Genomic DNA, 56,198 nt, shown 5'->3' on the forward strand with positions numbered 1-56,198 from the left:
TTGCCCCCGCAGCGCGCCGAACAGATACACCCGGCGGGAGTGGTCGAAGAGCAGATCGTCCTCGGCCTCGCGGATGAAGTCGGTCGCTTCGCGCACCAGTGCGCTGTCGGGGATCGCTATCCCGGCGATCGTCTGGATTGTCATGGTCACCCTCCTGAATCGGACTCTTACGGTCGAGTCAACGCAGGTGGGGGCCGACGGACGCACGGCTATTGCGCCGTTCGGCCCACAGAATGCGACACAATGACGCTGTGGCAGCGCGGGTGGTGGTGATCGTCGTCTTCGACGACGTGACCCTGCTGGATGTCTCCGGTGCCGCCGAGGTGTTCACCGAGGCCAACCGGTTCGGCGCCGACTACCGGATCAAGGTCGCATCCGTCGACGGCGGCGACGTGAGGACCTCTGTCGGGATCCGGCTGGGCGTCACCGACAGCATCGGGTCCATCGCTTCGGCCGATACCGTGCTGGTCGCCGGAAGCGACGAATTCCCCTCGCGGGCAATCGATCCCGAGCTGGTCGAGGCGGTGCGTGCCCTCGCGGGCCGCACCCGGAGGCTCGGATCCATCTGCACCGGGTCCTTCATCCTCGGGCAGGCCGGGCTGCTCACCGGCCGCCGCGCGACGACGCACTGGCACAACGTCCGCTCGCTGGCCCGCGCGTTCCCCGACGTCACCGTCGAGCCGGACGCGATCTTCGTCCGCGACGGCGACGTCTACACCTCGGCCGGAATCTCGGCCGGCATCGACCTTGCGCTGGCGCTGGTCGAACAGGATCACGGCACCGAACTCGTGCGCGACGTCGCCCGCTGGCTGGTCGTCTATCTCAAACGCGCGGGCGGGCAGTCACAGTTCTCGGCGCTGATCGAGGCCCATCCGCCGCCGCAGTCGGCCCTGCGCGTAGTCACCGAGGCGATCGCCGCCGACCCTGGCGCGAACCACAGTGTGCGCAGTCTGGCCAGCCGCGCAGCGCTGAGCACGCGTCAACTGACCCGGCTGTTCCGTGCCGAACTCGGGACCACCCCGGCGGACTACGTCGAGCGGGTCCGGGTCGACGTCGCGCGCGCCGCCCTGGACGCCGGCCGCACCGTCACCGAGGCCGCGCGACTGGCCGGGTTCGGCAGCACCGAGACGTTGCGGAGGGTTTTCGTCGCCCACCTGGGCGTCCCGCCGAAGGCCTACCGGGACAGGTTCCGCACCGCCATCTCGACCTGACGGCGTCGGCGTCCGGCACGAACCAGGTGGTGGACCCGGGATTGATCATGAATTGACCTACCACATAGCTCAATTCGTGACAGCCGCCGAGCTCACTCCGTGCGGCCAATCACCGATCACCGCGCTCGGCAGCCGATAGGCTGCGACCAGAGCGGACCCCACGCGCTCGGCGCAGTCGGCGCTCTGACGCGACCACAGGTTTCGCGGAGGAGAGTCTCATGCCCGCGAACGGCCTGATGCCGGAGACGGACAGCGAATGGATGGTCGACACCCTGCTCACGCTGCTGCAGACCCCGAGCCCGACCGGGCGCACCGACGCGGTGATGCAGATGATCGGCGGCATCTTCGAGGCGCTGGGGCTGTCGCTGTCGCTGACCCGCCGGGGCGCGCTGATCGTCGAACTGCCCGGAGAGTCGGAGACCACCGACCGCGCGCTGGTGGTGCACGCAGACACCACCGGGTGCATGGTGCGAGGCCTCAAGGACAACGGACGCCTCGAGGTGATCCCCGTGGGGACCTTCTCCGCGCGCTTCGCCGCCGGTGCTCGGGTGCGGATCCTCACCGACGAACCGGGCGAGTTCATCACCGGCACCATCCTGCCGCTGAAGGCCAGCGGGCACGCGTTCGGCGACGAGGTGGACAATCAACAAACCGACTGGGATCACGTGGAAGTGCGTGTGGACCGCCAGGTTTCGAGCCGCGAGGACCTGAGCCGGCTCGGAATCCGGGTCGGTGACTATGCCCCGCTGATGGCCAATCCGGTCTTGACCGAAGACGGGTTCGTGGTGTCGCGCCATCTCGACGACAAGGCGGGCGTGGCGGTGGTGCTCACCCTGGTCAAGGCCCTCACCGAGAATTCGGTGGTGCTGCCGCACCGGACCGCGGTCATGATCACCATCGCCGAAGAGGTCGGATACGGCGCAAGCACCGGGCTGCCCGCCGATATAGCGGAGATGATCACCGTCGATAACGCGGTGTGCGCACCCGGCCAGCATTCCCGCGAGGACGCCGTCGCGGTGCCGATGTCCGATCTGCACGGTCCCTACGACTATCACCTGACCCGGAAACTGTGCCGGCTCGCCGACGAGGGCGGGATTCCGTTCGTGCGTGACGTGTTCCGGTACTACCGCTCCGACGCTGCCGCCGCGATCGAAGCCGGGGCCAACACCAGGGCCGCGCTCGTGGGCTTCGGTGTCGACGGCAGCCACGGGTGGGAGAGGACCCACCTCGACTCGATGAAGGCCACCTACGCCCTGCTGGATGCGTGGATCCGGTCGCCGCTGACGTTCGCCCACTGGGACGCGGCGCCGTCGGGGTCCGGCGATCTGCACGAGTTCCCGTCCGAGCGCCAGCCCGCACCCCAGGAGAAGTGGGTTCCGCTGTCGCGCGGCTGACCGCGCCCTTTGCTGAGGCTCCACGGCTCCAGCGTTACCGCGCCTCGGTGACCGTCGCTCGCGGCACACCGTGTAGCCAGGGATCAAGATCTCCGCTGTCAGAGCGGATTTCGCTCCGGCAGCTTCGGGCACCGGGCGCAGAGCTTCCGAAACTCGTTAGCTTTTAGGGCTATTGGAGCGGGGCTCCGAGTGACAGTGTGGTGTGATGCCGACCCCGACCGGGACCGGAATCTGACGTGAGGAGCGACGAATGGCCGACCATCGGCTCAGCGAGAAGTTCGACGAACTCTCGGAAAAGGCCAAGGAATCCGCCGAAAACCTCAAGGAATCGACTGAGCACGAGAAGGACCAGCTGAAGGCCGATGCGGCCGCTGCGCGTGAGCGTGCCGCGAAGTCTGTGGAGCGAGTCAAGGATTCCGTCGACTCCGCTGCCGACAAGGTCTCCGCGCAATGGGACGAAGTCCGCACCAAGTGGAAGGACCACGTGGAGAAGCTCCGGTCGACCATCGCGGAGAAGCGGGAAGAGCACGACATCAAGACCGCCGAGCGGTACGCCGACGCTGCCGAGGATTATGCGTTGGACGCGATCTGGTTCGCGGAGAGCGCCATCGAGGAGGCGGCGGCAGCATGCATCGACGCCGCCTACGCCCGTCAGGAGGCCGAGGCCCTCAAGGCCTCGTCGTAGGCCCGACGGAGATGGCTCGACCTCGGTTGCCGCCTAGCCTTTCGCGCGGCCCGGCCCGTGATTCTCCTCGGCGATGACCTGGTACCACGCGTGGGGCGCGTAGTACTCGTCCCACTGCGCCGGCTTCTTGAACGACAGCTTGAGGGCTCCGTTCTCGAGGAACACGTAGGTGTCCTCGTCGCCGTACTCGGCCGGCACCTCTTGGCGCCCGAACTTCACTCGAAATGTCATGCCCCGAGCTTCTCACGGCGGATACCCGAAAGTCGCCATAAACGCTGACTCGCTTGGTATTTCCCGATATCAACGCGGGCAGTTGTCGGCTGCCCGCCCGGTTCTTGCGGCCTCGACGAAGTCCTGCATGTCCCGGTCGGCGGCGCCGATGACGCCCCGATGGTCCTGGCCGGGATAGACCCGGTATTCCACCGCGGCCCCCTTATCGCACAGCGCCGCGGTCAACTTGTCGATGCCGGCCACCGGCACCGCGGCGTCGGCGCTGCCCTGCACGATCATCACGGGCACCTTCGGCATCACCCCGATGGGGTCCTGGTGCGCGAGGTAGGTCTGCAATCCGGTGAGATCGGCGTCCGGGGCCAGCACCTCAGACGCCGGCACCGTCGGGACGGTATCGATCTGGGCGACGCACTCGGTCCGCGCGGTGGTCAGCAGCGGGCGCGCCGCGGCGGTGAAGATCGCGTCGGGGTCGACAGACGGATCGACTACCGCGGCGCCGAGCACCAGCAACGGCAGAAAACGTTGGCTGGCTTCGACTTCCGGGCGTCCGGCCCGGATCAGGTCGACGGCTTGACCCATATCGACCCCGCCGGGTGCGATGGCCACCACCCCGGCGAGATCGAGGTCGGGGTCGCGGGCCTGCGCGTCCTGCGCGGTGAACAGTGCCGCCTGCCCGCCCTGGCTGTGGCCGACCGCCAGCCACTGCGTTCCGATCCCGGAGTCGAGAGCCCTTGCGGCCCGCACGATATCGGTGACGGTGTTCGCTTCACTGGTGCCGTCGACGTAGGGATGCCCGCCGGGGGTGCCCAGCCCCTGGTAGTCGGTTTGCAGCACCGCGTACCCGCGGGCCAGCCAGCCGTCGAGCATCGGGCGGACCCGACTGGTGTAGTCGTGGATCAAACCGTCGGCGGTGTCAGCCGACGGGGCGCAGGTGTCGGCGTAACCCGTGGTTCCGTGCGCCCAGCTGATCACCGGCCAGCCGCCTTGCGGCGGTTCGGTTTTCGGGACCGCGACGGTTCCGGACACGACGATCGGCTCGCCGTGGGAGTCCTCGGAGACATAGGTGATCAGCCGGGTGTCGGCGGCGCTGGGCAGGGCCGCGGCGGTGGTCAGCGGGCGTGCGGTGAGCAGTTGCCCGGCGCGCAGTTCGGGCGTGGGTGCGGTGGGCGGGGGCTCCGTCGAAGTGGAGCAGCCCGCCAGCAGGACCAGCGCCGCGAGGCCGGCCAGCCCGCGCCTGAGGTACTCAGCCACCGAGCAGGGTCCTTCGGCTGGCCGCGATCGGGCTCTGCGCGGTCAGGCCGCCGTCGAGCACCAGGGTCTGGCCCGTCATGTAGCGGGACTCGTCGGAGGCGAGATAGACCATGGCCCAACCGATGTCCTCGGGTGTGCCGATGAGGTCGAGCGCGTTGTGCCGGCGGATATCGTCGATCACGTCGGCCGGCAAGTTGTCGCGCAGCGCCGGCGTCATGACGGCTCCCGGGGCGACGGCGTTGCAGCGCACGCCTTGGCGGCCGTACTGGGTGGCGATGTACTGGGTGAGCCGAATGACCGCGGCCTTTGCGGCTCCGTACGCGCATTGCAGGGTGTCGCCGGCCAGACCGGCCACCGAGACGGTGTTGATGATCGAACCGCTGCCCGCGGCGATCATGTGCGGCAGCGCCAGCCGCGAGGCGACCACGGTGCTGCGGGCATTGAGCGCCATGGCGCGGTCCCATTCGTCGAGGTCGAGCCGCAACAGGTCGAGGTCCTTGCGGGGGTCACTGCCGCCCACATGGTTGCACAGCACGTCGAGGCCACCGAAGGTGTCGACGGCACAGCCGATCATGGCCGTGATCGACGCCTCGTCGAGCACGTCGACGGCGATGCCGACGGCACCACGTCCGATGTCGGCCGCCGCCGCGGCGGCCGCGTCCGCATCGAGGTCGGCGATCAGCACCCGGGCACCCTCGCCGGCCATCAACTGGGCCGCCGCGCGCCCGATGCCGCTGGCGGCGCCGGTGATGACGACCCGCTTGTGGTCCAGACGGTTTCCTGTCATTGCGTCACCCGTCGCATCGCGGTCGGCTCTCTGCCGCCTCGTCCAGGCTAGGCCGCATCGGCCCGCAGTGGTGGGGATCGATCAGGGTCGGGTCACCGCACTAACCATTCCGGGATCGGCGCGGGTAACTGGACCGGTGGTACGTCGGCTGGCAACGGCACCGCGGGAACGTCAGCGGGCAGGGACACCCGCGGCACCGAGGCCGGGAACTCGACCGCAGGAATGTCGGCGGGCAACTGCACCACCGGCACGTCGGCGGGGTAGGGGAGCGGGGGAAGTCCCGCGGGGATCGGCAGCACCGGCAGCGGAAGCGCCGGGATCACCGGGGCCGGAATGACCGGGCCGGCATCCTCGCCGGGTGCGGCCGCGGCCCACCCGGTGCCGGAAACAGCACCACCGAGCACCGCGACCACGGTGGCGACGGTGGCCGCGCCCCAGCGACAGCTGCGCGCCATGCATCCACAGTAGCCCCGGCCCGCGCTTTGCTACCTTGGCTGCCATCGACCTGGGAGGCCTACCCGATGACTGCAGCGCTGCAGACCGTCCGTCAGAAGTTTGAGCGGGTATCCGAGTCGGGCCGCGCACTGAAGCGCCTGATCGACACCGGCATCATCGATCTGAGCGATCTCAGATCGTCGCTGCAGGCGGCGAATTTCGCCCGGGTCTACGGTCCGCAGGCCACGATGGCGATCCTCGGCGGCCGCAAGTACGCCGACCTGCCCGCGATCGCCGACGAGCGCGGAACGCTGACCTACAAGGAGGTCGACGACCGGTCGTGGGCGCTGGCGCGCGGCCTGCGTGGGCTCGGGGTCGCACCGGGTTCGGTCGTCGGCGTGCTGTGTCGCGACCATCGCGGGCTGGTCATCACGATGGCCGCCTGCGGCAAGGCCGGTGCGCGGATGGTGTTGATGAACACCGGCTTCGCCAAACCGCAGTTCGCGGAGGTGTGTCAGCGCGAGGGCGTCGCGGTGGTGCTGCACGACAGCGAGTTCCTCGGCCTTCTCGACGCGCTTCCCGCCGACATGCCCCGCGTGCTGACCTGGGTGGACGATGGTACCGAGGTACCCGAGGGCGTCCCGGCGCTCGAGGACATCATCGCCGCGAACGCGTCGGAGCCGCTGCCGCCGCCGGACAAGGCGGGCGGGTCGGTGATCCTGACCAGCGGCACCACCGGGCTGCCCAAAGGTGCTCCGCGCGATACCGTCTCGCCGCTGGCGACCGCGCAGATCGTCGACCGAATCCCGTTCCCGCACAAGGGAACCATGGTGATCGTGTCACCGATCTTCCACAGCACCGGTTGGGCCACCTACACCACCGGCGCGGCGTTGGGGAACAAGGTGGTGACAGCCCGGCGCTTCAACGCCGAAGGGACGCTGCGGCTCATCGCCGAGCACAAGGCCGACATGCTGGTGGCCGTCCCGACCATGCTGCACCGGATGGTCGAGCTGGATCCCGCGGTGATCGCCAAGTACGACACCTCGTCGCTGAAGGTCATCCTGATCGCCGGATCGGCGCTGAGCCCCGAACTGTCCAACCGGGTGCAGGACACCTTCGGCGATGTCCTCTACAACATGTACGGCTCCACCGAGTGCGCCATCGCCAGTGTCGCGACCCCCGCCGAACTGCGGGCCGCGCCCGGTACCGCCGGCCGCTCACCGGTGACCTGTGAGGTCGTGCTGTTCGACGAGAACGACCAGCGCATCGACGGGTACAACCGGCGCGGCCGGATCTTCGTGCGCAACGGCGCACCGTTCTCCGGATACACCGACGGCCGCAGCAAGCAGATCATCGACGGCTACATGTCCAGCGGCGACATGGGCCACTTCAACGACGACGGGCTGCTGTTCGTCGACGGCCGCGACGACGACATGATCGTCTCGGGCGGAGAGAACGTCTACCCGCAGGAGGTCGAGAACCTGCTGGAGGCTCGCCCCGATGTCGTCGAGGTCGCGGTGGTCGGCGTCGACGACGTCGAGTTCGGGAAACGGCTGCGGGCCTTCATCGTCCCCGAGCCCGGCGCGGACAAGGACCCCGACGCGATCAAGCGCCACGTGAAGGAGAATCTGGCCCGGCACAAGGTCCCTCGCGACGTGGTCTTCGTCGACGAACTGCCGCGCAACGCCACCGGAAAGCTGCTCCGCCGGGTCCTGGTGGAGATGGACGTCGACGCCTGAGCTCTCACCGCCTGCGTTGACACGCGTCTGCGCTCGCAATAGCCTCACTTCTGACTACGAGCGTTGTCAGAAGTGAGCTCAAGGAGGAGCTGCTGTGAGTGCGCCCATTCCGACGCGCCACCCTGACCGCCCGCGGCCGATCCCGGCCGGTGTGCGGGCCCTGGCGAGCGTGCTGGCGATCCGGAATCCGAGCGCGCAGCAGTGGCAAGACCTCGGCGAACGGCTCAACGTCGGCGACGAGCCGATGGACCGGCTCGTCGAGTGGATGGCCGCCACCGGCATGGAGCAGACCCGGCCGCTGTTCGAACGCGCTCTGCGCGACGGTATCGACAGCGTCCCCGACGCGCCGGCGCCGTTGCGCGAGTTCTTCGAAACCTTTGAGCCCCTGCCGGACTGGGCCGACCCCGAGCTGCTGAGCATCGGGCAGCGCGCGCTGCGCCGCGGCGGGGCCGACGGTATGTATGTCGCCCGTGACGTGTCGCTACTCGGCGGCTACCAGTTCTCCGGATTCAACAAGACGCTGCTGCGCACCGGAGCGCTGGAGAAGGGCTCGAACAAGCGATTCGCCGAGACCATGCAATGGGCCATGGACGTCATCGCCGAGGGCGGTCTCGACCACCTCGGCGTCGGCTACCGCTCCACCATCCGGGTGCGGCTGATCCACTCGTTCGTCCGCAGGCACGTGGCCGCGATGCCGGATTGGCGACCCGACGAGTGGGGGCTGCCGGTCAATCAGACCGACATGGCCGCGACGCTGGTCGGCGCGCTGGTCGCGCCCGCGGTCGGCGCGATGGGGATGGGGGTGGTGCTCTCGCCGTCCGAGTACACCGCCGTCGCGCATCTGACCCGCTACGTCGGGTGGCTCATCGGAGTCGAAGACCAATGGCTGCCAAAGGATTTCCGCGACAGCATCCGGGTGCTGGCGCACACGCTGACCGCGCTGGCCGCCCCCGACGAGTCCAGCAAGCAACTCGCCGCGCCGATGGCCGACGACCCGCTGGCATGGCACTACGACAGCCTCCCCGAACTGCGGCGCCGGCTGGCCAGGGCCCAGCACCTGTCGGTCACCAGTGCGTTCCTCGGGCCGAAGGCCCTGCGTTCCCTGGGCCTGCCGTCCTATTCCCTGCCGTGGTACCCGCTGCTGCGCCTCCCGGTGAACCTCGCCCGCAGCGCCGCCGCGCTGGCCGTGCCCGGTGGGGTCGACCGCGCCGACCACCGGGGACGGCGCGAACACGCAAAACTGTTGCGCACCATGATCGGTGCGGATGCGGCCACCATCGGCGAGTCCGCGGCTCACGTCAGCCGGGTGGCCTGACGGTCACCGTCCCTGCGCCGCGTCCCCGCGCAACGTCATCACCGTACTGGTGACGGTCGCGGCGACCTTGCCGTCCGCGCGCGTCACGTCGCATGCGTAGTGCGTGATCGTCCTACCGTGATGTGTGGTCCGCGCGGTCGCGGTCAACGTGTCCACCCACACCGGGCGCAGAAACGCGGCGCGAATGTCGATGCTGGTGAACGTCTCTCCGTGCGCCATCAGCGTGGAGTGCGCCGTGCCGATCGCGGCATCGGCCAATTCGACGAGGAACCCGCCGTGCACGGTGCCCTGCTGATTGCCGTGCCGGCGCGGATCCACCGACACCCGCACCGATGCGGATCCGGCGCCGACGGACGCGATCTCGAAGCCCAGTAGACCGGAGATGGCGGTGGGGTAGCGCATATGGATCGCTGTGTCCGGAGCCGCACCGTCGACGAGCTGCCTGAGATGTTCCAGCACCGGCAACGTGGTGTGCTGCATGGAGCCTCCTCGAGAAATCAACCGCACCAGGACGACTCGACGCTAGAAAACGTGTCATAGTGCAATCAAGAAATTGTCCTACAGACAAGGGGTTGTCCTGCGGGTCCACCGACACACCGACGTCGCCGACGACCTCGCCGCGCAGATCCGGGCCGGAACGCTGCCGGCGGGCACGCGGCTACCGACGCACCGGGCGCTGGCCGCCGAATACGGCATCGCGGTGGCCACGGCCACGAAGGTGTATCGGCTGCTCGCCGACGCCGGGCTGGTGGTCGGTGAGCCCGGTAGGGGCACGTTCGTCCGCGACCTGAGCGGATTCGCCGGGATCGAGCCGCAGCGCCGGACACCGGCGGAGCGCATCGCCGACCTGTCGTTCAACCAGCCGCTGGCGGCTGTGCAGAGTGAGCAGTTGAGGCAGGCGCTGCGCGACCTCGCCGGCGGGGGTGACCTCGCCGCGCTTCTCATGCAGGAGCCACCCGGCGGTCGCCGTCGCGGGCAGGCCGCGGTGGCCACCTACCTGCTCGGTCACGGTGTCGATGTCGCGCCCGACGCGGTGGTGCTGACCGCGGGCGGACAGCAGGGGCTCGATGCCGTGCTGGGCGCCGTGGCCGCACCGGGATCGCTCGTGGCGGTGGACGCCCTGACCTACCCGGGGATCAAGCTCGCGGCGGCGGCGCGCCGTGTCGAGTTGGCGCCGATCCCGGTCGACGCGGCGGGGATGGACCTCGACCACCTGGACCGGCTCTGCGCGCGGCGGCCGGTGACGGCGCTGTATTGCACTCCGACGCTGCACAATCCGCTCGGATTCGTGCTCAGTATCGCCGACCGCCGCCACCTCGCCCGGGTCGCGCGACGACACGACCTCGCGGTGATCGAGGACGCGGTGTACGCGTTCCTGGAGCCGGGTCACCCGCCCCTGGCCACGCTGGCGCCGGAACGCACCTTCTACGTCGGATCGCTGTCGAAGAGTCTGGCCCCCGGAATCCGGTTCGGATTCGTGGTGACACCGCGGAACCGGCGTGAGGCGCTGATCCGCGCGCTGCGCACCGGGAGCTGGGGCACGTCGACCATCGCGACCGAGCTGGCCACCCGATGGCTGACCGACGGCACCGCCGAGCAGCTGGAAGTGTTGCGGCGCAAAGATGCCCGGCGCCGGCAGGAGCTGGCCCGCACCGAGCTCGCCGGGCTCGGCTACCACGGCCACCCCGGCTCCTATATCGGCTGGCTTCCACTGCCGGAGGAAGTGCGCAGCGACGTCATCGCGCACCGACTCGCCGAGGCGGGGATTCTGGTGTCCACCGCCGACGCGTTCGCGACGACGAAGTCGGTGCCGAACGCGATCCGCCTCGCCCTGGCGACCCCGGCGGAGGCGGTTCTGCAGCGCGCGCTCCGGGAGATCCGCGGGCGAGTGGTTCGGCATCTGCCGGCGCACCCGGTCATCTGAGCCCGCGCTCGCCGCGCCATTCCTGGTGCATAAGTTAATGCTGAGACAGAAGGTAACTGCACCCTCGTCTGGTCCGGACAAGGTAGCCACAGAAATTTTACACCTGTAAAGACAGTGCTCAGCACCTATTTTGTGCTCGACTGGCCTATTAGCTGATCTTGAAGCGGATCAGATGTTAAATTACTACTCCGTAAAAGGACGTGTCGCTTCATCGGCCGCTCCCAGGGCCGGGTGAGCCGGGCTCGCCCGTGCTCGACACGAGAGAGCGAAGGAGCTCGCATGGCTGCGGCTAGCCCCCCGAAACCGCGCCGGACGAAGGGCCGCCACCGCAAAACCGTCACCAGTCCGATGGCGAACTGGCTGAAGGTGGGCGCCGCCGGTATCGGGCTCGCCGCCGCGATCGCCGGCGGGCAGGGCGTGGCCGCGGCCTCCACGGACGACGCGTCCAGCGGCAAGCCCAGCGCAGGCGGCGACGACAGGCCCACCCGCACGTCGGCAGCCGCGGACTCGTCGGCCGGTGATTCCGACTCCGACGCGGCCTCGGTGGGACCGTCGGTCGCCTCGCGCAAGCCCGCGTCGACCCGGTCGTCCACCCCGCCCGCAGCGGCGGACACCGATGACGACAGCGCCGAGCCCGAGGTGGTCGACGACGCTGTCGAGGACCCCGACGACGAAACCGAGGCCCCCACACCGTCACCGCATCCCGCGGCACCCGAGGAGTCCGAGGAGCCCGAGGACATCGACACCGAGGAGGCGCCGGACCCCGTCCACGACGCGCCGTCCCCCGTCGAGGAGCCCGCGGCCGGGGAACAGCAACCCGACGCCCCGCCACCGGCGCAGGCCACCGCCGACGCGGCGTCGACAGGCGACATCACGAGCGCGACCGCCGAGACGCCGCCGGAGCCGCCGGCTGTGGTCATCGAGATCGTCGACGAAGTGCTCAACTGGCTGGGACTGGGCCCCCGCGGCGGTATCACGCTGCCGACGGGCATGACGGATTCACTGTGGCTGCTGCTGCGCCACTCCTTCCAGAACCGGCCCGGCTGGGCCTCGGCGGTCGCCCATCAGGGGAACACTCTCGTCACCGGCGGCGACCCGATGCGGGAACTCTTCCGGGAGGCGATCCAGGCCGAATTCAGCAAGAAGTACGGATGGATCCCCGTGGTGGGTTCCGTGGCCCACGGCATCAGCCTCATCGGCAACCTCGGTGAGCTCGGCGCAGCGATCCTGCGCGGAGACCGCGCGGACATCGCCGACGAATTCGGGGACATCACCCGCGATCTCGTCGGCACGATCCCGATCATCGGCGCCCCGATCGCGGCGAACATGTACACCGCGCAGGCCGAGGCACGGGTGGCCGCCGCGATCCAGAGCGGCCAGTTCGCGGCCGCTCAGGCGACGCCCGAGGACGAGCACGCACTCAACACCCTCACCCAGATCCTGCTGCAGCTCTCCGGTTGGCCGGAGCCGCCCAAGAACTTCGTCACGCCCGCCGACTACACGCTGGATCAGACGCTCGACGCCCACAACGATCTGCTCGACCTGCTGGTCGCGAATCCGACTCCGACCACGAAGTGGATTCCCGACACCCTGGCGCTGATCAACCTGTTCATCAAGTCGGCGCTGCCGGGTTACACGTTCTCGGACGGCCTCAACACCTTCGCCGACCTGCTCAACCGACTGGTACCGCCCTACACGATCGAACCAGGTGCCGACATCCTGATCACCAAGACCTCCGTCGCCAGCGCCAGTATGGGTGCTCTGGTCAGCATCCTCAACGAACTGCTGGGCGGGAACTTCGATCCCGAGAGCATCCGGGACGCGGCAGTCGTCGGCGGGACACAGGGATTCCTCTCCCCGGCAAGTGTTCTCGGTATGTCGGTGAACAGCGGAGCCGAGCCCAACCCATGGTCGCTGATGGCCTATATCGCCTTGGTCGGGGTGTACCGGCGGTTCCAGTGGGTGGGGCTCAACCACCTCCCGGTGGTGACCGGCCAGACGCAGAACAGCCAGATCCTGCTCACCACCAGTGGTTCCGTGCAGGCCTACGACCCCGACGGCGATGTGCTGACGTATTCGGTGTCCGAGCAGCCGGCCAACGGCATCGTCACGATCAACCCGCTGGTCGCCGGCGGGTGGATCTACACCCGCACGTCGAACTGGACGCACACCGGCACCGACACGTTCGAGATGACGATCAGCGACGGGCTGTTCCCGTCCGCCGAGCGCCCGTATTCGCCCGACGGCCACACCGTCACCGTCACCGTCACCGTGAACTACACCGGGGTCGCGAACAACCAGCCGACGATCATCGCGCTGCCCGGGCTGCCCGACGCGATGGGCATCGTCCGGGGCAGCGCGTCGGGCAACGACATCGACGGAGACACACTGACCTACAGCCTGGTCAACCCGGGAACCTCGGGGGCGACCAGCACGTCGATCTACACCAACGACGGCGGTATCGTCCAACTCAACAGCGCCACCGGAGAATTCGTCTACATCCCGAAGGTGTCGACCGCGCTGATCCCGGCGCTCAACACCGACTCGTTCCAAGTCCAGGTGTCCGACGGGCGCGGCGGTACGGCCACCGCCACCGTGCTGGTCCTGTCGCACCTGCGGGTCGGAACCTCGGTGACCGGTACCGGCGCCTACGTCGAGCACGGCAAGGTGGACGTCCCGACCCCGGACGTCGGACTGCTGACCTACAGCATCGGCACCCAGGGGGCAAAGGGCACCGCCGTCGTCAACCCCGACGGCACCTACACCTACACCCGCAGCAACACCGCCACCGGAAGCACGGACGACACGTTCACGATCATCGGCACCGACGCGAACGGCAAGTCGGTGACCCTGCCGGTGGTGTCGGTGTCACCGCCGTTGATCGCGGTGACGCCGACGACGACGGTGTCGGGGGAGACGTTCACCCCACGTGGCTGGCTGCTCGGTGCCGTGGTCACGCCCGCCACCCAGACCACCAACGGGACGATGAGCGGAATCGACGACAACGGACAACCGGTGTCGATCGGCGCTGGGCTCTACAACACCGAGAAGGGCGGAACCGTCCTCATCCTCGGTTCCGGCGGCGGATTCACCTACACCAACACCAGCTATGGGGACGTGTTCCACAAGGCCGCCGCGATCAACGCGCCCGATTCCGACAAGTACGACACCGTCAAGATCACCGTCACCGATTCGCTGGGCCGCACCGGCGAAGTCACCTTCCACATCCTGTTGCGCACCGAGAACAGCACGCCGTCCTCCAGTGCATCGGTGGGCAGCCCCAACCAACTCGGTGTCGTGCGCGGTTCGGTGTCCGGCGAGGACCGGGAAGGTGATTCGTTCACCTACTCCCTGGCCGGGGCCGGCAACCCGGCCGGTGCGACCGCGACCTCGACGTACACCGCCAACGGCGGCATCGTATCGCTGAACTGGGACGGCACCTTCACCTACATCCCGAACAAGTCTGCGGCAACAGCGGATTCGTTCCGGGTACTGGTCTCCGACGGGCACGGCGGCACCACCACGCAGACGGTGAACGTGTCGCTGAGCACGCCGTCGCCGACGGCGAACATCAACACCTCGACGCTGAACCAGGTCACCGGCCAGCTCTTCGTCCCGCCCGCCGATCTCGGGCTGATGACATACAGCCTCGGCACCCCGCCGACCAAGGGCACCGTGTCCGTCGACGCCGGCGGGGTGTTCAACTACACCCGGACCAGTCCGGGGCACACCACCACACCGCCGGACACCTTCACGATCATCGGCACCGAGGTGACCACCGGCAAGACGGTCACGATCGCGACGATCACGGTCAGCCCGAAGGTGGTGAACACCCCTCCGGCCGGTGGCACGACGACGATCAGCACACACAGCCAGACCAGCAACCTCATCAACCGGACCCAGACCACCACCGGAACGATCGGCGCATCCGACGCCGACGGAGATCCGCTGACGTTCGACGCCGGAACGTTCTCGACGACCAACGGCGGCGAGGTCACGATCGCGGCCAACGGTTCGTTCTCGTACACGATCAGCAAGGGCCTTCTGAGTTCCTACTATCACGACGCGGCGAAGATCGGTGCCGGCGGCACCGCGGTCAGAGACCAGTTCACCGTCACGGTGCGCGATCAGTTCGGCGGTGTCACCTCGTTCATCGCGACAGTGCCGATCTACGCGATGAATTCGGCGCCGAACGCTCCCACCGGCGGCGTCTTCTGGCCCCTCGTGAACGACTGGACCTCGGTTTTCGCCACCGACCCCGACGGGGACTCGCTGACCTACACCATCACCAAGCAGCCGCAGCATGGGTCCGCGTCGTACAACCCGGTCAGCCAGGTCCTGAGCACCTCGGGTACGCAGAACAACGACACCATCATCCTGACCGTGACCGACGGCTACTACGTGGTGGTCGACGGCATGGTCACGACGACGCCCGCGAGTGCGTCGCGGACCTACACCGTCTGAGCGGTCTGGCTCAGGCGACCCGGTAGCCGAGGTCCTTCAGGATCCCGCGCTCGATCGGGCTCAGTACCCGCACCGCGATACCCTCCGGGAGATACGCGTTCATCATCTTGACGTTGTTGCCGGTGTAGAACCTGTCGTCCAGATGGGTCACCGAACTGCCGCCATCCCACGGATTAACGGTCAGCAGCGGCACCAGGTTGCCGTTGTTGGCGGCGACCGCGTTGGCGCCCCCGAAGAAGAGGCCACCGTTGCCGCCGGTGAGATTCGGATCGAATGCCGAGTTCCACACGTAGCGGCGCCGATCCACCGTCCGGACACCACCGGCGGTCACGACGAAGCTGTCGAAGATCGTCCAGGTCCGTTGCGTGTTCTTGCCCGCCGGTCCGATGCTGGCGTCGAAGCCGAAGGTGTGCAGCAACTCGTGCATCACGGTTCCGACGAAGTCGTACTCGTCGGCTGCGATCTCGGAGGTGAACGACCACGACGCGGACAGGTTGAAGTCGATGTCGCCGTCGAACTCGTCGCCGTTGCTGTCCCGGCCGGTGAGGATCTTGTTCTGCACCACGGTGCGGTGGAAACCTGGCGAGTCGCTGACCGAAGGACTTGTGGCCGAAGCGAAACCGGAGTTGCGGCCGACCGCTTTGATCGTCAGCGTGACCGGCGTGGTGACCATGAAGTACCGGGCCAGCGAGTCCGCGCCGGTCTGTAGCGCGGTGCGGGCCTCGTCGGTCCACACCACCTCGCCGTCGTAGGTGAAGGAGAACTTGAGCGCCCCTTGGTTGACCAGGATTCCGGTCGTGGTGCCGGGCCGGCCGAGGAGATCGAGAAGATTCACGTGCGCGCCGCGGTCGATCGCGGTCACGGAGAAGCTGTCGACGCCGGCAAATCCCTGGCCCGGGGTGTAGGTGTAGGTGCCGTCCGGGTTCAGCGCGACGGTGCCGTACTGCGGCCTTCTGTTGAGGCGCACCGTGATCGGATCGCCTTCGGGGTCGACCGCGTTGATCGTCCCGGTGACCGGGCCGTCGAGCTGGCCTGAGATCTGCACCGGATCGAGCATGGGGTCCAGGTTGAAGAACGTGTTGCGGACGAAGTTCAGCGTCGAGGTCAGGTTCTGCTTGGCGGGGTCGTTGACCGGCAGCGCCACGATCCACGTCTGGGCCGCGGCCATGAACTCGGCGATGGCCTTGGCTGCGCTCTGCTGTCTGCGTTCGGCGAGGGCGTCCCAGGACGTCGACGTGCCCGCGGGCGTCACGACCGCTGTCGGGGCGGGGGAGACGACGATCGGGTCGGACGAGTCTTCCTCGGGTGCGTCCGCCGGCTCGCGATCCGGCGCGGCGGTGACCGCGACCTTCGCGTGGCTGCGTGAGCGCGCGGGAACCTCCCGCGCCTCGGTCTCCTCGTCCTCGGCAACCGCCTCGTCGGCTTCCGTGTCGGGGTCGCTGGAATCGTCAGAGTGGTCGGCGGAGTCGTCGGCGGCGTCGTCGGTGTCGCCGTCCTCGGTGCCGGTGTCGCTCGACACCTCATCCGAATCCGTATCCGAATCCGGATTCGAATCCGACGCAGAATCCGATGCGGATACCGACGACGAGGTGTCCGGGGACTCCGCGGCGGCCACACCGATCTGCGCGTCGATCAGTGACAACCCGAGCAGTGCGGCGCCCATACCGACCGACGCCGCCCCGGCGGCAAGCCAGCGCCGGACGGCGAAGCTCTCGGCGCGGCGGACCGAGGCGTTGCCGAGCTGGCCGGCTCTGTTCGCCTGCGCCATCGCAATACTCCCGTGATCTGTTGGAGTGCACGGTAACCTACGGGCGCGCACGGCGGCGCGGGATTTGCGGCCGCTCCGACAATTTATATGATCCGCGCCCGACTGGTCCGCCTCCGTCCAATTGTGGCAAATGATCGTGGCCGTCGAATCAGTTCCCGCGGAACACGGCCGGAATTCGTTTGACCCGCTAATATGCCTCCGGTGCCACACGAGAGCCGACAACCGCTGCGCAGACGGATCCGCATCACGTCCAGCATCGTCATCGTCGGATTGATCTATGCTGCTTCGCTTTTCGGATACTGGTGGATCAGCAGCTCGTACCCCGCGCTGAGTCCGTTCGATCCGGCACCGGCCGAGTATCCGGTGGTCTCGATCGACATGGACACCATCCACACCGCGACGAACGAACTCGAGGTCGACGTTCTGCTGATCGCGCCGGAACGCTATGTCGACCCTCGGCTGGGGGTGTTGAACACCGACATCGCGATCCGGATTCATCCGTGGGTCAATCTGGGCGAGCTGAAGTTCCCGAAGGGGGAGACGCCGGGCAGCATCACCGCCACCGTCGAGGCGCACGGTGACGCCGACTACTGGCCCTTCGACACGTACGCCACCAAACCGCTGACCGCCGATGCGCTGATCGGTTCGGGCGAGCAGCGCACCATCGAACCGGCCGACATCAGGGTCAGCGGCGGGATCGAGGGCTGGAACGTCCAGGTCGACCAGACGGAGTCGGACCCGTCCGCATCGGTCATCGAGCTGAGTCGGCACCGCGGCACGTTGGCCTTCGACCTCGGCGTCGTGCTCGTCCTGATCGCGCTGCCCGCGATGGCGATGATCGTCGCCATCGAGACCATCATGGGAAGAAGGCAGTTCCTGCCGCCGCTGTTCACCTGGTTCGCGGCGATGCTCTTCGCCGTGGTCCCGCTGCGCAACATCCTGCCCGGCGCTCCGCCGCCGGGCGCGTGGATCGATCAGGCGATCGTGATCTGGGTGCTCATCGCGCTGGTGGCCGCGATGGCCATCTACGTCGTCGCCTGGTACCGCTACAGCAAGCTGTGACACCAGGGAGCGATGGTCGACGTCGGGTACTCACGAGGGGACCGACAGCACATCCGACGCCGACCATCGCGGCTCCAACGTCGGCCGCGCATCGCAGCTCGCGCGAAAGTACCACGGTAAAAGGCCAGTTGAAGCCCAGTTCCGTCGTTCAGCCTCGTATTGCTCGCGTCTGCAAAAGCTTTGGATGAACATGCAAACAGATCGGCTGCGATCCGGGTGCGCCGCGAAGCTATCGTGAAGCCATGAGTTCCGACACGCCGCCCGACCGCACCGGTGCCGCGACCACCGTCACACAGCAGCCGGGACAGTTCGTCATCGAGGTCGAGGGCCGTGCCGTGGGACTTGCCGACTACCACGACCGCGACGGTCAGCGGGTCTTCCCGCACACGGAGGTGCTGCCTCAGTTCCAGGGCCGGGGACTGGCCACGATCCTGGTCGCCGAGGCGCTGCGCGTCACTCGCGCCGAAGGTCTGCGGATCGTGCCGACATGCTGGATGGTCGCCGAATACATCGACAAGAACCCCGAATACGCCGATATCACCGACCGCGCGTAGATGCCCCGGGTCCGTCGGCTGCTGCTGCTCGCTACCGCGGCGATGCTGGCCGGCGCGGCCATCGGAGTCCTCGGCGCCGCATTCCGCTGGTGTCTGCGCCGCGCCGAATCCCTGCGCATCGACCTCGTCGCGTGGGCGCAGCATCTTCCCGGGCCGGGCTGGCTGATCCCGGTCGCCGCGGCCGCAGTCGGCGCCGGTGTCGCCGGCGCGCTCGTGCGCTGGGAACCCCAGGCCACCGGCAGCGGCATCCCGCATGTCGAGGCGGTGTTCCTCGGCGAAACCCGGCCACCGCGGCTGACGGTCCTGCCCGCGCGGTTCTTCGGGGGCGTGTTCGCGATCGGCTCGGGAATGGTCCTGGGCCGGGAAGGCCCGACGATCCACATGGGCGCGACGCTCGGCGCCCTCGCCGCGCGGCGCACGCGGCTGCCGGAGTCCGACGCCCGGATGATGCAGGCGGCGCTCGGCGGCGCCGGGCTCGCGGTGGCATTCGACGCGCCGATCGCCGGCATGCTGTTCACGCTCGAAGAGGTGACGAAATCGGTACGGGTGAAGACGGTCGCGGTCGCGATCCTGGCATCCGTCACCGCGGTCGTGTGCTCCCGCGCGATCCTCGGCGATGCGCTCGACCTCCAGGTCGCCGACTTCGCGGCACCCGGCCTCGCCTGGCTTCCGGTGTTCGTCGTCTTCGGGGTGCTCACCGGCATCCTGGGGGCCGGCTACAACGTGGCGGTGCTCTTCCTGGCGGACTTGTCGGCGAAAGTGCCGCGCGTCCCGACCCCGGTGAGGGCGGCGGTGATCGGCGCGCTGGTGGGGGCCGCGCTGTGTGTCGCCCCGCTGACGGTCGGGGACGGCGACACCCTGACCCAGATGATCCTCGGTGGCCATCAGTTCGTGCTCCTGGCGGCCGCGGGATTGCTTGCCGCACGGTTCTTTACGGGTCCGCTGAGTTACTCGGCAGGAGTCCCTGGCGGACTGTTCGCCCCGCTGCTCGCGGTCGGTGCGCTGTGGGGTCTGGTGTTCGTCGGCTGCGCCGACATCGTGACCGGCGACCCGGCCGCGCCGGGGATTCCGATGGCGCTGGCCGGGATGGCCGCCTTCTTCGCGGCCACGGTGCGGGCGCCGCTGACCGGAATCGTCATCGTGTTGGAGATGACGGCGGCCACCTCGATGGCGTTGCCGATGATCGTGGCAACCGCAGGCGCCGTCCTGGCGGCCCGCGCTGTGAGGGCGGAGCCGGTGTATGCCGGCCTGCGGCAGCGGATGACGGTCGAGGCCCCCGGTGCCGACGAGAGACGCTGATCCCGTAGCTGGCAGCGTCCGTCGGCGAAGCCCGGCATCTGGTTCTGCGACGTCGGCCGAATTGTCGCCGGAACGGGATTCGATCAGAGTTGATTTGCCAACCGTGCGCTGATCTTGTGGATACCCTTAGCAGGCTCTTCAGCACTTTCACCTTGCATCGAGGGAGTCGACATGACGCAACCGCCGCCGCCCGGCAACTATCCGCCTCCGCCGCCCGCCGGCAGCGGCGGCTACCCCCCGCCGCAGCCGGGTCCGGCCGCGCCGAATTCGAACCTGGTGCTCGGCATCCTGACGACGCTGTTCTGCTGCCTGCCCTTCGGCATCGTGTCGATCGTCAAGGCCGCGCAGGTGAACGGACTGTGGGCACAGGGGCGCTATGCCGAGGCCCAGGCGTCCGCCGATGCCGCCAAGAAGTGGGCGATCTGGAGTGTCGTCGCCGCCGTCGCGGTGTGGATCATCTACGGCATCCTGTTCGCGACCGGCGCCGTGGACATGGACATGGACACCTCGTCGTACTGATCGGGTCGTACTGATCAAAGTCCTACCGATCGAACCGCCCACCCGCCTCGGCGGTCCACTGCTCGTGGCCGCCGCGGCGGCGGGCGTGTGTGTCGTCGTGTGGATCGCTGATCCGACCACACCAGGTGGGTTCCTGCCTGTCTGCCCGACGAAAACCCTTCTGGGCGTGGACTGTCCGGGCTGCGGGACACTGAGAATGATCTACTCGCTGCTGCACGGCGACGTCGCGGCCGCGCTCCGGTTCAATGCGGTGGGCCTGGTGGCACTGGGTTTACTGCTCGTCGCCTACGCGCTGTGGACCTATGGCCGCGCCGTCGACCGCACGGTGGTGTCCTGGCAACAGCACCGCTGGGCGGCGTGGGTGACCCTGGCCGTCGTCGCGGTCTGGTTCGTGGTGCGGATCCTGCCCTTCGAGCCGTTCACCTCGCTGCGGGTGTGAGGCGACGGTCAGTTCTCGTCCGGGATCTGCCGATGGGTCTGCCAGCCCGCGGGCGCGTCGGGGTCGTCATTCTGATGGTCCAGCTTGTCCTGCTCGCGCCGCTGTTCGTCGGTGGCCTGCGTGGCGTCTTTCGGCGTGGCCGGTGAATCGTCGTGCTGTTCCACCACGGAACCTCCAAGCGTCGTCGGGTGGGGACGGAAAACAGGTTCTCCGATCCGGGCTCGATGAAACACAATCTCGGGTGTGACCGGAAACCCGTTGTTCTGCGGTATCGAACTCGCCCGGCGGATCGAGGCGGCCGAGGCCGAACTGATCACCGCGGCGACCCTGGCCGCGCGAGCGCGCGGTGGATGGGGTCTGACGCTGCCCGTCGGCGGCGGGTACGCCTGCGCCGCGGAGCCGGGCTCACCGATGAACAAGGTGGTGGGCCTGGGCATCGCCGATTCGGTGGACGCCGCGGCGATCACGGCGGTGGAGGACGCGTGCGCCGATCTCGGGGTGGACGTCCAGGTCGAGTTGAGCAGCCTCGCCGATCCCGCGGTCGCGCAGCTCCTGACCGAGCGCGGCTACGTTCTCGTCGGCTTCGAGAACGTGCTCGGGTGCGCACCCGCGGATACCCCGACGGCACGCGCCGACCAGATCGACGTCCGGCGGGACGGCGGCCTGGACGCCTGGGCCGACGCGCTCGTGGACGGCTTCGCACATCCCGACGGGGTGGGGGTGGGAAGCCACGAGGAGTTTCCGCGTGGTGTCGTCGAGAACGCCGTGCGGGACATCGTCACCGCGGGTGCGCGCACGTACCTCGCGGAGTCCGACGGTCAGGTCGCCGGCGCTGCGGGCATGCGCCTGACCGGCGGGGTCGCTCAGCTGACCGGCGCGGCCACCGTGCCGGCGTTCCGCCGCCGCGGTGTGCAGACCCGGCTGTTGGCCACCCGGCTCACCGACGCCGCGGCAGCCGGGTGCGACATCGCGGTCGTGACCACCGCGCCGGGCTCGACGTCACAGAAGAACGTGCAGCGCCGGGGCTTTCACCTGCTCTACACCCGGGCCATCCTGGTCAGGCGATGCGGCCCGGCGAGAACAGCCACCCCGTGACGAAGATCGTGCTGAACACGATCACCAGCGATCCCGCGATGTGGACACCGAGGGTCGCGGATTCACCGAGGGCCGCCTGGACGAACGAATACACGAAGACCAGCCCCGCGAGTGCCGTCGCCCACCAGTCCTTCCTGCGGGCGTAGGCCAGCCCGGCCAGCGCGACGAACCAGCCGCCGGACACGACGTGCAGCACGATCGCGGCGGTGCCGTGGATGTCCTTGAACTCGCCGGTCTGCACCAGCGCACCGGCGGTACTGAACAGCGCGACGATGACGGCGGCGGTCGCCACCGCGAACACGCGGGAGGCGAGCAGGAACGGGCGGGGGCTCTGCTGCGGGTCTGCTGACGGCATGGCGGTCCTCTCGTGGAACTCCGCGTCCGACTATGACACCACTCATGTCGCGGCAACAAGGATGTAGCACAAGCGTTTCGGCCCGGAAATCTGCGCGGGGAACCCCTCTCGGGACAAGTCTCCGGCGGAAGGTGGACCATGACAGACAGTGCCCGGCATGCGGCGATGGTTCTGTGGAACGGCATAGGCAGGCGGGATTTCCTGCGTGCCGTCGCGGCGGTCAGTGCGGGTGCCGGCGTCGCCGTCCACGGCCGCGACGGACTTCGCCATTCTGCAGCCGGGCGCCGGTGATCCCGTCGGTGACCACTACCTGCAGTCGATGCCCGACGAGGTGTTGTGGGGCTACGTGCCCACCGTGCACGCCGATCCGGTGCTACGGATGGCCTCGGGCCAGACGGTGACCGTCGACGCGGTCAGCCACGAGGGAATCCTGGAAGACCAGGGGCGGGATCCGGTCGCGTACTTCGGGTCCAAGGGCGTCTCGCAGGCCGAGGTGCTCGAGGATGCGATCGCGATCGCCGCCGAATACGACCGCACGCCGAGGAATTTCGACAAGGACGGGCCGCACGTGGTGACCGGGCCGGTCTTCGTCGAGGGTGCCCAGCCCGGGGACGTCCTCAAAATCGAGATCCTGCAGGCGATTCCGCGGGTTCCGTATGGGGTGGTGTCCAGCAGGCACGGCAAAGGGGCGCTCGCCCGCACCGCCGACGGCGGACCTCCCGCCGGGATCGCCCTCGCCGAGGTGATGCCGCCCGTCGACACCGACGGCAGGCCGAGTGAGGACCCGATGCGCTACGGCAACGTGTCGACGTTCACCGCGGTCGAAGACGGGCACGGGGTGATGAGCTACGGACCCGCCCAGGTGCGGTTCCCGTTGCGCCCGTTCATGGGCATGATGGGGGTGGCCTACGCCCAGGACACCGAGATCACCGCCGCGGCAGCCAATTCGATCCCGCCCACCGTCGGCGGCGGAAACATCGACATCCGGTTGCTCGGGGAGGGCGCCACACTGTTCCTGCCGGTGTTCGCCGAGGGCGCGCTGTTCTACGTCGGTGATCCGCACATGGCCATGGGCGACGGAGAAGTCGCGCTGACCGCGATGGAGGGATCGCTGCGCGGCACCTACCGGTTGACCGTGTGCAAGCCCGGTTCGGGGGACGCACCGTCGGTCGCCTACCGCTATCCGTTCGGTGAGACGGCCGACGCGTGGGTGCCGGTCGGTCTGTCCGACCCCGACGGATCGATCGGCGGCCAGGAATCCGACCTGGACGTCGCGATGAGACAGGCGGTGGTCAACGCACTCGACTTCCTCGAGGCCGACCGCGGGATGGACCGCGCCACCGCCTATGCGTATCTGTCGGCGGCAGCCGACTTCTCGGTGTCACAGGTGGTGGACCGCACCGTCGGAGTGCACGGCCAGATCTACAAATCCCACTTCCCGTCGGCCTGAGCGGGGGCCTCAAGCAGATCGGTGTCCCTGACGGGTGCGATCGCGATGCGCGAGATCAGACCCGCCGCGGTGGTGATTTCGATGACCGCCCACGGACGCCCACCCGGTGCGATCACGTGCACGTCGCGTCCGTTGACCCGCATCGGGGTGGCCGCGCGGATCCGGTCGGCGAAACCGCTGGTCTCCCGAGCGACGGCCGCGGCGCCGGTGATCTCGGTGGCGGTGCCGGGTGCGACCAGCGACGGGTCGACGGTGCGCACGCAGTCCGGTGCCATCAACGCGAGCATCCCGTCGAGGTCGCCGCCGGAGGCCGCGCGCAGGAACGCCGTGACGATCGCGTCATGGGCCGCAGAGTCGTGCGCGTCGACCGGGTGCGAGGCCGGGCGCAGCCGAGCCCGGGCCCTGCTCGCGTGCTTCTTCGCATTCGACGCCGTCGTGTCGAGAACGCCGGCGATCTGATCGAACGGCACGGAGAACAGATCGTGCAGTACGTAGGCCACGCGTTGCGGTGGGGTCAGGACCCCCAGCAGCACCATCAGCGCCCGCGAGATGTCTTGGCGGCGAAGGAAGTCCTCGTCGGCGGCCGAGATGACCTCGGGCTCCGGGTCGACACGTGCGGTCAGGAGTTCGCGGCGGCGACGGTCCCGGAGTTGGTCCAGGCACACCCGGGTCACCACGGTCGTCAGCCATGCCACCGGACTGTCGATCTCGGACACCGAAGCCGACTGGGCCCGCAACCATGCGGTCTGGACGGCGTCCTCGGCGTCGTGAACCGAACCCAGCAGCCGGTGCGCGACCGCCAGCAGTCGCGGGCGGGACGCCTCGAATTCGGAATCGAATGTCATCGTCGGTCACCTTCCGCCCGTGCCAACCGTCAACAGGGTGAAAGTCATCGATCAACAGGCTCGGGAGGAAACGTGACGAGCATACTCACGACACTGGCGGTGCTGACGGCAGCGTGCGCCACCGCGAACGCGGCCATCGCGATCGCCGATCTGGCCCGCGCCCCGTTCGTACTGGCGAACTCGGCCGAGGTCGGCGTCGCACCGCGGTGGATTCCGTACCTGGCTTGGTTGAAGATGGCGGGCGCGCTCGGCCTGCTGGCCGGCTTCGTCCTCACCCCGTGGCTCGGGTTGGCCGCCGCGCTCGGCCTGACGGCCTTCTTCGTCGGCGCGGTGGCGGTGCATGTGCGCACCGGGGTGCTGCACAACATCGCGTTTCCGGCGACATACCTGGTGCTATCCGTCGCGGCACTCGGCTATTTCGCCCTCACCGCAGACGCCCTGTGAGGGGCTCCCGTCAACTTTGTTGGGGCTGTCGAACTTTCCTGGTCGAGATCCCAAACTTATTGGGAGAGACGGTGTTTCGCCGCGGTTGAGTTGCGGGGTCGGCGTTGGCGCGTGTACGGTGGCTGCAACGAAGGGGAGTAGCCCCCAATCGGCAATCGACATACTGGCCTGACGGCGTTCGCGTCTGGGGTCCGGTTGTCCGGACCGGTCACCGACCGGTGGGCGAGACCTTCGGCCGCAGACCGTACTTGGCTGCCGGCCGGAGGCGTCTCCACGTTTCTCCAGCCGTGGCCCTCGACACGAGGAGCATCGTGTTCGCCGCACTGCTGTTGAGCTTCGCCGTCATCTTCGTCGCCGAGTTGGGGGACAAGACCCAGCTGGTGGCGATGATGTTCGCCCTGCGCTACCGCTGGTGGGTGGTGCTGGCCGCGATCACGTTCGCGACCACGCTGGTGCATGTGCTGTCGGTCGCCATCGGGCACTACCTCGGCGCGGCGCTGCCCGGCCATCTGCTGGGCCTGATCGCAGGCGCGATGTTCGTGTTCTTCGGGCTGTGGACGCTGCGCGGAGACAGCCTGTCCGACGACGAGACGTCGCGCGCGGCCAAGGCGACCGCACCTGCGTTCTTCGTCGTCACGTCGGCGTTCGTGCTCGCCGAGCTCGGGGACAAGACGATGCTCGCGACGGTCACGCTGGCCTCCGACAACAACTGGCTGGGCGTGTGGGTCGGTTCGACGCTGGGCATGGTGGCCGCGGACGGGCTCGCCATCGTGGTCGGTGCGGTGCTGGGCAAGAAGCTGCCCGAGCGGTCCATCCAGATCGGCGCCGCGGCGCTGTTCCTGGTCTTCGGCGCCTACATGCTGATGGAGAACGCGTTCCCGGCGCTGCCGGTCCTGCTCGTCGGCGCGATCTCGGTGGCGATCGTGCTGGCACTGGCCGGGCTGGTGCGGACGCTGCCGGAACGCATGCGGCCCCCGGTGCTCCGCCCGCAGCCGGCACCCGACGAGGTCGACGCCTGAATCAGATCGCGACGACCGAGCGGATCGCGATCTGATCGGTCTCGCAGTGCCGGCATGTCAGCGGCCGCACCTTGAGCCGGACGTTGGCGATCCGCAGTGCCCGCCGGCACATCGGATACGGGCAACCACACGACAGCGTCACCCACCACTGCGCCGGGTGGGCCAGCGGACCGCAGAACTTGCGGCAGGTGCACTGGATTTCCGGGTCGAAGTCCAGTTCCGCCAGCGACGGTTCGTGCAGTGTGGTCACGGGGACCAAGGCTAAAGTTCTGGTCGAGACTTTTGCGGGAGGCGCGCGCGAGCGATGTCGGCCGAACTCCGGGTCAGCGCCGACCGGTGACATGGGAGGCGGCGTCGCCCGGCAGCCGCAGTGTTTCCACCAACGTGAGCGCCATCAGCCCGCCGAGCGCCAGGAACGTCCACGAATAGGACGTCGTCACGGTCAGCAGCAGCGCGGCGACGGCGATCCCCAGCCCCGCACCGAGCTCCTGCACCGTCGCGTTCAGCGTATTGGCGTGCGTCAACTCGTCACCGTCGACGTCGGCGAACGCGAGGCTGTTGTACGCGGTGAAACCGATGGACCGCAGCGCACCGCTGACGTAGAGCGCGGCAGCGATCACCACGACGGGGGTGCCCGGCTCAAGCAGAGCCAGCACGCCGAACCACCCCACCGACAGGATCGCGTTCACCACCAGCACCCGTTTGATGCCGAAGCGTCGCATCAGCGGCGTGGTCAACGGTTTGATCGTCACGTTTCCCAGGAACAGCGCGGCCACCATCGAGCCGGCGGTGAACGCCGACCAGCCGAACTCCAACTGGAACATCAGGGGCAGCAGGAACGGCACCGCGGTGATCACGAGGCGGTACAGCGAACCCCCGGACACCGTGATCCGCAACGTGCGCACCCGCAGTACCGACAGCCGCACCAACGGGGACGCCGCGCGCCGCAGATGCCACAGCGCTCCGCCCAGCAGGATCACCGCGGCGACCAGGCCGACGCCGACGAACGTCCAATCGGTGCCGCTGACCCGGATGTGTTCCAGCGCCATCAGCGCCGCGGCGATCCCGGCGCCGACCAGCAGCAGGCCTTTCCAGTCCAGCGGCCTCGGGGTCGGGGACGGCGCGCCGCGAATCAGCTTGAACGCCAACATCAGTCCGACGATGCCGACGGGGATGTTGACCAGGAAGATCCACCGCCACGACCCCAGGGTGGCGATGGCCCCGCCGAGCACCGGCGCGACCACCGGGGCGGTCAACGCGGGCCAGGTCAGCAGAGCGATCGCCCGCACCAGGTCGGCTTTCGCGCTGAACCGCAGCACGGCGAGCCGGCCGACGGGCACCATCATCGCGCCGCCCACGCCCTGCAGCACGCGCATCGCCACCAGCATCCCCAACGAGGTGCTCAACGCACATCCGAGCGACGCCACCGTGAACACGACCACCGCGGTGAGGAATACCGGTCGGATGCCGAACCGGTCGGCCATCCAACCGCTGGCCGGGATCAAGACGGCGGCGGTGAGCAGATAGCAGGACACCGCGACGTTCACGTCGACGGGGGCGACTCCGAAGGTGTCGGCGATGGCCGGAATTGCCGGCGCCATGATGGTGGCGTCCAGGATCTCCATGAACATGGCGCCGGCCACCAGAAGTGCCATGCCCCGCGGGAACGACGGCGACGGGGCGGCTGACGACACGGGATCCAAACCTAGACCGGTGCCGGTGGCGGCGCCCGCCGGGCGGCTCAGTTGCAGTCGAGGGACACCGCGACCTTGCGCCGCGGCACCACGGTGAACACGTTGAAATCGTCGTCGTCGACGAAGAACTGCTGTGCCGGGGCCGGCAGGCTACGCACCCCGGACACTGTGCATTCCGACAGCGGTGCGTTTCCGACCCGGCTGATCCGTACGTCGACACCCTGCGCGCGCAACTGGTCGATGGTCGTCTGCGCGTTTTCGGCGTGCGCGGGGGAGGCGAGGGCGAGCGCGGCGGCCAGCGGCAGCAGACCTGCGGCGAGGGTTTTTCTCATGGTGTGACTCCTTGCGACGGTGCGGCGGTGATGTCTGGCCGCGATGGATGACACCAATCGTCGTGACCCGGCACGGGCAGTGCTTGGAGTTTGCGTGGAGATCGGGTGGAGAACTCCCGGTGACTTACGTCAGCCGGTGACCACGTGGTCGTAGGTCGGGCAGTACGCGCTCACCGCGGCGGTCATCAGGTGCGTGGCCTGGTATTCGTCGACGCCCTCACCCAACAGGTTGGCGATGATGTCGGCCCGGATGCGGGCCGGGTCGACGTTGTTCGCCGACCCTTCGGCGACGACGTCACAGACGTTGTTGCCGGCCTCGACGGCCTCCTCCGCGGTGGCGAACTGAAGTCCGAGATGCGCGACGGCGGCGAGGAACGCGGCATCGGCGTCGGTGGCGTTACCGACCGGGGCGAGGGCAAGCGCGACGGCGCCTGCCGAGACGAGCGACAGCCCGATGTTGTGCGCGCGCATACAGCCTCCTGGGAAAGGTCTGTGCGGATGGTAGCCGCGGGTACGAGGCGGACCCGGGATTTGCGCGTCCGGCGCCGACGAGTCGGATTGTCCTCTGACGTCGGCTCTTCGCTACCCTGTAGGCGGTTGTCGCGGGTTCGACACCGGGTTCAGACTGCAGCCTCCCGCCGATGATGTACTCCGCGCTGACCGGGGTACACGACGAGACGAGGCTTTTTACGTGCAGCAATTCACCGAACATGAGGTCGACGGTGTGGCAGTTGTCGTGGCCGTCGGTGCCGTGGACATGCTGACGGCGCCGCAGCTGCAGGACGCGATCACAGCCGCGGCGCAGCGCAAGCCGTCCGGCCTCGTCGTGGACATGACGCAGGTGGATTTCCTGGGTTCTGCCGGGATGCAGGTACTGATGATCACGCGAAAGCACCTCGACGCCGGCATCACATTCGCGGTCGTCGCCGACGGTCCGGCGACGAGCCGACCCCTGAAGATCACCGGCATCACCGACTACGTGGACGTGTATCCGACACTCGACATCGCGCTGCGCAATATGGCCGGCTGAGAAAAGACGTCGGGCTCGGTCACCTGCGCAGGTAGATTGGGCTGTAATGACCGTCACGTCGATACGCAGCAGGTCTGCCGACTGTCGAAGCTTCTCCATCGCCTCGACGTCGCTGGTCCTGTCGTGCCGGACCGAAGGGTCGGGTGCCGACCGGCACACGACGGTCTCGGTCGGCGGGGAGATCGACGCGCACAACGCCAAGCAGTTCGCCCACCTGGTGCGCGAGGCCGCAGCCGGTTCCGCGGCACTCGTCCTCGATCTGACCGAGGTGAACTTCCTGGCGTTCGACGGCGCATCGGCGCTGTATGCGATCAGTGCACACCTGGCCCGTGAGGACGTCGGATGGTGCGTCGTACCGAGCCCGGCGGTGACGCGCGTGGTGAAGCTCTGCGATCCCGAAGGCCTGATCCCGCTACGGGAGATCCCGTCGGTGCGCGGCGTCAAACCGGCCTGATCTGAGCCGGCGGCGGATTTGCTGTCGTGTCGCTGTGTGATCTGCCGCTCACTTTGCCCGGCAAACCTAAGAATTCATCTTCGGGCAATCTTCGTCACACCCCGCCGAGGCACTTGCCGGCGAACCTGCCGGCGCAGCTCAGAGGGTGATTCCGTATTGCTAACAAAATGTAACGGTGTGATAACGAAGAAATTATTAAGCGCAGTCTGAGAAGGCGTGCCGCAATTCGCCGGCTGCGCCATTTCGCTTGTGCCGACCTTGATTTCGCGTGGCTACACTCGGTTCAGACCGCTTCCGAACCGGAAGCGAAATGCCGAGACAGGCCCGGAATCTAGTGCCCGGTAGAGCTTACCGGCGGAGGTACCCAGACATATGGCTAACTTTTCGCTGCCCGTGGGGCGCGTGTTGCACAACCGCAAAAACGTTACTGATGGGGTCGACGAGTCTGTTGTGAACACTCCGGCCGGCGACGTGGTGCTTGAGCGCCGGGTCACCTCGGCGCGCGGCCCGATCGGCGATGTCGCCGCCGGCAGCGGCGGCGTGGTCATCGCCAACGCCGGTGACGACACCGTCTCGGTGCTCGACCCCGCGAGCCTGCGGATGTCCGGCGCGATCGCCGTCGACGGGGAACCCATCGCGGTGGCCGTCGCCGACGACCGCGCCTACGTGGCGGTCGCCGCCGACAGCCACGACGCGGTCGCCGTGATCGACCTCGGCACCCACACCGTGACCGCGACCTATCCCGTCGCATCCGGGGTGACCTCGCTCGCGGTCAGCCCCGACGGCAAGCGGGTCTACGTCGGACGGACGGCGCAGGATCGCGTCGACGTCGCCGTCATCGACGTCACCGCCGAGCGCGTCGGCACCATCGGGATCGGACGCGGCCCGGCCGCCAACATCGACGCGATGATCGCCGATCCGAACGGCAAGCGGCTCTATCTCGGCGTCACCGACACCGACGGCAGCCGGCTGATCGTCGTGGACGTGGAGACCAACCGGGTCGGCCGCGTCGTACCCGTCGGCGCCCCGATCCGCGACCTCGGTTACGCGGGGGACACCGTCTACGTGCTGACCTCCGACCGCGCGGTCGGAGGTGCCGTGCACGTCGTCGACCTGGCGACGCTGCGGATCACCGACTCGGTCAGCCTCGGTGGAGCGCCCACGCAGCTCGTGATAAGCGCCGACCAGACGCGGGCCTACATCGTCGACTACGACCGGGTGGCGATGCTGTGCACGCTGTCCCTCGACGTGGTCGACTCGTTGCGCGTCGATGCCCGGCCGTCCTGCGTGACCCAGAGCGTGGACGGCACCCGACTCTACATCGCCGACTACGCCGGCGGCGTCAGTGTCTTCTCGGTCGAGTCGTCGATCGAGACGCTGTACAACCAGTTCCTCGCGACCGATCCGATCGCGGCGCACCCGCCGCGCATCCTGCAGGCCGCCGGGGTCTAACGCCACTGGTAGCGGGTCTTCGGCCGGCCCGCCCCGCCATAGTCGGTCTGCCTGCGCACCGTGCCCTCATCGGCCAGTCGCTCCAGGTACCGCCACGCGGTCACGCGTGAGACGCCGACCTGCCTGGCGACCGCGTCGGCGGTGACACCGTCGGCGGAATCCCGTACCGCGCGGGCGATCTCGTCGTTGGTTCCCGGGGCGGCACCCTTGGGTGCAGCCGCCCGGTCGGCTCCGATGCGCAGCTCCGAGAGTGCACGGTCGACTTCGGCCTGACTGGCCGCATCCGTCCCGGCCGGCAGCGCCTCCCGGTAGCGGCGGTAGCGTTCCAGCCGTTCGCGGAACGCGGCGAAGGTGAACGGTTTGAGCAGATACGCTAGCGCGCCGTGCCCGACGGCGGCACGCACCATCTCCAGATCCCGTTCAGAGGTGATCGCGATGATGTCCGGTGCCGGCCGCAGCCCGGACAGCGCCGACGCCAGCGAGATCCCGCTGGCGTCGGGAAGACCGATGTCGAGCAGCACCAGATCGATCGGCGCGTCGGACGCCGCGGCCTCGGACGCGGCCCGCATCGCGTCGCGCGCGGTGTGGGCGACCGCCGCGACCGAAAAGCCGTCGAGCCGAGCCAGATACGCCTGATGCGCCTCGGCGATCAACGGCTCGTCCTCGACGATCAGAACGGTGATCACGGCATCTCCTCGGGCACCGTCGCGGTGACCACCGACCCGTAGCTCACATCCGCCGTCAACGTCCCGCCGTGGCGTTTGACCACCTGGGCCACCAACGCCAGCCCGAGGCCGTGCCCGCCGGCGTCGGCGCCGGCCTTGGTCGAGTATCCGCGCCGCATCGCCTGCTCGAATGTCCGCTCGTCCATGCCGTTTCCACTGTCGGCGACCTGGATCAGCAGTCGGCCGTCGCGCTGGTTGATCGTCACCTCGACCCACGGGTTCTCCGGATCGCAGGCGTCCATCGCGTTGTCGATCAGATTGCCCGCGACGGTGACCATCTCCTGACCGGACAGCAGCAGAGCCTCGCTGTCCGAAGGCAATTCGGTGTCCTCGGTGACGGTCAGCTCGATACCGCGCTCGCCGGCCTGAGCGGCCTTGCCCAGCAGCAGCGCCACCACGGCGGGTTCACCGACGGCCGCCGACAACCGGTCGACGAGCCGCTGGGACAGGTCGAGTTCGGCGGTCGCGAACCGCACCGCGTCGTCGGCCCGGCCCATCTCGACCATCGTGACGACGGTGTGCAGCTTGTTCGCGGCCTCGTGCGCCTGGGCGCGCAAGGAGTCGGTCAGCACCTTGAGCGAGTTGAGTTCGCCGAGGGCGCCCTGCAATTCGGTCCGGTCGCGGATCGTGACGACCTCGGATCCTTTCGTGCCGTTCTGCACCGGGGAGCGGTTGACCACCAGCACGCGGTCTTCGGTGACATGGATTTCGTCGCGGGCGCCGGGGTTGTACGTGCGCAGGAATTCCGGGAGGTCGGCAGGCGTGACCCGGCCGTCGGGCAGCGACAGCAGTCGGCGGGCCTCGTCGTTGACCAGCGCCACGCCGCTGGGGTTCTCCGCGTCGAGCACGATGAGGCCCTCCGACACCGAGTGCAGGATCGCGTCGTGGTGGTCGTACATCACCCGCAGCTCGGCGGGTGCCAGGCCGCGGGTCTGGCGCAACAGGCGGCGCCGGATCCCCCACACCCCGGCCAGTGAGATCACCAGTGCGCCAACGCCGACCGCCGCGATCACGGGCCACTGCGCGCGCCAGCGTTCGGCCAGGCTCTGCTGCAGGATGCCCGCGGCGACGAGCCCGATGACCCGGTTGTCGGCGTCGTAGACCGGCACGATGGCGCGGATGGACGGTCCGAGTGTTCCGGTGTAGACCTCGGTGAACGATTCCCCGCGCAGCGCCGGTTCGATCGTGCCGAGGTACTCGCCGCCGATCTGGGCCGGATCGGTGTGCGTGTACCGGGTCCGGTCGGGCGCCATGATCGTGATGAACGCGATGTCGGTGCTGCGGCGCACCAACTCCGTGACCGGCTGCAGGGTTTCGGTGGCGTGGCCCTCCTCGATCGCCTGCGCGGTCGACGGCGAATCTGCCAGCGCGGTCGCGATGCCCAGCACCTGGTCTCTGGCGGCGGCATCTCCGTCGCGGCGGGCATCGAACAGCGCCAGCGCACTCCCTGCCATCACGACCACCGCGATCACCAGGACCTGCAGCGCGATGGCCTGGCCGGCCAGCGACCTCGGCCACGGCATCCGGTGCCCTGGTCGCATCGGCGCACCCTCCGTCGTGAACGTAATGAACTAAACCGTGACCTGGGTCACGTCGTCGGTGAGCATCTTTCCAGACCTGATCGCCGAGCTGTGTGCCTAAGGAGTTCCGATGACCACCACGATGGACAGGCCCGCCTCCGGGCCGGTACCCGAACCGCCGAAGCGGCGCGACCGCACCCACTGGCTCTACATCGCCGTGATCGTGGCGGTGGTCGCCGGGGTCGGGGTCGGCATCCTCGCGCCCGACGTCGGCAAGAGCGTCGGGGTGCTCGGGACGATGTTCGTCGCGCTGATCAAGATGATGATCGCGCCGGTCATCTTCTGCACGATCGTGCTGGGCATCGGATCGGTGCGCAAGGCCGCGACGGTCGGCAAGGTCGGCGGGCTCGCCTTCGTCTACTTCCTGGCGATGTCGACGTTCGCGCTGGCCATCGGCCTCGTCGTCGGCAACATCCTGCATCCGGGCACCGGCCTCAACGTCACCGACACCGCGGGCAAGGGCGCCGAACTCGCCGACAAGGCGCACGAGGCCGGCGGCCTGATGGACTTCGTCCAGGGCATCATCCCGACGTCGATGTTCTCGGCGCTGACCGAGGGCAGTGTGCTGCAGGCGTTGTTCATCGCGCTGCTGGTCGGTTTCGCCCTGCAAGGGCTCGGCGCCGCGGGCCAGCCCATCCTGCGCGGTATCGAGCATCTGCAGAAGCTGGTCTTCAAGGTGCTGGTGATGATTCTGTGGCTGGCCCCGATCGGTGCCTTCGGTGCGATCGCCAACGTCGTCGGCCAGACCGGCTGGGCCGCCGTCGGCCAACTGCTGGCGTTGATGCTGGGCTTCTACCTGACCTGTGCGATCTTCGTGTTCGGCGTGCTCGGCGCGCTGCTGCGGGTGGTGTCGGGGGTGTCGATCTTCAAGCTGGTCCGCTACCTGGCCCGCGAGTACCTGCTGATCGTGTCGACCTCGTCGTCGGAATCGGCGCTGCCGCGCCTGATCGCGAAGATGGAGCATCTCGGTGTCGACCGCTCGACCGTCGGCGTCGTCGTCCCGACCGGCTACTCGTTCAACCTCGACGGCACCGCGATCTACCTGACGATGGCGTCGCTGTTCATCGCCGGCGCACTGGGCGACCCGCTGTCGGTGGGTGAGCAGATCGGCCTGTTGGTGTTCATGATCGTCGCGTCCAAGGGTGCGGCGGGGGTGACCGGCGCCGGGCTGGCGACGCTGGCCGGCGGCCTGCAGGCCCATCGTCCGGACCTGCTCGACGGGGTCGGGTTGATCGTCGGCATCGACCGGTTCATGTCCGAGGCGCGGGCGCTGACCAACTTTTCGGGTAATGCGGTCGCGACGCTGCTGGTCGGATCGTGGACGCACACCCTGGACAAGGACAAGGTGGATTCCGTTCTGGCAGGCAGGGATCCGTTCGACGAGCTCACGATGCTGGATTCGGATCACGGCTCGCGTGTCGAAGAACCGGCGCAGGAGAAAGCCCCTGCGGCGGTGTAGGGCACACGCAGGAAAGCCCGGTCGGATCCCTCGCCGGCCGGGCTTTCTGCTGTCCCCACCCCCTCGCGAGCAGACACAAACTCGCGGCGACACGCGTCGACACGCCGGAGTTTGCGTCTGCTCGCGGGAGAAAGGGGAGGGGCTACCGCTCGGCGCGCTGGTAGGCCGTCACCACGGCGGCGCCGCCGAGACCGATGTTGTGCTGCAGTGCCGCGGTCACACCGTCGACCTGACGCTTGTCGGCGGTGCCGCGCAACTGCCAGGTCAGCTCACTGCACTGGGCCAGACCGGTCGCCCCCAGCGGATGACCCTTCGAGATCAGCCCGCCGGACGGGTTCACCACCCAACGTCCGCCGTAGGTGGTGTCGTTGTCGTCGATGAGCTTCGGCGCCTCGCCGGGCCCGCACAACCCGAGGGCCTCGTAGAGCAGCAGTTCGTTGGCCGAGAAGCAGTCGTGCAGCTCGATCACCTGGAAGTCCTCCGGACCCAGCCCCGACTGTGAGTAAACCTGCTGTGCGGCTTGGACATTCATGTCGTAACCGATGATGTTGGCGGCGCTGCCGTCGAACGTCGACGCGAAGTCGGTGGTCATCGACTGGCCGACGATCTCGACCGCCTGCCCGGCAAGGTCGTGGCGGGCCACGTAGTCCTCACCGGCCAGTACCACCGCCGCCGAACCGTCGGAGGTCGGCGAGCACTGCAGCTTGGTCAGCGGATCGGAGATCATCTTCGCCGCCAGGATGTCGTCGAGGGAGTACTCGTCCTGGAACTGGGCGTACGGATTGTTCACCGAATGCTTGTGGTTCTTGAATCCGATCTTCGCGAAATGCTCGGCGGTGGTGCCGTACTTCTTCATGTGCTCGCGCCCCGCCGCGCCGAACATCCACGGCGCCACCGGGAAGGCGAACTCGTCGATCTCGGCGAGCGCCTTGACGTGACGTCCCAGCGGGGACTCCCGGTCCTGGGCCCCGCCGCCCAGCGAGCCCGGTTGCATCTTCTCGAAGCCCAGCGCGAGCACACAGTCGGCGAGGCCTCCGCGGATCGACTGGGCGGCGAGGTAGAGCGCCGTCGACCCGGTCGAGCAGTTGTTGTTCACGTTGACGATCGGGATGCCCGTCATGCCGAGTTCGTAGAGTGCCCGCTGTCCCGACGTCGAGTCACCCGAGCAGTAGCCGACGTAGCCCTGCTGGATCTCGGTGTAGGCGATCCCGGCGTCCTCGAGCGCCTTGGTGCCCGACTCGCGGGCCATATCGGGATAGTCCCAGCCTTCCCGCCGGCCCGGCTTCTCGAACTTCGTCATCCCGACGCCGATCACGAACACCCGCTTCATACCTGTCCCTTCGCCACGTTGCGTTTCTCAGGGCACGTTAGCGCGGACCGGGGGAGATCCGGTCGGCAGTCCGCCTCGAAATGGTGGTTCCGTTCCCGGGTTCGAGATCCTGGTGTAGACCTAAGTAGAACGTGTTCTAGTTCGATGCTCCGGAAGGAGACGAGATGGCGCTGCGTGTCGTGCAGTGGGCGACCGGCGGGGTCGGTGTCGCGGCGATCAGGGGTGTGCTCGCGCATCCCGATCTCGAACTGGCGGGCTGCTGGGTCCATTCCGCGGACAAGGCCGGCCGCGACGTCGGCGACATCGTCGGCACCGGGCCGCTGGGGGTGACCGCCACCAACAGCATCGACGACATCCTGGCGCTGGAGGCCGACGCGGTCATCTACACCCCGCTGCTGCCGAACCCTGACGAGGTCACCGCGTTGTTGCGGTCGGGAAAGAACGTCGTCAGCCCGGTCGGCTGGTTCTACCCGTCGGAGAAGGAGGCCGCGCCACTGCGGGCCGCCGCCGAGGACGGTGGAGTCACCCTGCACGGCACCGGAATCGCCCCGGGCGGGATCAGCGAGAAGTTCCCGCTGTTGATGTCGGCGATGTCAACCGGCGTGACTTTCGTTCGTGCCGAGGAGTTCTCGGATCTGAGGACCTACGAGGCGCCCGACGTGCTGCGGTATGTGATGGGCTTCGGCGACACCCCGGACAAGGCACTGTCGGGGCCGATGCAGAAACTGCTCGACGGCGGATTCATCCAGTCGGTACGGATGATCGTCGACGCGATGGGGTTCGCCGCCGAGCCCAAGATCCGCTCGTCGCAGGAGATCGCGGTCGCCACCGCGCCGATCGACTCCCCGCTGGGTGCGATCGAGCCCGGCCAGGTGGCCGCGCGCCGCTTCCACTGGGAGGCGCTCGTCGGCGACGACGTCGTCGTCCGGGTCACCGTGAACTGGCTGATGGGTGAGGAGAATCTGGATCCGGCATGGGATTTCGGTCCCGAAGGGCAGCGCTACGAGATGGAAGTGCGGGGCAACCCGGACTTCACCGTGGTGATCAAGGGATTCCAGTCGGAGTTCGGCGAGCACGGGCCCGAATCGGGGATCGTCGCGACCGCGGCGCACTGCGTGAACTCGGTGCCCGCCGTATGCGCCGCGCCGCCGGGGATCAGCACCTACCTCGACCTGCCCTTCATCAGCGGCAAAGCCGCATCCGCCCTCGGTACGGGTCCGAGGTGACTACCATCGGAGGATGGCTGTCGCCCGTGCGATGACGCCCTGCCCTGGCCCCGGCGAAGAGTCGCCCTGATGTGCCGGCTGTTCGGTCTGCACGCCGGCAAGCCCGTCTCGGCGACGTTCTGGTTGCTCGACGCGCCGGACAGTCTTGCCCAGCAGAGCCACAAGAACCCGGATGGCACCGGGATCGGGGTGTTCGAACCCTCCGGTGCTCCGATGGTGTCCAAGCAGCCGGTCGCGGCGTGGACGGATCCCGAATTCACGCGCGAGGCCGTCGAATACACCGGAACGACGTTCATCGCCCACGTTCGCTACGCCACGACCGGCGCGCCGGACGCGGTCAACACCCACCCGTTTCTTCAGGACGGCAGGCTCTTCGCGCACAACGGACAGGTGGAAGGTTTGGACGCGATGGACGCGCGGCTCGTCGAGCTGTCCGCGCGTGATCTGGTGCGGGGGAAGACCGACTCCGAGCGGGTGTTCGCGCTCATCACCGCGTCGGTGCGCCGTCACGGCGGCGACGTCGGGGCGGGGCTGGTGGAGGCGATGACCTGGATCGCCGGCAACGTCCCGCTGTACGCGGTCAACATCCTGCTGTGCACGGCGACGGAGATGTGGGCGCTGCGCTATCCCGACACCCACGACCTGTTCATCCTCGACCGGCGCCGTCCCGCCGAGCATGCGGAGTTCGAATTGCGCAGCAACAGGATTCACGCCCGGTCGGAGCACCTGATGGATTCACCCTCGGTGGTCTTCGCGACCGAGACCATGGACGGCGACCCCGCCTGGCGACTCCTGGAGCCGGGTGAGCTGGTGCACGTCGGACCCGACCTGGAGATCAGCAGCGTGGCCGGCGCGATACCCGAACCCCGCCACCATCTCACCCTCGCCGAGCTGAATCCCGCGGCCGCGGTCAGCCAGAGCGTCCGGTAGCCCGCGCACCGCGAACTAGAATCGCGGCGACCGCGGGCCAAGGCCCCGCGACAGGAAGGCAGCGTGAACAGTAACGGGACCCTGAGCGCACTCGTACTCGCCGGCGGTGGACTCGCCGGAATCGCCTGGGAGACCGGCGTGCTGCTCGGCATCGTCGAGGAAGCGCCCGAGATCGGCCACCGGCTGCTCGGCGCCGACGTCCTGCTCGGGACCTCGGCCGGCTCGACCGTCGGGGCCCAGTTGGGCAGCGGTGTGCCCCTGGAGCAGTTGTACGAGCGGCAGCTGTCCGAGGAGTACGGCGCCCACGAGATCCACCCCGGGGTGTCGATCGAGGCGATCACCGAGCTTTTCCTCAATGCGATGACCACCCCGGGCGCGTCGAAAGCGCAGAAACTTCAGAAGATCGGGACGGTCGCGGCGAGCACGGACACGGTGGACGAATCGGTGCGCCGCACGGTGATCGAGCATCGCCTTCCGTCCCATGCCTGGCCGCGGCGCGATCTGCGCGTCACCGCCGTCGACATCGACACCGGCGAGTTGACGGTGCTGACCGCGAGTTCCGGGGTCGAACTGGTCGACGCCGTCGCGGCCAGCTGTGCGGTTCCCGGGGTGTGGCCCCCGGTCACCATCGGCGGCCGGCGCTACATGGACGGCGGCGTGGCCAGCACCGTCAACATGTCCGCCGTCGCGGACTGCGCGTCCGCGGTCGCGCTGGTGCCGTCGGCGGCCGACGGCCCGTCACCGTGGGGCGCCGGCACGGCGGCCGAGATCGAGGCCTTTCCCGGTGCGACGCTGGCGGTCTTCGCCGATCACGACGCGCTGGCGGCGTTCGGGCCGAACCCGCTCGATCCGGCATGCCGGGCGCCCGCGGCGCGGGCGGGCAGGGAGCAGGGGCGCCGTGAGGCCTCGCGGCTGGCCGATTTCCTGTCAGGACTCTGAGTCCGCGCGCTCCAACGTGTCCAGCGCGACGCTGGCCAATTCCTGCCCGATCTCGATGACCTCGGCGGCACGGTGGAAGTCGAGACTGCGGCACACCGTGCGCGGAACCTCGATGAGCAGGTCCGGCGGATAGGCCGCGAGGATATGGCGTGCCAGCGCGGCCTGGGCGATGTCGATGACACGGTTCATCACCTCGAAACTGCCCAACTTCGGCAGCTCGTGCCCGGTGGTGGTCTCCACCGCCTCGTCGAGGGGTTCGTCGTCGGCCGCGACGAACCGGCCCAGCACCGCGCGCCCGGTCGGGGTCTCCAGCAGTGAGCGCGCGGTCTTGTTGTCGAACAACGACGAACTGCTGCGCCACATCCGGCTGAGCCAGTCGGTCGTGGGCTGGTGCGCGTCCTGCACGCGTTGTTCGGTCACCGGGGCCTCACCGGCGAGGCTGACCGCGATCGTGACGTCGGCGGGTGCAGCGGCGATCGGGGCCATGGGCAGCGGATCCAGGATGCCCCCGTCGCCGAGCAGTCGCCCGTCGAGCACGTGCGGGGTGATCAGACCGGGGATCGCGATCGAGGCCCTGATCGCATCGTCGACCCGGCCGCGCTGCATCCACACCGACTTTCCCGTGACCAGGTCGGTCGCCACCGAGGTGTACGGGATCGGCAGCTCCTCGATGGTGACGTCGCCCAGGATGTCGCGGACGGCGTCGAGGATCTTGCCCGCCCTGAGCACGCCGGCCGAGGTGATCGACGGATCGAGCAGCCGTAGCACCGCACGTTGGGTCAAACTGCTTGCCCAGAGCGTGAATTCGTCGAGCTTGCCGGCTGCCTCCAACCCGCCGACGAGCGCTCCCATCGACGAGCCGGCGATCCCGACCACCTCGTGGTCGCGCTCGCGCAACTCGTTGAGGACTCCGATGTGGGCGTAGCCGCGTGCTCCGCCGCTGCCCAGCGCCAGTGCGACCCGCATCTGCTCATTCTGGCCTAAATGAAAGGGTGGCGCCCCGTTGACATGCAGCCATATGGCTGCCTATCGTCGGACATGTAGCCACAAGGCTGCATATGTGGGAGAACTAGAGGCATGGACGAGGTGTTCCGCGCGCTCGCCGACCCGAGTCGGCGGCGTCTTCTCGACAGCTTGAACGCCCGCAACGGGCAGAGCCTGAGAGAACTGTGCGCCGGGCTGGACATGGCCCGGCAATCGGTGAGCAAGCACCTGAAGGTGCTCGAGGAGGCCAACCTCATCAGCATCGTGTGGCAGGGCCGGGAGAAACTGCACTACTTGAACGCCGAACCCATCAACGCCATCGCCGACCGCTGGATCAACCACTACGACCGACTGCGGGCGCAGACGCTCGCGGACCTGAAAACAGCATTGGAGCGAAAGTCCATGGCGCACAACACCGATTTCGTCTACACCACCTACATCAGGACCACCCCCGAACTCCTCTGGCAGGCCGTCACCGACCCGGCGTTCTCGGAGCGCTACATGGGCCACGGCCTGGTGACCGATTGGAAGGTGGGCTCGACGTTCCAATGGCGCGACGGCGAGTTGAACATCGCCGGACCCGAGCAGGTCGTGCTCGAATGCGACCCCTACCGCAGGCTGGCGTTCACCTTCCACACCTTCACCAAGGAGCTGACCGCGGTCGGGCTGTCCGAAGAGGTCATCGAACGGGCCGCGGCCGAACCGCGGTCGACAGTCGCATTCGACATCGAACCGGTCGACGACGGCCGGGTGAAGCTCACCGTGACCCACACCGGGTTCCCGGAGGAAAGCATTGTGCGCCAGCTGGTCTCAGGCGGCTGGCCGTCGAAGCTGTCGGACCTCAAGAGCCATCTGGAGAAGCAGCCCGCAGCACTGAGCAGCTAGCCGCACAGCGCGTCGGCGGCTGCCTCCACGGCGACGATGACCGCGGCCTGCCGGCCGGGTGACAGATCGGGCCACGGTGTGCCGAACGTCGCGGGCCCGGCCGTCGGCTGCGTCTGCAACGTCTTGAGATAGGGCTCGATCTGCGACCGCGGATCACCGCCCTGCTGGTCCATCCAGGTCTTCGCGGCCAGGCAGGCCTGGAAGTAGTCGTCCTCGGTCGACTCCGCTGGCGCGTCGACCGCGGTGGTCACCCCGCCCGGGGACACCCCCGGCGCCGTCGCCTGCCCGGCCGGTGGGGACTGCGAAACGGGGCTCGACGTGGGTGCGGGAGTGTCGGTCGGTGTCGCGCACGCCGCGGTCGCGGCCAGTGCGACGACAGTGCCCGCGGCCCGGGCCAGGAGGGACCGTTGCATGCCGCCAATGTAGGCAACCGGGGAGCAGATGGGGAGATCAGGATGCCAACTGCGGGTTTTTAGATTCACCGTGAGGTTAAGGTCCGCAGGTGGCGAGCGTGCCCCGGCCTGTGGAACACTGGCCGGGTGATCGACGTGACGCGAACCCAGGAGTGTTGTCCGGCCTAGCGCCGACCCCCTGATCCTTCGTTTCGTCCGTCTTTGGAGTTCCCCCATGAGCCTGGCTCCCACCCGTCTGCGTCCTGCCGACCTTCTGCACGTCACCGACCGCTTCGCCGACGACGTCCTCGGCGGAGACTTCGACCATCTGCTGCCCGCCGGCGGCCCGCCCACCAGCGAACGGTGGTTCACCCGCCTGCACGGCACCGACGAGCTCGACGTCTGGCTGATCAGCTGGGTGCCGGACCGCGCGACCGAACTGCACGACCACGGCGGCTCGCTCGGTGCGCTGACCGTCGTCTCCGGCGCGCTGCGCGAAACCCGTTGGGATGGTGAGGCGCTGCGCAACCGCACGCTGGTCGCCGGTGACCAGGCGGCATTCCCCCTCGGCTGGGTGCACGACGTGGTCTGGGCCCGCGAGAGCGTGACCGCGGGCGGGATCGCGACTTCGGTAAGCCCCGTGCCCACCCCCACTCTCAGCGTGCACGCGTATTCTCCGCCGCTCACGGTGATGTCCTACTACGAGGTGACCGACCGCAATACGTTGCGCCGCAAGCGCACCGAGCTCACCGACAAGCCGGAGCACGACTGATGCCCAGCCGTATCGACAAGGTCCTCGACGACGCACGGGCCAAGCTGACCCGGTTGTCCGCCGATGAGGTGCCCGCTGCGCTCGACCGGGGTGCCGTGCTCGTCGACATCAGGCCCGCGGCACAGCGGGCCGCCGAAGGCGAGATCGGCGCCGCGCTGGTCATCGAACGCAACGTCCTGGAGTGGCGGTGCGATCCGACCAGCGACGCCCGCATCCCGCAGGCCGTCGACGACGACGTCGAGTGGGTCATCCTGTGCTCGGAGGGCTACACCTCAAGCCTGGCCGCGGCGTCGCTCAAAGACCTCGGCCTGCGCCGCGCCACCGATGTGATCGGTGGCTATCACGCTCTCAAAGAGGTTCTGGACTAGGAGTTCTCGTCGCTGCGCAGCAGTCCGCGCAGTCTCTCGGTCTTCTCCGGGGTCCAGCCCGGCGGCTGCAGGATCGCCGCCCAGGCGTTCGCGACGTTGCGGACGTAGACGTGGCCGTGTCCGTCGGGCACGTCGACGGCCACCGCCATGTCCGCCGACACCTGCAGGAACGTGACGACCGGGATCCACTCCATGTCGGGCGACACATCCGAGCCCCGCGCCTCGCGCAGCCAGTCCGGTTTGGCGAACAGCAGTTCGGTGTTCCACCACGCGATCGGGTCCGATGCGTGCTGCAGATACACCACCCTGGGCTGCCCCCACGGATCAGTCGGGCGCCCAAGGTCTTTGGGGTCCGCGACGAATCGGACGTTCTCGCCGCGGTCGTAGACCGGCAACCACTCCGGTGAATGGGGATCGCGGTTGCGGGTCAGGTCCTCCCAGATCGTGTTGTTGAACGTCGGACCGCTGAACAGCGCGCCGTCGGTACGCGCGATCAGGTTGTTCAGCGCGAGGAACGGCGCCTCACCGCCGAAGCTGCCGAGGCTCTCGCCGAACACGACCAGTTTCGGCCGCTCGGCCTCGGGCATCTCCCGCACCAGCGCGTCGACCGCCTCGAACAGCGCCTGACCCGCCTGCCGGGCGTTCTCCTTGTCCACGAGGAACGACAACCAGCTGGGCAGGAACGAGTACTGCATCGACACGACCGCGGTGTCGCCGTTGTACATGTACTCCAGCGCGGACGCCTCGGCCTCGTTGATCCAGCCGGTGCCGGTCGTGGTCGCGACCGCGACGACGGCCCGGTCCAGGCCGCCGGTGCGCAGGAGTTCCTGCGCGGCGAGCTCTGCGGTCTCCTTGATGCCGTCGGCGGAATGCAGCCCGGCGTAGGCGCGGATCGGTTCGACGGCCGGGGTGCCGTTGAACTCGGTGAGCTCCTCGACGGTCGGGCCGCCGGAGATGAACACCCGGCCCTGATGTCCCAACGATTCCCAGCTGACCAGCGATTCGGGTCCGCCAGAACGCAACGGCGACGTCGGTGCCGGATTGTCGGGATCGGTCTCGTCGTTGACCGCCGCGAAGGTCTTGTTGATCGTGCTCATCGCGAACCGCACCACGACACCGTTGAGCAGTGCGACGGTCAGCGCGAGCAGCAGTGCCACCACGATGACGGCGGCGATCCTCGGCGGCGCCACCCGGTCGACCTGCCGCACCAGGAAGCGCACCAGACGCCCGACCAGCTGGCCGATCTCGACCAGCACGAACAGCGCCACCACCGAGATCGCCGCGGCCAGCGGGTAATCCCAGAACCCGAGCCGCGGCACCCCCATCAGGTCGCGGACGTCGTCCTGCCAGCTGTGGAACCGGAAGATCATCACCACCAGGCCGACCAGGCCCGCCGCGACCAGCACCGTCCACGCCCAGCGCGGTGCTGGCGGACTGGTGTCCTTGGACCGCATGTACCGCACCAGCCACACCGAGAACACCCCGAGGGCGTACCCGGCAGCGCCGGCGCCGCCGCTGACCAGGCCCTGGAACAGCGGCCCGCGCGGCAGCAGCGACGGTGTCAGCGACAGGAACAGGAAAACCAGACCGACCGCGGTGCCGGTGAAGGTGTAGTGCCGGACCCACCAGCTGCGCCGGACCTGCGCGCGTGTCTGCGGGGTGGCCCCGGTCTCGGGGGCCGTCTCAGTCGGCGCAGGGTCGTGCTCAGCGGTGGACGCGGTCTCGGTCACGCATGAACTTTAGCGATGCGTGAAGTTCGGCGACCGCTTCTCGGCGAACGCGGTCATGCCCTCGGTCTGGTCGTCGGTGGCGAACGCGGAGTGGAACAGCCGGCGCTCGTAGAGCAGGCCCTCCGTCAGCGTCGTCTCGAACGCGCGGTCGACGGCCTCCTTGGCCATCCGCGACGCCGACAGCGACATGCCCGCGATCGTCTGCGCGACCGACCTGGCCTCCTCGAGCAGCGAGTCGGCGGGCACGACGCGAGACACCAGGCCCGCCCGCTCGGCCTCCTCGGCGTCCATGTTGCGGCCGGTCAGGATCAGATCCATCGCCTTGGCCTTGCCGATCGCGCGGGTGAGCCGCTGGGAGCCGCCCATACCCGGGAGCACGCCGAGCTTGATCTCGGGCTGGCCGAACTTCGCGCTGTCCGCGGCGATCAGGATGTCGCACATCATCGCGAGTTCGCAGCCGCCGCCGAGCGCGTAGCCGGCGACCGCGGCGATCGTCGGGGTGCGGGTCGCGGCGAACTTGCCCCACGCGGCGAAGAAGTCCGAGGAGAAGACGTCGGCGAACGACAGGCTCGCCATCTCCTTGATGTCGGCGCCCGCGGCGAACGCCTTCTCGTTGCCGGTCACGATGATCGCGCCGACACCCGGATCCGCGTCGAGTTCGGCTGCGGCAGTGGTGACTTCGTTCATCACCTGGGTGTTGAGCGCGTTGAGCGCCTTCGGGCGGTTCAGCGTGATGGTGGCCACGCGATCGTCGCGCTCGACCAGGATGGTCTCGAAAGTCATGACTGCTCCTCGAATTCGATGTCGGGATCGGCGGAGACGAAGTACGCCTCGATGTCCTCGGCGGTCACCTCCTGCAGCGTCGCCGGCGACCACTGCGGGTTCTTGTCCTTGTCGATGAGCAACGCCCGGATGCCCTCGACCAGATCGTGTGTGCGCAGGGACGCGACCGAGGTCCGGAACTCCTGGCGCAGCACGTCTTCCAGTGTGGCGAGCTTCGTGGCCCGGCGGAGGCCTTCCAGCGCGACCGACGCGGCGACGGGGGAGCGCGACGCGATCAGGTCGGCGGCTGCGCGGGCCTCCTCGGCGCCGTGTGAGCGCAGCGCGGCGACGATGTCGGCGACGGTGTCGCCGGCGTAGCACTGGTCGATCCACTCCCGCTGCGCCTCCAGCGGGCTCGGCGGCGGCTGCTGCGCGTACGCGGCGACCGCGGCGTCGACCCCGTCGGCCTCGACTGCGGCGATGAACGCCTCCACCTGGTCCTGGGGGACGAAGTGATCGGCGAAGCCCATCACGATCGCGTCCGCGCCGGAGAACGGGGCGCCGGTCAGCGCCGCGTGCACCCCCAGCAGTCCCGGGGTGCGCGCCAGGATGTAGGTGCCGCCCACGTCGGGGATGAAGCCGATACCGACTTCGGGCATCGCCATCTTGGTGGTCTCGGTGACCACCCGCACGCTGCCGTGCGCGCTGATCCCGACCCCGCCGCCCATCGTGATGCCGTTCATGATCGCGACGTAGGGCTTCGGGTAGCGCCCGATGTAGGAGTTCAGCAGGTACTCGTCGTGCCAGAACTCGCGCGACGCGGCCCCGCCGGCCTTGGCGTCGTGGTAGATCGCGACGACGTCACCGCCGGCGCAGAGTCCGCGCTCGCCGGCGCCGGTGACCAGGACCGCGGTGACGGCGTCATCGGTCTCCCAGGCCTTGAGCGCCTTCGCGATCACGGTGACCATCGGATGAGTCAGCGAATTGATCGCCTTCGGACGGTTCAGCACGATCCTGCCGACGCCGCCACTGACGGTTACTAGGACGTCCTCGTTTTCGACCACGGAATGCAATGTAGATCGTCTCCCGTCCCCGGGGGTGCCCGGGTAAGGTTTCCTGGGAACGCCCTGGGAAGTTGCTTCGCTGAAAATGACCTCAGCGGGAACTGCCCGGGAAGCTCGAACGTTGCCCTTGTGATCGTCACAGGGCGAGACCACTCGAGACACAACACAGGAAGGAACCGACGGTGCGCGAAAGCAGCAACCCGGTATTCCGCTCACTGCCCAAACAGCAGCAGGGCGGCTACGCGCAATTCGGTACCGGAGCCGCCGCCGGCTACGGTGCGCAGACGGTCCACGCCGATCCGTACACGGCGCAGCAGTACCCCGATCAGCAGCAGCGAGGTGTCTCCCGCGCGCTGACGATCGACGACGTCGTGATGAAGACCGGCATGACGCTCGCCGTGCTGACCGCGGTCGCGGTCGTCTCGTACTTCCTCGTCAGCCAGAACCTCGGCCTGGCCATGCCGTTCACCCTCGTGGGTGCGCTCGGCGGCCTGGCGCTGGTGCTGGTCGCGACCTTCGGCCGCAAGCAGGACAACCCGGCGATCGTGCTGAGCTACGCCGCACTGGAGGGCCTGTTCCTCGGTGCGGTTTCGTTCGTGATCGCCAACATCGCCTCCGTCGGCGGCGTCGGCATGATCGCGCAGGCGATCGTCGGCACCCTCGGCGTGTTCTTCGGCATGCTCGTGGTCTACAAGACCGGCGCCATCCGCGTCACCCCGAAGTTCACCCGCATGATCGTCGCCGGCCTGTTCGGTGTCGTCGCGCTGATGCTGCTCAACCTGGTGCTGGCGCTGTTCGGTGTCGGTGGCGGCGCGGGCCTGGGCCTGCGTGACGGCGGCATGCTCGCCATCGGCTTCTCGCTGCTGTGCATCGGCCTGGCCGCGTTCAGCTTCCTGATCGACTTCGACGCCGCCGACCAGATGGTCCGCGCCGGCGCTCCGGAGAAGGCCGCATGGGGCATCGCGCTCGGCCTGACCGTCACCCTGGTCTGGCTGTACCTCGAGATCCTGCGTCTGCTGAGCTACTTCAACAACGACTAGCAGTATCGCCAGAGAAAGGGCGTCCACGAACGTGGGCGCCCTTTTTCGCGTGCGAGTGCTGCCGCGAGAGTGCGCTCAGCGCGTCCTCGGCCGCAGATCGGCGATCTGAGTGCACTCTCGCGGAGTTGTGCACAGGTCGCCGACTTCGTGGCTGCGCGGCACACCGCAGACGCGCCATTGTCGACGCATGCAGGTGCCGTTCATCGGAAGTGAAGCGGTCTCGGCCGGTCTCGTCGGTAAGCATCTGCTGCGCACCAGGTACGTGGCGCTCCACCCGGATGTGTACACCCGTCCGGGTGTCGAGTTGAGCCTGCATCACCGGGCCACCGCTGCGTGGCTGTGGTCGCACCGCGGCGGCATCCTTGCCGGGCTCACCGCGGCGGCACTGCACGGGGCGCGATACGTCGACGATTCGCAGCCGATCGAACTCATCTGGTCGAACGCCCGGTCGCCGCAGGGCATCCGGACGCACAAGCAGGACCTGCACCCCGACGAGATCACCCGCCGTCGCGGGCTGCCGGTGACCTCCCTGCATCGGACCGTCTTCGACCTGGGTCGCCGGGGGCCGCTCGACGTCGCGGTCGCCCGGCTCGACGCGCTGGGCAACGCGGCGGCTTTCGACGTTGCCGAAATGCTGCGGTGGGCGCACGCCAGACATGCCGGGAAGCGCGGGATGCGACAACTGGTCGACGCGCTGGCCCTCCACGATCCGGGGGCGCAATCCCCGCGCGAGACCTGGCTGCGTCTGCTGCTGATCCGCGCCGGGTTCCCGCGCCCGTTCACCCAGATCCCGGTGGTCAGTGCCGACGGAGGGCGGCGCTACTACCTCGACATGGGGTGGGAGGACCTGAAGTTGGCTGTCGAATACGACGGCGACCAGCATCGCGTCGACCCGATGCAGTTCGCGCACGACATCCGGCGCGCCGAGGACCTCGACGAGATCGAATGGGTGCGCGTGCGGGTGGTCAAAGCCAACCATCCGGAGGATGTCCTGCGTCGTGTCTCGCGCGCTTACGACGCGAGAGTGCGCGCAGCGCGGGCCCGAGCTAGACCGCCCGCGGCGTGACCCGGCTCGCGGCTTCGGCGGCGTTGCGGCGGGCGGTGTCGACGTCGTCGGCGTGGGCGAGTGCCACGCCCATGCGGCGCCTGACGAAGCTCTCCGGCTTGCCGAACAGCCGGATATCGGTGTGCGGCACCAGCAGTGCCTTGTCCACGCCGTCGAACACCACGCCCTCGGCGTCGACGCCGCCGTAGATCACCGCGGACGCGCCGGGGGACTTCAGCGTGGTGTCCACCGGCAGCCCGAGGATGGCGCGGGCGTGCAGCTCGAACTCGTTCTGCCACTGCGTGACCATCGTGACCATGCCGGTGTCATGCGGGCGCGGGCTGACCTCGCTGAACCACACGTCGTCGCCCTTGACGAACAGTTCGACGCCGAAGATGCCCTGTCCGCCGAGGTTCTCGGTCACCGCCCGCGCGATCTCCCGCGCGCGTTCGAGCGCGGTCGGCGGCATCGGATGCGGCTGCCAGCTCTCGACGTAGTCGCCGCTGACCTGACGGTGCCCTATCGGTTCGCAGAACTGCGTCTCGACCTCACCCGAGGCGCCGCGAGCGCGCACCGTCAGCAGCGTGATCTCGTAGTCGAAGTCGACGAAGCCTTCGACGATGATCCGGGTGTTGGAGACCCGGCTGCCCGACATCGCGTACTCCCAGGCCGGCGCCACGTCGTCGGGACCGTCGATCTTGGACTGCCCCTTGCCGGAACTGCTCATCACCGGTTTGACCACGCACGGATATCCGATGCCGACGATCTCGATGGCCGCCTCCAGCTCGGCCAGCGAGTCGCAGAACCGGTACGGGCTGGTCGGCAGGCCGAGGGTTTCGGCGGCGAGGCGCCGGATGCCCTCGCGGTCCATGGTCAGCCGCGCCGCCCGAGCGGTCGGGATCACAGTCGTCACGCCCTCGGCCTCGAGTGCCTCCAAGGCCGGTGTCGCGATCGCCTCGATCTCGGGCACCACCAGGTCGGGCCGCTCGGCCTCGATCAGCGCGCGCAGCTGATCGGGGTCCGACATCGTGATGGTCCGCGAGTGGTGCGCGACCTGCTGGCCGGGTGCGTTGTCGTAGCGGTCGACGGCGATGGTCTCGACGCCGAGGCGCTGCAGCGCGATCAGCACTTCGCGGCCCAGCTCACCCGAGCCGAGCAGCATGACTTTCGTGGCGCGCGGTGACAGCGGCGTTCCGATGGTGGTCATCGGAACGGAATTCTAGGACCGGGCGGCTCAGGAGAGTCGCTCGACCACCATGGCCATGCCCTGACCGCCGCCGACGCACATCGTCTCGATGCCGAACGTCTTGTCGTAGGTGGCGAGGTTGTTGAGCAGCGTCGCGGTGATGCGGGCGCCGGTCATGCCGAACGGGTGGCCCAGCGCGATGGCACCGCCGGAGACGTTCAGCTTGTCCTCGTCCATGCCGAGCTCGCGCGCCGAGCCGAGCACCTGCACCGCGAACGCCTCGTTGATCTCGTACAGGTCGATGTCGGAGATGCTCATCTTCGCGTTGGCCAGCGCCTTCTTGACGGCCTCGATCGGGCCGAGGCCCATGATCTCCGGGGACAGCCCCGACACCCCCGTCGACACGATGCGCGCGAGCGGGGTCAGGCCCAGTTCCTTGGCCTTGGTGTCGCTCATGATCACGACCGCGGCGGCGCCGTCGTTGAGCGGGCACGCGTTGCCCGCGGTGATCGTCCCGTTGGGCCGGAACACCGGCTTGAGCTGGCTGATCTTGTCGTAGCTGGTGCCGGCGCGCGGACCGTCGTCCTTGGACACGACGGTGCCGTCGGGCAGCGTCACAGGCACGATCTCGCGCTCGAAGAACCCGCTGTTGATGGCCTCCTCGGCCCGGTTCTGCGAGCGCACACCCCAGTGGTCCTGGTCCTCGCGGCTGATGCCGGTGAAGGTGGCGACGTTCTCGGCGGTCTGCCCCATGGCGATGTAGACATCGGGCAGCAGGCCGTCCTCGCGGGGATCGTGCCAGGTGCTTTCCTCTTCGGCCTGCTTGGCCGTGCGCTCCTGCGCCTCGGCGAAGATCGGGTTCTTCGAGTCCGGCGCGCCGTCAGCGGCACCCTTGCCGAACCGCGACACGGTCTCGACCCCGGCGGAGATGAACGCGTGGCCCTCGCCGGCCTTGATCGCGTGGAACGCCATCCGGGTGGTCTGCAGCGACGACGAGCAGTACCGGTTCACCGTGGTGCCGGGCAGGAAGTCGTAGCCGAGTTCGACGGCGACGGCGCGGGCGATGTTGTAGCCGGCCTCACCGGCCGGCTGCGCACAACCCATCATCAGATCGTCGATGTCGCGCGGGTCCAGCGAGGGCACCTTGTCCAACGCCGCGCGCACCATCTGGGCGGCGAGGTCGTCGGGGCGCATGGAGACCAGGGAGCCCTTGTTGGCCCGGCCGATCGGCGAGCGTGCGGTGGCGACGATGACGGCTTCGGGCATGAAACGGGCTCCTCACGGTTCGAAACAAGTAGAACGTGTTCCCGCAAACCTAACTCGCGGCGACGACGATCGGCGCGGGCACCCCGGTGGAACGCCGCCACAACCGGCTCAGACCGCCCAGCCGCGAAAACAGCGAACCGTCGTCGCCGGTCCTCGATTCCAGTGCCGCCTCGGCGGGCACGCCGGTCACGAACTCGCCCAACGCATTGCACAGCGCCGGCAGCAACTGCTTGGCGGCGAGTTCGTACCCGGCCGCCGACGGATGGAACATGTCCGGCGAGAACAGCAGCTCGGGCGTCTTGTAGAAGTCCGGTGCCAGAAGGTCCGAGAACGGGACGGGCACGCCGCCGGCGGCGCGCACCGCCGCGGCCTGGGCCCTCGCGAGCCGCAGTCCCCGGTTGCGGGTGACCCAGCGCAGCGGTTGCGGGATCGCGGTGATCACCCCGAAGTCCGGGCAGGTGCCGACCACGACGACGGCGTCGCTGCCGCGCAGCCGCCGAACCGCCTGGCCGAGCCGGCGCGCCGACGGCCCGATGCCGTTGGGTTTGGTGATGTCGTTGGCGCCGATCATGATCACCGCGGCGTCCGGCGGTGGCCCCGCGACGTACATCGCGTCGATCTGTCCGGACAGTCCTTTCGACGTCGCGCCGACGATGGCCTTGGTGCTCAACCGGATTCGCCGGCCCGACTCGTCGGCGAGTCCGCGGGCCAGCAGGACTCCGGGCACCTCGTCGGCGTCGGTACAGCCGTATCCGGTGGCTGTCGAGTCCCCGAAGATCATCAGGTGCAGGTCGAACGGCACCCCGCGGTGCCAGCGTTCGACCGGTCCGCCGCCGGGGGAGTAGACGCCGTCGGCGCGCGGCGGGACGTCCCACGCCTTCGGGATGGTGCGGCGCGCCTGGTCGGCCTGACCGGTGAGCAGATTGCGCGCCCCGACGTACACCGTGCCCGTGGAGGCAACGGTGGCTGCGGCCGCGAGTGCGACCGTGGACCGGCGGCGCGGTATCCCCACACGGGCGAGTTTAGTGGCGGTTCGCTCCGGTGAGCGGGGCGCACCGCAAATCCACGATCACAGTGCGGTATCAACTCCGGTATCAAAAACGTTTAATGAATTGTGATAGTGGTTACACGTGGCAAGCTAAGTTACGAGGTTGTCTGAATAACTCGGCTTATCCCGGCTCTACATCGGCGTAGGAAGTGGTGGCGATGACGGCACCTAGCAAGGTTCCAGTGACTCCTCATGCTGCGATCAGCGCAGCTAGGACGCGTAAGAACCGTCGGTTCCCGGTATCGGACGGGGCTCCGGTCGAGGTGGTCGAAGACGGCCCCAGCGTCGCCGGACGCCTCCTGAACCTGGCCGCGATGGCGACCATCAAACCCTTCCTGAGCGTTGGCAGCTATGCGCCGAAGCTTCCCTGGCCGTGGGGTGTGCTCGACTTCGCCGCCCGGGTGCTCAAGCCCGCGCCGGGCACGGTACGAGCCACCATCAAGCTTCCGCACTGCACCGCGCAGCTCGTGCGCGCCGCGGGCGTGCTGCCCGCTGACGGCAACCGCAGCGTGATCCTCTACCTGCACGGCGGGGCGTTCCTGACGTGCGGTGTCAACACCCACGGCCGCCTGGTCACGGCGCTGTCGAAGTTCGCCGATGCGCCGGCACTGGTGGTCAACTACCGGATGATCCCGAAGCACTCGGTCGGCACCGCCCTCGACGACTGCTACGACGCGTACAAGTGGCTGCGTGAGACGGGTTACGAACCGGAGCAGATCGTGCTCGCGGGCGACTCCGCGGGCGGCTACCTCGCGCTCGCGCTCGCCGAACGCCTGCAGGCCGAGGGCGCCAACGGTTTCGTCGGGGAGACCCCGGCCGCGATCGTGACGATGTCGCCGCTGTTCGAGATCGACAACGAGGCCCGCGCCGAGCACCCCAACGCCCGCACCGATGCGATGTTCCCGCCGAAGGCGTTCCACGCCCTGGTCGAACTGATCGAGGATGCCGCATCCCGCCGCGTCGTCGACGGCGTCGCCGAGCAGGTCTACGAACCGCTCGACCACATCGAGCCCGGCCTGCCGCGCACGCTGATCCATGTGTCGGGCTCCGAGGTGCTCCTCAGCGACGCACGCAAGGCCGCGCGCCTGCTGGCCGAGTCGGGTGTGCCTGTCGAGGTGCGCATCTGGCCCGGTCAGATGCACGTCTTCCAGCTCGGTTCGCCCGCGGTCCCGGAAGCGACGCGCTCTATCAAACAGATCGGCGACTACATCCGAGAGGTCACCTGGTAGTCGATCCGCGGGCCTGACACCATGGACACATGCGGATCGCCAGGCACGTCAGTGAGCTCATCGGCAACACCCCACTGGTTCAGCTGAACTCGGTGGTCCCGCCGGGCGCCGGCCTGGTCGCCGCCAAGATCGAATACCTCAACCCGGGCGGCAGCTCCAAGGACCGCATCGCGATCAAGATGATCGACGCGGCCGAAGCCAGCGGCGCGCTCAAGCCGGGTGGAACCATCGTCGAGCCGACGTCGGGCAACACCGGTGTCGGCCTCGCGATCGTCGCGCAGCAGCGCGGTTACAAGTGCATCTTCGTCTGCCCCGACAAGGTCAGCGAGGACAAGCAGAACGTTCTGCGCGCCTATGGCGCCGAGGTCGTGGTGTGCCCGACGGCGGTCGCCCCGGACGACCCGGCCAGCTACTACAGCGTCTCGAACCGGCTGGTCGAGGAGATCGACGGCGCGTGGAAGCCCGATCAGTACTCCAACCCGATGGGCCCGGAGAGCCACTACGAGACCACCGGACCCGAGATCTGGGCCGACACCGACGGCAAGATCACCCACTTCGTCGCCGGGGTCGGCACCGGCGGCACGATCACCGGCGCCGGCCGCTACCTCAAGGAGGTGTCCGGCGGGAAGGTCAAGGTCGTCGGCGTCGACCCGGAGGGATCGGTCTACTCCGGCGGCACCGGGCGCCCGTACCTGGTCGAGGGGGTCGGCGAGGACTTCTGGCCGTCGGCCTATGACCCGACGGTGCCCGACGAGATCATCGCGGTGTCCGATGCCGACTCGTTCGACATGACGCGCCGCCTCGCCCGCGAGGAGGCGCTGCTGGTCGGCGGATCGTGCGGGATGGCCGTGGTGGGCGCCGTACGGGTCGCCGAACGCGAGGGCCCCGACGCCGTCGTCGTGGTGCTGCTGCCCGACGGCGGGCGCGGCTACCTGTCGAAGATCTTCAACGACGGCTGGATGTCGTCCTACGGCTTCCTGCGGACCAGGCTGGACGGCTCGGTCGCGGAGTCCACCGTCGGCGACGTGCTGCGCGCGAAGTCCGGGGCGCTACCCGCGCTGGTGCACACCCACCCGTCCGAGACGGTCCGCGACGCCATCGGGATCCTGCGCGAGTACGGCGTGTCGCAGATGCCGGTCGTCGGGGCCGAGCCGCCGGTGATGGCCGGTGAGGTCGCCGGCAGTGTGTCCGAGCGCGATCTGGTCTCCGCGGTGTTCGAGGGCCGCGCCAAGCTCAACGATGCCGTCGCCAAGCACATGAGCCCGCCGCTGCCGCTCATCGGCGCAGGCGAACCTGTCAGCGCGGCCGCGAAGATGCTCCGTGAATGCGACGCGGTGATGGTCGTCGAAGAGGGCAAGCCGGCCGGTGTGCTGACTCGCCACGACCTGCTCGGGTACCTGTCCGACGAGTCGCCGCGCCGCTGACACGGCGCCCGGCATCCGCGGCGAAGCCGCTGCTCCGGGCTCTGCCTCCGGTAGGGTGCACGCTTGTTACCGGCTCGGAGAGCGAACTCTAGGGAGATGTCGATGACCGAGAACCCACCGCCCGGCGGTTACCCGCCCCCGCCACCCGAGGGCTACCCGCCGCCGCCCCCACCCGGTGGTGGTTTCCCGCCTCCCGGCGCGGGTGGGGCGTATCCGCCCCCTCCGCCCGGTGGCTATCCACCTCCGCCGCCCCCCGGGGGCGGCTATCCGCCGCCGCCTCCTCCCGGATACCCGGCTCCGCCGCCCGGCTACGGCGGCTATCCCCCGCCGGGACAGGGCTTTCCGCCGCAGCCGACCCGTCCGTCGGTGGACGTCGGTGCCGGCTTCGGCTGGGCGTTCAACAAGTTCAGCAAGAACGCCGGACCGCTGATCATCCCGACGATCGTCTACGCGTTGATCATCGGTGTGCTCGGCGCCATCATCTTCGGCCTGACCAGCATGTTCCCGGCCGACTACACGTCGTACTCGGGAGAAGACGGCGCCGGGATGTCGCTGGACCTCGGCCCCGCCGCCACGATCATCCTGTTCCTCGGTCTGATCGTGATGTTCGTTGTGGCAGGGGCGATTTCGGCGGCGTACCTGGCCGGCGTGCTCGACATCGCCAACGGCCAGAAGGTCGAGTTCGGGTCGTTCTTCAGGCCCCGCAACATCGGCGCGGTCGTCGTCGCGTCGCTGATCGTCGGTGTGGCAACCTCGATCGGATCGCTGCTGTGTGTGATCCCGGGCCTGATCGTGTCGATCTTCGCGCTGTTCACCACGGTGTTCATCGTGGACCGCAACCTGTCGGCGATCGACGGCATCAAGGCCAGCATCGCGGTCACCAAGGCGAACTTCCTGCAGGTGTTCCTGACCTGGCTGATCTTCAACGTGCTGATCTCGGTCGGTTCGTTCCTGTGCTACATCGGCCTGATCGTGACGGTGCCGCTGGCGGTGCTGTACCTCGTCTACGCCTACCGGTCGCTGACCGGCGGACCCCTGGCTCCCCCCACCCCGTAAGCCCCCTGCCACCTCGAAGAGACGCCTACGCGTCCTGGCTGCGGCGGGCCGCGGCGGCGGTGCTGGACGCGCTGCCGTTGCTCGTCGCGTGGGGGATGTGGGAGGGCGCGGCCATCCGCTCTGCGGTGACCGACTGCGTCACCTACGCGCACGGCGGGGTGTCCTGTACCGCGGTCAACGCACCGCAGAGCGGGGCGCTGGCCGCGCTGACGTTCGCGTTCAGCGTCGGCTATCTGGGATGGAACTTCGGCTACCGGCAGGGCCGCACGGGTGCGAGCCTCGGCAAGTCGGTGACGCGGATCCGGGTGGTCGCCGAGAACACCTGGCGGCCAATCGGATCCGGTGCCTCGCTGCTGCGTCACCTGGTCCATGTGGTCGATGCGGCGATCTGCGGGATCGGCTTCCTGTTCCCGCTGTGGGACGCCAAGCGCCAGACGCTGGCCGACAAGCTGATGGGCACCGTCTGTGTGCCCGTCGACCGGCGCGGGCGGGCTCCCGGCTAGCCTGGCGG

The 56,198-nt window shown here is 68.5% G+C and carries 56 protein-coding genes and 1 pseudogene (1 of these 57 cut by a window edge); 32 read left to right on the forward strand and 25 right to left on the reverse strand.

Annotated elements, in window-relative coordinates; translation table 11 throughout:
* Positions 1-144, reverse strand: the beginning of a protein-coding gene (locus NTM_RS13195) for an HD domain-containing protein (RefSeq protein WP_163766549.1). The gene continues 498 nt to the left of window position 1, outside the view; 144 of the gene's 642 nt are visible here — the first part of the coding sequence; it begins with the start codon at positions 142-144; the stop codon falls past the left edge of the window.
* Positions 145-233: 89 nt separating this feature from the next.
* Here NTM_RS13195 and NTM_RS13200 point away from each other — a divergent pair, with 89 nt between their 5' ends.
* The 3 genes from NTM_RS13200 (at position 234) to NTM_RS13210 (ending at position 3,290) form a co-directional block, all read left to right on the forward strand.
* Positions 234-1,211 (forward strand): GlxA family transcriptional regulator, encoded by a 978-nt coding sequence (locus NTM_RS13200; RefSeq protein WP_179963930.1) that lies wholly within the window; start codon positions 234-236, stop codon positions 1,209-1,211.
* 218 nt (positions 1,212-1,429) lie between these two features.
* Positions 1,430-2,605, forward strand: a complete 1,176-nt coding sequence (locus NTM_RS13205) for an osmoprotectant NAGGN system M42 family peptidase (protein ID WP_104864080.1) — start codon at positions 1,430-1,432, stop codon at positions 2,603-2,605.
* Positions 2,606-2,855: 250 nt separating this feature from the next.
* Positions 2,856-3,290, forward strand: coding sequence for a hypothetical protein (locus tag NTM_RS13210; RefSeq protein WP_163766550.1), 435 nt, complete (start codon positions 2,856-2,858; stop codon positions 3,288-3,290).
* A gap of 33 nt (positions 3,291-3,323) precedes the next feature.
* Here the strand turns inward: NTM_RS13210 and NTM_RS13215 are convergent, their stop codons facing one another.
* The 4 genes from NTM_RS13215 to NTM_RS13230 all read right to left on the reverse strand — a co-directional run bounded on the left by NTM_RS13215 (position 3,324) and on the right by NTM_RS13230 (position 6,014).
* Positions 3,324-3,521: a hypothetical protein gene (locus tag NTM_RS13215; RefSeq protein WP_142407169.1), complete on the reverse strand. Its 198-nt coding sequence runs from the start codon at positions 3,519-3,521 to the stop codon at positions 3,324-3,326.
* 69 nt (positions 3,522-3,590) lie between these two features.
* Complete coding sequence (locus NTM_RS13220; RefSeq protein ID WP_163766551.1) at positions 3,591-4,772, reverse strand: alpha/beta hydrolase family protein; 1,182 nt, start codon at positions 4,770-4,772, stop codon at positions 3,591-3,593.
* Positions 4,765-5,559: an SDR family NAD(P)-dependent oxidoreductase gene (locus tag NTM_RS13225; RefSeq protein WP_104864076.1), complete on the reverse strand. Its 795-nt coding sequence runs from the start codon at positions 5,557-5,559 to the stop codon at positions 4,765-4,767. Before NTM_RS13225 ends, NTM_RS13220 begins: the two co-directional genes overlap by 8 nt.
* A gap of 92 nt (positions 5,560-5,651) precedes the next feature.
* On the reverse strand, positions 5,652-6,014 hold the full coding sequence (locus NTM_RS13230; RefSeq protein ID WP_163766552.1) for a hypothetical protein: 363 nt from the start codon (positions 6,012-6,014) through the stop codon (positions 5,652-5,654).
* Between the two features lie 66 nt (positions 6,015-6,080).
* Here NTM_RS13230 and NTM_RS13235 point away from each other — a divergent pair, with 66 nt between their 5' ends.
* Both NTM_RS13235 and NTM_RS13240 read left to right on the forward strand, forming a co-directional pair.
* The gene (locus NTM_RS13235; protein ID WP_163766553.1) at positions 6,081-7,733 is read left to right on the forward strand and encodes an acyl-CoA synthetase; all 1,653 of its coding nucleotides are present in this window, start codon (positions 6,081-6,083) and stop codon (positions 7,731-7,733) included.
* Between the two features lie 94 nt (positions 7,734-7,827).
* Positions 7,828-9,048, forward strand: coding sequence for an oxygenase MpaB family protein (locus NTM_RS13240; protein ID WP_163766554.1), 1,221 nt, complete (start codon positions 7,828-7,830; stop codon positions 9,046-9,048).
* A 3-nt stretch (positions 9,049-9,051) separates the two neighbouring features.
* Here the strand turns inward: NTM_RS13240 and NTM_RS13245 are convergent, their stop codons facing one another.
* Entirely contained in the window at positions 9,052-9,450 is a 399-nt protein-coding gene (locus NTM_RS13245) for a PaaI family thioesterase (protein WP_163769474.1), read from the reverse strand.
* 175 nt (positions 9,451-9,625) lie between these two features.
* On the opposite strand from NTM_RS13245, the gene NTM_RS13250 reads away from it, so the two are divergent.
* On the forward strand, positions 9,626-10,972 hold the full coding sequence (locus NTM_RS13250) for an aminotransferase-like domain-containing protein (protein WP_163769475.1): 1,347 nt from the start codon (positions 9,626-9,628) through the stop codon (positions 10,970-10,972).
* Between the two features lie 279 nt (positions 10,973-11,251).
* Positions 11,252-15,436, forward strand: coding sequence for an Ig-like domain-containing protein (locus NTM_RS13255; protein ID WP_163766555.1), 4,185 nt, complete (start codon positions 11,252-11,254; stop codon positions 15,434-15,436).
* A gap of 10 nt (positions 15,437-15,446) precedes the next feature.
* Here NTM_RS13255 and NTM_RS13260 read toward each other — a convergent pair whose 3' ends face one another.
* Positions 15,447-17,204, reverse strand: coding sequence for an Ig-like domain-containing protein (locus NTM_RS13260; protein ID WP_163766556.1), 1,758 nt, complete (start codon positions 17,202-17,204; stop codon positions 15,447-15,449).
* Positions 17,205-17,405: 201 nt separating this feature from the next.
* On the opposite strand from NTM_RS13260, the gene NTM_RS13265 reads away from it, so the two are divergent.
* The 5 genes from NTM_RS13265 (at position 17,406) to NTM_RS13285 (ending at position 21,077) form a co-directional block, all read left to right on the forward strand.
* Positions 17,406-18,266, forward strand: coding sequence for a DUF4436 domain-containing protein (locus NTM_RS13265; protein ID WP_163766557.1), 861 nt, complete (start codon positions 17,406-17,408; stop codon positions 18,264-18,266).
* A 242-nt stretch (positions 18,267-18,508) separates the two neighbouring features.
* Positions 18,509-18,820, forward strand: a complete 312-nt coding sequence (locus tag NTM_RS13270; protein WP_163766558.1) for a GNAT family N-acetyltransferase — start codon at positions 18,509-18,511, stop codon at positions 18,818-18,820.
* The gene (locus NTM_RS13275; RefSeq protein ID WP_163766559.1) at positions 18,821-20,119 is read left to right on the forward strand and encodes a H(+)/Cl(-) exchange transporter ClcA; all 1,299 of its coding nucleotides are present in this window, start codon (positions 18,821-18,823) and stop codon (positions 20,117-20,119) included.
* A gap of 171 nt (positions 20,120-20,290) precedes the next feature.
* Positions 20,291-20,638 carry a CD225/dispanin family protein gene (locus tag NTM_RS13280; RefSeq protein ID WP_104864068.1) on the forward strand — a complete coding sequence of 116 codons (348 nt, stop codon included), beginning with the start codon at positions 20,291-20,293 and terminating at the stop codon, positions 20,636-20,638.
* Between the two features lie 64 nt (positions 20,639-20,702).
* On the forward strand, positions 20,703-21,077 hold the full coding sequence (locus NTM_RS13285; protein ID WP_163766560.1) for a DUF2752 domain-containing protein: 375 nt from the start codon (positions 20,703-20,705) through the stop codon (positions 21,075-21,077).
* Positions 21,078-21,085: 8 nt separating this feature from the next.
* Here the strand turns inward: NTM_RS13285 and NTM_RS28545 are convergent, their stop codons facing one another.
* Positions 21,086-21,241 (reverse strand): hypothetical protein, encoded by a 156-nt coding sequence (locus tag NTM_RS28545; RefSeq protein ID WP_170311978.1) that lies wholly within the window; start codon positions 21,239-21,241, stop codon positions 21,086-21,088.
* A gap of 79 nt (positions 21,242-21,320) precedes the next feature.
* Here NTM_RS28545 and NTM_RS13290 point away from each other — a divergent pair, with 79 nt between their 5' ends.
* Positions 21,321-22,172, forward strand: coding sequence for a GNAT family N-acetyltransferase (locus tag NTM_RS13290; RefSeq protein WP_163766561.1), 852 nt, complete (start codon positions 21,321-21,323; stop codon positions 22,170-22,172).
* Here the strand turns inward: NTM_RS13290 and NTM_RS13295 are convergent.
* Positions 22,135-22,527 carry a hypothetical protein gene (locus NTM_RS13295; protein WP_163766562.1) on the reverse strand — a complete coding sequence of 131 codons (393 nt, stop codon included), beginning with the start codon at positions 22,525-22,527 and terminating at the stop codon, positions 22,135-22,137. The genes NTM_RS13290 and NTM_RS13295 overlap by 38 nt on opposite strands.
* Positions 22,528-22,665: 138 nt before the next feature.
* On the opposite strand from NTM_RS13295, the pseudogene NTM_RS13300 reads away from it, so the two are divergent.
* Positions 22,666-23,977: pseudogene (locus NTM_RS13300) on the forward strand (acetamidase/formamidase family protein).
* On the opposite strand, the gene NTM_RS13305 reads toward NTM_RS13300, so the two are convergent.
* Positions 23,950-24,822 (reverse strand): sigma-70 family RNA polymerase sigma factor, encoded by an 873-nt coding sequence (locus tag NTM_RS13305; RefSeq protein WP_163766563.1) that lies wholly within the window; start codon positions 24,820-24,822, stop codon positions 23,950-23,952. The pseudogene NTM_RS13300 and the gene NTM_RS13305 overlap by 28 nt on opposite strands.
* A gap of 72 nt (positions 24,823-24,894) precedes the next feature.
* Between NTM_RS13305 and NTM_RS13310 the strand changes: the two genes are divergently transcribed.
* Both NTM_RS13310 and NTM_RS13315 read left to right on the forward strand, forming a co-directional pair.
* Positions 24,895-25,266 (forward strand): DoxX family protein, encoded by a 372-nt coding sequence (locus tag NTM_RS13310; protein ID WP_104864062.1) that lies wholly within the window; start codon positions 24,895-24,897, stop codon positions 25,264-25,266.
* A gap of 311 nt (positions 25,267-25,577) precedes the next feature.
* Positions 25,578-26,285, forward strand: a complete 708-nt coding sequence (locus NTM_RS13315) for a TMEM165/GDT1 family protein (protein WP_163769477.1) — start codon at positions 25,578-25,580, stop codon at positions 26,283-26,285.
* A 1-nt stretch (position 26,286) separates the two neighbouring features.
* Here the strand turns inward: NTM_RS13315 and NTM_RS13320 are convergent, their stop codons facing one another.
* From NTM_RS13320 to NTM_RS13335, 4 genes are all read right to left on the reverse strand, one after another.
* Entirely contained in the window at positions 26,287-26,535 is a 249-nt protein-coding gene (locus tag NTM_RS13320) for a hypothetical protein (protein WP_083144059.1), read from the reverse strand.
* Between the two features lie 73 nt (positions 26,536-26,608).
* Positions 26,609-27,940 carry an MFS transporter gene (locus NTM_RS13325; RefSeq protein ID WP_163769478.1) on the reverse strand — a complete coding sequence of 444 codons (1,332 nt, stop codon included), beginning with the start codon at positions 27,938-27,940 and terminating at the stop codon, positions 26,609-26,611.
* Positions 27,941-28,026: 86 nt separating this feature from the next.
* Positions 28,027-28,311 (reverse strand): hypothetical protein, encoded by a 285-nt coding sequence (locus NTM_RS13330; RefSeq protein WP_104864058.1) that lies wholly within the window; start codon positions 28,309-28,311, stop codon positions 28,027-28,029.
* A gap of 129 nt (positions 28,312-28,440) precedes the next feature.
* A complete protein-coding gene (locus tag NTM_RS13335) occupies positions 28,441-28,782 on the reverse strand; it encodes a DUF732 domain-containing protein (protein ID WP_163766564.1) in 342 nt (113 codons plus the stop codon).
* Positions 28,783-29,002: 220 nt separating this feature from the next.
* On the opposite strand from NTM_RS13335, the gene NTM_RS13340 reads away from it, so the two are divergent.
* The 3 genes from NTM_RS13340 (at position 29,003) to NTM_RS13350 (ending at position 31,247) form a co-directional block, all read left to right on the forward strand.
* Complete coding sequence (locus tag NTM_RS13340; protein WP_163766565.1) at positions 29,003-29,341, forward strand: STAS domain-containing protein; 339 nt, start codon at positions 29,003-29,005, stop codon at positions 29,339-29,341.
* A gap of 46 nt (positions 29,342-29,387) precedes the next feature.
* Complete coding sequence (locus tag NTM_RS13345; protein WP_104864055.1) at positions 29,388-29,795, forward strand: STAS domain-containing protein; 408 nt, start codon at positions 29,388-29,390, stop codon at positions 29,793-29,795.
* A 372-nt stretch (positions 29,796-30,167) separates the two neighbouring features.
* Positions 30,168-31,247, forward strand: coding sequence for an MmpL3/TtfA transport complex stabilizer (locus tag NTM_RS13350; protein WP_179963932.1), 1,080 nt, complete (start codon positions 30,168-30,170; stop codon positions 31,245-31,247).
* Here NTM_RS13350 and NTM_RS13355 read toward each other — a convergent pair.
* Both NTM_RS13355 and NTM_RS13360 read right to left on the reverse strand, forming a co-directional pair.
* Positions 31,244-31,933, reverse strand: a complete 690-nt coding sequence (locus NTM_RS13355; protein ID WP_163766566.1) for a response regulator — start codon at positions 31,931-31,933, stop codon at positions 31,244-31,246. The genes NTM_RS13350 and NTM_RS13355 overlap by 4 nt on opposite strands.
* Positions 31,930-33,513 (reverse strand): sensor histidine kinase, encoded by a 1,584-nt coding sequence (locus NTM_RS13360; protein ID WP_163766567.1) that lies wholly within the window; start codon positions 33,511-33,513, stop codon positions 31,930-31,932. The genes NTM_RS13355 and NTM_RS13360 overlap by 4 nt, the downstream gene beginning before the upstream one ends.
* Positions 33,514-33,622: 109 nt before the next feature.
* Between NTM_RS13360 and NTM_RS13365 the strand changes: the two genes are divergently transcribed.
* Positions 33,623-35,011: a cation:dicarboxylate symporter family transporter gene (locus tag NTM_RS13365; protein ID WP_163766568.1), complete on the forward strand. Its 1,389-nt coding sequence runs from the start codon at positions 33,623-33,625 to the stop codon at positions 35,009-35,011.
* A gap of 142 nt (positions 35,012-35,153) precedes the next feature.
* Here NTM_RS13365 and NTM_RS13370 read toward each other — a convergent pair whose 3' ends face one another.
* Entirely contained in the window at positions 35,154-36,341 is a 1,188-nt protein-coding gene (locus NTM_RS13370) for a lipid-transfer protein (protein WP_163766569.1), read from the reverse strand.
* Between the two features lie 164 nt (positions 36,342-36,505).
* Between NTM_RS13370 and NTM_RS13375 the strand changes: the two genes are divergently transcribed.
* The 3 genes from NTM_RS13375 (at position 36,506) to NTM_RS13385 (ending at position 39,436) form a co-directional block, all read left to right on the forward strand.
* The gene (locus NTM_RS13375) at positions 36,506-37,567 is read left to right on the forward strand and encodes an NAD(P)H-dependent amine dehydrogenase family protein (RefSeq protein ID WP_163766570.1); all 1,062 of its coding nucleotides are present in this window, start codon (positions 36,506-36,508) and stop codon (positions 37,565-37,567) included.
* Positions 37,568-37,636: 69 nt separating this feature from the next.
* Entirely contained in the window at positions 37,637-38,497 is an 861-nt protein-coding gene (locus NTM_RS13380; protein WP_163766571.1) for a class II glutamine amidotransferase, read from the forward strand.
* Between the two features lie 63 nt (positions 38,498-38,560).
* Positions 38,561-39,436, forward strand: a complete 876-nt coding sequence (locus NTM_RS13385; RefSeq protein WP_163766572.1) for a patatin-like phospholipase family protein — start codon at positions 38,561-38,563, stop codon at positions 39,434-39,436.
* On the opposite strand, the gene NTM_RS13390 is transcribed toward NTM_RS13385, so the two are convergent.
* Positions 39,425-40,402, reverse strand: a complete 978-nt coding sequence (locus tag NTM_RS13390) for a patatin-like phospholipase family protein (RefSeq protein ID WP_163766573.1) — start codon at positions 40,400-40,402, stop codon at positions 39,425-39,427. The genes NTM_RS13385 and NTM_RS13390 overlap by 12 nt on opposite strands.
* Before the next feature lie 111 nt (positions 40,403-40,513).
* On the opposite strand from NTM_RS13390, the gene NTM_RS13395 reads away from it, so the two are divergent.
* Complete coding sequence (locus NTM_RS13395) at positions 40,514-41,305, forward strand: ArsR/SmtB family transcription factor (RefSeq protein WP_104864046.1); 792 nt, start codon at positions 40,514-40,516, stop codon at positions 41,303-41,305.
* On the opposite strand, the gene lpqV is transcribed toward NTM_RS13395, so the two are convergent.
* Positions 41,302-41,718: a lipoprotein LpqV gene (lpqV, locus tag NTM_RS13400; protein WP_104864045.1), complete on the reverse strand. Its 417-nt coding sequence runs from the start codon at positions 41,716-41,718 to the stop codon at positions 41,302-41,304. The two genes, NTM_RS13395 and lpqV, sit on opposite strands and share 4 nt — an antisense overlap.
* 214 nt (positions 41,719-41,932) lie before the next feature.
* Here lpqV and NTM_RS13405 point away from each other — a divergent pair, with 214 nt between their 5' ends.
* Positions 41,933-42,469, forward strand: a complete 537-nt coding sequence (locus NTM_RS13405; protein WP_163766574.1) for a cysteine dioxygenase — start codon at positions 41,933-41,935, stop codon at positions 42,467-42,469.
* On the forward strand, positions 42,469-42,837 hold the full coding sequence (locus tag NTM_RS13410; protein ID WP_163766575.1) for a rhodanese-like domain-containing protein: 369 nt from the start codon (positions 42,469-42,471) through the stop codon (positions 42,835-42,837). The genes NTM_RS13405 and NTM_RS13410 overlap by 1 nt, the downstream gene beginning before the upstream one ends.
* Here NTM_RS13410 and NTM_RS13415 read toward each other — a convergent pair.
* The 3 genes from NTM_RS13415 to NTM_RS13425 are packed head-to-tail and all read right to left on the reverse strand — an operon-like array spanning position 42,834 to position 46,393.
* Complete coding sequence (locus NTM_RS13415) at positions 42,834-44,567, reverse strand: alpha/beta hydrolase (RefSeq protein ID WP_163766576.1); 1,734 nt, start codon at positions 44,565-44,567, stop codon at positions 42,834-42,836. The two genes, NTM_RS13410 and NTM_RS13415, sit on opposite strands and share 4 nt — an antisense overlap.
* 9 nt (positions 44,568-44,576) lie before the next feature.
* Positions 44,577-45,350, reverse strand: a complete 774-nt coding sequence (locus NTM_RS13420; protein WP_104864041.1) for an enoyl-CoA hydratase — start codon at positions 45,348-45,350, stop codon at positions 44,577-44,579.
* Positions 45,347-46,393, reverse strand: a complete 1,047-nt coding sequence (locus tag NTM_RS13425) for an enoyl-CoA hydratase/isomerase family protein (protein ID WP_163766577.1) — start codon at positions 46,391-46,393, stop codon at positions 45,347-45,349. Before NTM_RS13425 ends, NTM_RS13420 begins: the two co-directional genes overlap by 4 nt.
* 182 nt (positions 46,394-46,575) lie before the next feature.
* Here NTM_RS13425 and NTM_RS13430 point away from each other — a divergent pair, with 182 nt between their 5' ends.
* The gene (locus NTM_RS13430; RefSeq protein WP_104864039.1) at positions 46,576-47,433 is read left to right on the forward strand and encodes a Bax inhibitor-1/YccA family protein; all 858 of its coding nucleotides are present in this window, start codon (positions 46,576-46,578) and stop codon (positions 47,431-47,433) included.
* 187 nt (positions 47,434-47,620) lie between these two features.
* Complete coding sequence (locus tag NTM_RS13435; RefSeq protein WP_163766578.1) at positions 47,621-48,499, forward strand: hypothetical protein; 879 nt, start codon at positions 47,621-47,623, stop codon at positions 48,497-48,499.
* Here the strand turns inward: NTM_RS13435 and purT are convergent.
* The 3 genes from purT to NTM_RS13450 are packed head-to-tail and all read right to left on the reverse strand — an operon-like array spanning position 48,480 to position 51,942.
* Entirely contained in the window at positions 48,480-49,685 is a 1,206-nt protein-coding gene (purT, locus tag NTM_RS13440) for a formate-dependent phosphoribosylglycinamide formyltransferase (RefSeq protein ID WP_104864037.1), read from the reverse strand. The two genes, NTM_RS13435 and purT, sit on opposite strands and share 20 nt — an antisense overlap.
* A 27-nt stretch (positions 49,686-49,712) precedes the next feature.
* Positions 49,713-50,930 (reverse strand): acetyl-CoA C-acetyltransferase, encoded by a 1,218-nt coding sequence (locus NTM_RS13445; RefSeq protein WP_104864036.1) that lies wholly within the window; start codon positions 50,928-50,930, stop codon positions 49,713-49,715.
* A 49-nt stretch (positions 50,931-50,979) separates the two neighbouring features.
* On the reverse strand, positions 50,980-51,942 hold the full coding sequence (locus NTM_RS13450; protein ID WP_104864035.1) for an SGNH/GDSL hydrolase family protein: 963 nt from the start codon (positions 51,940-51,942) through the stop codon (positions 50,980-50,982).
* Positions 51,943-52,136: 194 nt separating this feature from the next.
* On the opposite strand from NTM_RS13450, the gene NTM_RS13455 reads away from it, so the two are divergent.
* The 4 genes from NTM_RS13455 to NTM_RS13470 all read left to right on the forward strand — a co-directional run bounded on the left by NTM_RS13455 (position 52,137) and on the right by NTM_RS13470 (position 56,190).
* Positions 52,137-53,207: an alpha/beta hydrolase gene (locus NTM_RS13455; protein WP_163766579.1), complete on the forward strand. Its 1,071-nt coding sequence runs from the start codon at positions 52,137-52,139 to the stop codon at positions 53,205-53,207.
* A 29-nt stretch (positions 53,208-53,236) separates the two neighbouring features.
* Complete coding sequence (locus tag NTM_RS13460; RefSeq protein WP_104864034.1) at positions 53,237-54,631, forward strand: cystathionine beta-synthase; 1,395 nt, start codon at positions 53,237-53,239, stop codon at positions 54,629-54,631.
* Between the two features lie 102 nt (positions 54,632-54,733).
* Positions 54,734-55,687 carry a DUF2189 domain-containing protein gene (locus NTM_RS13465; protein ID WP_163766580.1) on the forward strand — a complete coding sequence of 318 codons (954 nt, stop codon included), beginning with the start codon at positions 54,734-54,736 and terminating at the stop codon, positions 55,685-55,687.
* Positions 55,688-55,725: 38 nt separating this feature from the next.
* Complete coding sequence (locus NTM_RS13470) at positions 55,726-56,190, forward strand: RDD family protein (RefSeq protein ID WP_272955246.1); 465 nt, start codon at positions 55,726-55,728, stop codon at positions 56,188-56,190.
* Positions 56,191-56,198 lie beyond the last annotated feature (8 nt).

This window comes from Mycolicibacterium parafortuitum, assembly GCF_010725485.1.
GTDB lineage: Bacteria > Actinomycetota > Actinomycetes > Mycobacteriales > Mycobacteriaceae > Mycobacterium.

Coding starts and splice junctions, on each gene's coding strand:
- NTM_RS13200 (WP_179963930.1), top strand. CDS start 234: ATGCGACACAATGACGCTGTGGCAGCGCGGGTGGTGGTGATCGTCGTC.
- NTM_RS13205 (WP_104864080.1), top strand. CDS start 1,430: ATGCCCGCGAACGGCCTGATGCCGGAGACGGACAGCGAATGGATGGTC.
- NTM_RS13210 (WP_163766550.1), top strand. CDS start 2,856: ATGGCCGACCATCGGCTCAGCGAGAAGTTCGACGAACTCTCGGAAAAG.
- NTM_RS13215 (WP_142407169.1), bottom strand. CDS start 3,521: ATGACATTTCGAGTGAAGTTCGGGCGCCAAGAGGTGCCGGCCGAGTAC.
- NTM_RS13225 (WP_104864076.1), bottom strand. CDS start 5,559: ATGACAGGAAACCGTCTGGACCACAAGCGGGTCGTCATCACCGGCGCC.
- NTM_RS13230 (WP_163766552.1), bottom strand. CDS start 6,014: ATGGCGCGCAGCTGTCGCTGGGGCGCGGCCACCGTCGCCACCGTGGTC.
- NTM_RS13235 (WP_163766553.1), top strand. CDS start 6,081: ATGACTGCAGCGCTGCAGACCGTCCGTCAGAAGTTTGAGCGGGTATCC.
- NTM_RS13245 (WP_163769474.1), bottom strand. CDS start 9,450: ATGCGCTACCCCACCGCCATCTCCGGTCTACTGGGCTTCGAGATCGCG.
- NTM_RS13255 (WP_163766555.1), top strand. CDS start 11,252: ATGGCTGCGGCTAGCCCCCCGAAACCGCGCCGGACGAAGGGCCGCCAC.
- NTM_RS13260 (WP_163766556.1), bottom strand. CDS start 17,204: ATGGCGCAGGCGAACAGAGCCGGCCAGCTCGGCAACGCCTCGGTCCGC.
- NTM_RS13270 (WP_163766558.1), top strand. CDS start 18,509: ATGAGTTCCGACACGCCGCCCGACCGCACCGGTGCCGCGACCACCGTC.
- NTM_RS13275 (WP_163766559.1), top strand. CDS start 18,821: ATGCCCCGGGTCCGTCGGCTGCTGCTGCTCGCTACCGCGGCGATGCTG.
- NTM_RS13280 (WP_104864068.1), top strand. CDS start 20,291: ATGACGCAACCGCCGCCGCCCGGCAACTATCCGCCTCCGCCGCCCGCC.
- NTM_RS13295 (WP_163766562.1), bottom strand. CDS start 22,527: ATGCCGTCAGCAGACCCGCAGCAGAGCCCCCGCCCGTTCCTGCTCGCC.
- NTM_RS13305 (WP_163766563.1), bottom strand. CDS start 24,822: ATGACATTCGATTCCGAATTCGAGGCGTCCCGCCCGCGACTGCTGGCG.
- NTM_RS13325 (WP_163769478.1), bottom strand. CDS start 27,940: ATGGCACTTCTGGTGGCCGGCGCCATGTTCATGGAGATCCTGGACGCC.
- NTM_RS13330 (WP_104864058.1), bottom strand. CDS start 28,311: ATGAGAAAAACCCTCGCCGCAGGTCTGCTGCCGCTGGCCGCCGCGCTC.
- NTM_RS13335 (WP_163766564.1), bottom strand. CDS start 28,782: ATGCGCGCGCACAACATCGGGCTGTCGCTCGTCTCGGCAGGCGCCGTC.
- NTM_RS13345 (WP_104864055.1), top strand. CDS start 29,388: ATGACCGTCACGTCGATACGCAGCAGGTCTGCCGACTGTCGAAGCTTC.
- NTM_RS13350 (WP_179963932.1), top strand. CDS start 30,168: ATGGCTAACTTTTCGCTGCCCGTGGGGCGCGTGTTGCACAACCGCAAA.
- NTM_RS13360 (WP_163766567.1), bottom strand. CDS start 33,513: ATGCGACCAGGGCACCGGATGCCGTGGCCGAGGTCGCTGGCCGGCCAG.
- NTM_RS13365 (WP_163766568.1), top strand. CDS start 33,623: ATGACCACCACGATGGACAGGCCCGCCTCCGGGCCGGTACCCGAACCG.
- NTM_RS13370 (WP_163766569.1), bottom strand. CDS start 36,341: ATGAAGCGGGTGTTCGTGATCGGCGTCGGGATGACGAAGTTCGAGAAG.
- NTM_RS13375 (WP_163766570.1), top strand. CDS start 36,506: ATGGCGCTGCGTGTCGTGCAGTGGGCGACCGGCGGGGTCGGTGTCGCG.
- NTM_RS13380 (WP_163766571.1), top strand. CDS start 37,637: ATGTGCCGGCTGTTCGGTCTGCACGCCGGCAAGCCCGTCTCGGCGACG.
- NTM_RS13390 (WP_163766573.1), bottom strand. CDS start 40,402: ATGCGGGTCGCACTGGCGCTGGGCAGCGGCGGAGCACGCGGCTACGCC.
- NTM_RS13395 (WP_104864046.1), top strand. CDS start 40,514: ATGGACGAGGTGTTCCGCGCGCTCGCCGACCCGAGTCGGCGGCGTCTT.
- lpqV (WP_104864045.1), bottom strand. CDS start 41,718: ATGCAACGGTCCCTCCTGGCCCGGGCCGCGGGCACTGTCGTCGCACTG.
- NTM_RS13405 (WP_163766574.1), top strand. CDS start 41,933: ATGAGCCTGGCTCCCACCCGTCTGCGTCCTGCCGACCTTCTGCACGTC.
- NTM_RS13410 (WP_163766575.1), top strand. CDS start 42,469: ATGCCCAGCCGTATCGACAAGGTCCTCGACGACGCACGGGCCAAGCTG.
- NTM_RS13420 (WP_104864041.1), bottom strand. CDS start 45,350: ATGACTTTCGAGACCATCCTGGTCGAGCGCGACGATCGCGTGGCCACC.
- NTM_RS13435 (WP_163766578.1), top strand. CDS start 47,621: ATGCAGGTGCCGTTCATCGGAAGTGAAGCGGTCTCGGCCGGTCTCGTC.
- purT (WP_104864037.1), bottom strand. CDS start 49,685: ATGACCACCATCGGAACGCCGCTGTCACCGCGCGCCACGAAAGTCATG.
- NTM_RS13445 (WP_104864036.1), bottom strand. CDS start 50,930: ATGCCCGAAGCCGTCATCGTCGCCACCGCACGCTCGCCGATCGGCCGG.
- NTM_RS13455 (WP_163766579.1), top strand. CDS start 52,137: ATGACGGCACCTAGCAAGGTTCCAGTGACTCCTCATGCTGCGATCAGC.
- NTM_RS13460 (WP_104864034.1), top strand. CDS start 53,237: ATGCGGATCGCCAGGCACGTCAGTGAGCTCATCGGCAACACCCCACTG.
- NTM_RS13465 (WP_163766580.1), top strand. CDS start 54,734: ATGACCGAGAACCCACCGCCCGGCGGTTACCCGCCCCCGCCACCCGAG.